Origin of the sequence: Xanthomonas bromi, from assembly GCF_900092025.1 — a bacterium.
GTDB classification, from domain to species: domain Bacteria; phylum Pseudomonadota; class Gammaproteobacteria; order Xanthomonadales; family Xanthomonadaceae; genus Xanthomonas; species Xanthomonas bromi.
In genome coordinates this window covers 1-57,038 of the sequence record NZ_FLTX01000054.1, presented here as the reverse complement: position 1 = coordinate 57,038, position 57,038 = coordinate 1, and the positions used below count along the sequence as shown (strand labels likewise).

Genomic DNA, 57,038 nt, shown 5'->3' with positions numbered 1-57,038 from the left:
AGGGCGCGTGGCCCGTTGCGTTCGCTTGGTGGACGCGTCGGCAGTTGCGGTTCGCATGGCCCAGAACCATCTTCACTGTCGCCGGGTTAGGGTGACGACCGTTCGCACTGCCCATGGCAGCGCGGGCGCAGGCGTACGTACTGTCCCGCACTGTCTGTAAGACATGCCGGAATCGGAGGGGGGCTATGCCGCAATGCCATCCTTGGTGCGTGACGTGTGTGTTAAGTTTCGCGACTTTTACAGGGAGGCCATCATGAAAGAACGTCAACGCCGCACCAAGATCCTCGCCACCCTCGGACCGGCAACGGATGCGCCCGGTGTGCTGGATACGCTGTTCAAGGCGGGCGTCAACGTGGTGCGCCTCAACTTCAGCCATGGCGATCCGTCCGGTCAGGCCAAGCGTGCCGCGGAAGTGCGCGCCGCCGCCGCCCGCGTTGGCGCCGAGGTCGGCATCCTGGCCGACCTGCCGGGCCCGAAGATCCGCATCGAACGTTTTGCCGAAGGCAAGATCAAGCTGACCATGGGCGAGCGCTTCGACCTGGTGGCCGACGCCAATGCGCCGGCCGGCGATCAGCATCAGGTCGGCGTCAGCTATCTCGGCTTGCCGCAGGACGTGACCGCTGGCGACGTGCTGCTGCTCGACGATGGCCTGGTGCAGTTGCAGGTCACCGAGGTGCAGGGCGCGCGCATCGTCACCACCGTGCTCAACGATGGCGTGTTGTCCGACCGCAAGGGCCTCAACAAGCAGGGCGGTGGGTTGTCGCTGGGCGCGTTGACCGAGCGCGACAAAGAGCTGATCGGCATCGTTGCCAAGATCGGCGTGGACTTCATCGCGGTGTCGTTCTGCCGCAATGCGCAGGACATGCATGACGCGCGTCAGATCGCCCAGCAGCACGGCTGCGATGCGCAACTGGTGTCCAAGATCGAGCGCACCGAAGCGATCGAGAACCTGGTCGAGATCGTCGAAGCCTCCGATGTGGTGATGGTGGCGCGTGGCGACCTGGGCGTGGAAATCGGCGATGCCGAATTGCCGGGCCTGCAGAAGAAGATCATTCGCGAATCGCTGGCGCAGAACAAGGTGGTGATCACCGCCACGCAGATGCTGCAGTCGATGGTCGAAAGCCCGATCCCGACCCGCGCCGAAGTGCTGGACGTGGCCAATGCGGTCATCGACGGCACCGATGCGGTGATGCTGTCGGCCGAAACCGCCGCCGGCGCCTATCCGGTGCGTGCGGTGGAAGCGATGGCACGCATCTGCCTGGGTGCCGAGCACCAGTTCGAATTCGATACCGACTTCGAATCCGCGCAACGCAACCTGCAGCGCGCCGACCAGGCCATTGCGATGGCGACCATGTTCCTGTCCGAGCACATCGGTCTTGGCGGCGTGGTGGCGTTGACCGAATCCGGCGGCACGCCGCGCTTTTTGTCGCGCTTCCGCTCCAACATGCCGATCTACGCGTTCACCCGCCATGACGGCGCGCGTCGCCAGATGGCGATGATGCGTGGCGTGTTCCCGATCAATTTCGACAGCCGCGGCCTGACCCCGCGCGAAGCTGCACGTGCGGCGATCCGTCTGCTGGTGGAGAACGAGCGCATGGGCCCGGGCGACCGCGTGGTGTTCACCAGTGGCGAGCACATGGAAACCCACGGCGCCACCAATACGCTGCGTCTGCTGGAAGTGGGCGAAGACGGCCGCGCCACCGGTCTGGGCGAGCTGTAACGCCCTTCGACGGCCCCGGCGCATGACCTGGCCGCGTACTGGACGCGACACGCAGCGGCGGCCCCAGGGCTGCCGTTGTGCTGTGTGGCGATCCCAGCCGCGGCAAACGCTCGGCCTTGGCCTGATAGTGAGTCAATGCCCGGATCCGGCGAATGCCCAACCCGCGCAACATCGCCGCCACGCTGCCGTAACGGCGCTGCCAGGGCGGACTCTGTGTGCCTCAAGGTAACGCCCGTTCACGATGTAGCGCGCCACAGGCGCGCAGCGCTATACACCCAGGCGAAGCGGCAACGCGACCAACACTACAAACGCCAACCAACTCACGCACGGCTCAGTGTCAACAGCGCCGCCGCACGTCATTGCAGCCATGCATCACAGCACCGCACGCAACAGCCGCACGCCATGCTCAGCTTTGACGATTCCCGATTCCCGATTCCCGATTCCCGATTCCCGCGATGCGAGCAGCCCCACACATTCTGTCACTTGCTTCACGTGTAATCGGTTGCAGGCATTCCATGAAGGAATGTGTACGACTTTCGTCGCTATACTTTCGCTCTCCCCCGCAGCTGCCACAGGAACTACATGAGCATCGAACAGCTTGCCGAAACCGCCCAGGCAATGGTCGCCCCGGGCAAGGGCATCATCGCCATCGACGAATCGACCAGCACGATCGCCAAGCGTTTTGCCAGCGTTGGCATCGAGAACATCGAAGAAAATCGTCGCGCGTACCGCGAACTGCTGCTGACCACCCCCAAGCTGAGCGACTACATCTCCGGCGCCATCCTGTTTGATGAAACCATCCGTCAGAAAACCAAGGATGGCGTGCCGTTCGCCGAGTACATGACTGCCCACGGCATCATTCCGGGCATCAAGGTCGACAAGGGCGCGCAGCCGCTGGCCGGCATGCCGGGCGAACTGGTCACCGAAGGCCTGGACGGCCTGCGTGCGCGTCTCGAGGAGTACTACACACTCGGCGCGCGCTTCGCCAAGTGGCGTGCAGTCATCAACATCGGCGAAGACATCCCGTCGGGCACCTGCATCGAGGCCAACTCGCACGCGCTGGCGCGTTACGCCGCGCTGTGCCAGGAGCAGGGCCTGGTGCCGATGGTCGAGCCGGAAGTCATCATGGACGGCAGCCACGACATCGAGACCTGCTACGAAGTGACCGAAGCCACGCTGCGCTCGCTGTTCGGTGCGCTGTATGAGCAGAACGTCGTGCTCGAAGGCACCATCCTGAAGGCATCGATGGTCATCTCCGGCAAGAGCTGCGAAGAGCAGGCCAGCATCGAGGAGGTGGCCGAGTCCACCGTGATGTGCCTGAAGTCCACCGTGCCGGCGATCCTGCCGGGCATCGTGTTCCTGTCAGGCGGCCAGACCGACGAGCAGTCCACCGCCCACCTCAACGAAATGCACCAGCTCGGCAACCTGCCGTGGCCACTGAGCTTCTCCTACGGCCGCGCCATGCAGCAGGCCGCTCTGAAGCTTTGGGCCAAGGACATGACCGGCAACTTCGCCAAGGCGCAGCAGGTGATTTATGAGCGCGCCAAGGAAAACGGCCTGGCCGCGCTGGGTAAGTGGAAGGGTTGATCGATTGATGACGGCTGCAAGGCAGCCGCATCGAGAAAACGAAAACGCCGGCATCGCTGCCGGCGTTTTCGTTTGTTGCATCCATGCGTTCGGCAGGATGCTCATGCAAAGCGAAGGGCGCCTTGCGGCGCCCTTCGCTTCAACCACATGTGCTTCACTTCAATCGGTCGATGCGACCTCTCATCGGCGTCAGGCCAACGTCACGCCGTTGCAGTTTCTTGCGTCGCCAACGCCTGCTGATACGCCTTGTAGGTCGCCTCGTTGTAGGCCACCAGCACGATATGCTTGGGCACCTTGTGCGAGCGCTGCCAATCGCGCGTTTCGGTCACGGCGATGCGGGCTGCCTGATATAGCGGGTAGCCGTAGATGCCGCAACTGATTGCCGGAAATGCAATCGAATGCAGCATCATCTGCTCGGCCAGTTTCAACGATTGCCAATAGCAATTGGCCAGCTGTTCCGGCTCGTTGTGCTTGCCATCGCGCCAGACCGGGCCAACGGTATGAAACACATGCCGTGCCTTCAGGTTGAAACCATCGGTGATGCGGATTTCGCCGGTGGGGCAGCGCACGCCCGCACGCACTTGCGGCAAGGCTTCGCAGGCTTGCAGCAGCCGCGGCCCGGCGGCACGATGGATGGCGCCATCGACGCCACCACCGCCCAGCAATGATTCGTTCGCGGCGTTGACGATGACGTCAACGTCAAGTTCGGTGATGTCGCCTTGCCAGACTTCGATTCTCATGGCGCGATAATTATGCGAATTGCATGATGGGCGCGTGATGGGGAGCACGCTGCGGAGACCGCACGCTATCGGCCATTCATCTCATCTGCTGCGACTGTCTGGCGGGTTGGCATATGCGCTGCCCACCTGTGTTTCTGAAACCGCTTTGGAGCGATCGGCTGCTTCAATTGCCGCGCACGACAGTGTGTGTGTGTCGCGCGTTACAACCAGCGGCGGACGCGCGCGCAATAGTCGCTGTAGTGGCGGCCGAATTCGGTGCGCAGGCGCGCTTCTTCGAACGGTATGACATAGCGCTGCAGGGCAAACCATGGCAGCGGCACCAGCGCAACCGCCCACAGCAGCCCAAGTTGCAGGCATAGGCCCACGTAGCTCAGCACCAACGCCAGATACATCAGGTTGCGGGTGAAGCGATACGGGCCGTCCGACACCAGACGCGAGGGATGGCCACTCGGCATGATGGTGGTGCGCTGGCGCGCAAACAGGATGAAGCAGCTCACCGCCAGCGCCAGGCCCAGACCGGCGATGCCGCCACCAGCTAGCTCGATCCAGGCAAGCGGCACCGGAGCGGGCAGGGGCAGTTCCAGCGCCTCTTGCAACCACGCGCCAACCCCCAGAGCGACTGCGAAATGGACCGGGGAGGTCATCTTCACCAGCCATGGCGCCCGCGTGGCAAGGGTATCGCTGTGTCCATACGGCCGGTTGCTCACACCTGTCTCCCTACATGGCGGCGGTTATCCTAACGTTTCCTTGACATCGGCGGGAGTGCGGGCGTTCTGGAAGTGGGAAATCGTGGCCGAGAATTGCACGCGACGTAGGTCCCGATAGGCAAGCTGTAGCGTTATGCGCCCCTGTAACGCTGCGCGCTTTCCGCCGGAGCGGCCGTAGATCGAAGGACGCGCATGTTCCGCCGTGTGCGTTGCTCTTCGGCGCGCGATCGGTCTATTCGGGCTGTAAAAAAGCCGCGCATCGCGCGGCTTCGTATCGCCTCGTCCACAGCGTTGGATCAGGGCAGCCCGGCCAGCCAGTCGTCGTCGGAGCCTTCGTTGACGTCGGCGAATAGCGGCGTAGAAAAGTAGCGTTCGCCAGTGTCGGGCAGCATTGCCAGGATCACCGCGCCGGGCGCTGCGGATTCTGCCACGCGCAGCGCGGTGGCGACGGTGGCGCCGCCGGAGATGCCGGTGAAGATGCCTTCTTCGGCGGCCAGGCGGCGGGCGACGGTGATGGCATCGGTGTCTTCCACACTCAGGACCTCATGGGCGACATCGCGGTTGAGCACCTCGGGCACGAAGTCCGGCGTCCAGCCCTGGATCTTGTGCGGCTTCCAGTCCTGACCCTGCAGCAGCGCCGCACCGGCCGGTTCGCTGGCGGTGATGCGCACCTCCGGGCGGGCAACGCGCAGTACCTCACCCACGCCGGTGAGCGTGCCACCGGTGCCCCAGCCGGTGACGAAATGGTCCAGCCGGTGGCCGGCGAAGTCGCACAGGATCTCTGCGGCGGTGGTGTTGCGGTGATACGCCGGGTTGGCCGGATTGGCGAACTGGCTGGCCAGGAACCAGCCGTGCTGCTCGGCCAGCTCCTTGGCCTTACGCACCATGCCGCTGCCGCGCTCGGCGGCCGGGGTCAGGATGACCTTGGCGCCGTAGGCGCGCATCAGCTTGCGGCGTTCGATCGAGAAGGTTTCCACCATGGTGGCGACGAACTTGTAGCCGCGCGCGGCGGCGACCATCGCCAGTGCCACGCCTGTGTTGCCGGAGGTGGCTTCGACAATGGTGTCGCCGGGCTTGAGCAGGCCGCGCTGTTCGGCGTCCAGGATGATCGCCAGCGCCAGCCGGTCCTTGACCGAGCCGCCGGGATTGAACGATTCCACCTTGACGTACAAGGTCACGTTGTCCGGGGCCAGGCGATGGAGTTTGACCACCGGGGTACGGCCGATGGTGTCGAGGATGTTGTCGTACAGGGCCATGGGGTCTCCGTCGGAATCAGGCTGCGTGGGCAAGTGTGGGCGCGTGCGGCGTTGCAATGGGTGAGTGCGGGAGCAGCAGGGGGCCGGTCAACGGCGGCGCGCCGTACCAGTGCAAGCTGGCGGCCAGCCCGGCGACCTCGCCCAGGATCAGCAAGGCTGGAGCGCGCACGGCGTGCTGCTGCGCGGTAGCAGCCAGGCTGGCGAGCGTGCCGGTGATCACGCGTTGCTGCGGGCGCGAGCCGTTTTCGACCAGCGCAAACGGGGTGGAGGCGGCGCGCCCAGCCTGCAGCAGCCGCTGCTGGATGGCATCCAGGCCTGCCACGCCCATGTAGAAGGCCAGCGTCTGGCGCTCCTGGCCGAGCGCGTGCCAGTCCAGTGTGTCCAACGAATCCTTGCAGTGCGCGGTGATCAGGCGTAACGATTGCGCGTGGTCGCGGTGAGTGAGCGGGATGCCGGCGTAGGCGGCGCAGGCGATGGCAGCGGTGATGCCGGGAATCACCTGGAAGCCGATGCCGTGCGCGTGCAGGAACTCCAGCTCTTCGCCGCCGCGGCCGAACACGAACGCATCGCCACCCTTCAGCCGCACCACGCGTCGACCGGCGCGCGCGTGCTCTAGCATCAGTGCGTGGATGCGTTCCTGACGCGTGCTATGGCCTTGCGCTGACTTGCCCACTTCGATGAGACGCGCGCCGTGCCTTGCCAGACGCAGGATCTGCGGGCTGACCAGACGGTCGTACAGCACCACCTCGGCCTGACGCAGTGCGCGCACTGCATGCCGGGTGAGCAGGCCAGGATCGCCGGGGCCTGCGCCGACCAGGGTCACGCTGCCGGGGGACAGCGGGCCGATGCCGCTGCGCGGCGCGGGGGAGGGCGCAGAAGCCGCTGTAGGAGCGGCAGGCACCGCATCGTGGGTCATCAACCGGTGGGCGCGCGCTGCATGGCGCAGGGCGTCGTTGAGCGGTGCTGATTCGCTGGCAGCGATGGTGAGCCACACCGGTTGACCCGGCAGCGCCAGCCATGCCGAGTCGAACTGCCCTGCCAGCCAGCGCAGTTGCCCGGCGTGCGCCCAGCGGCGCAATTGCACAGTGAGCTCGGGTGCGCCCACCAGCGGCAGCGCGCCGGCCTGTAGAAGCTGGGCGGTGGCGCGTTCGGCGTCGGCACCGCCACCGACTACCAGGACGGCACGGCCACGCAGGTCGACAAGGAGCGGGAACGCAGAAGACACGGATCGGCAGCATCGATGAGGGAGCGCCAGACCGTAACGCCGGCTTATAGCGGTCGGAAATGACTTCATCCATCCTGAAAATAGCGTTCGGTTATAAGCTGGTCCGCAGAACTCCTCTACAGTCGAAGCCCTTGTAGCGCCTCGCGCTTTTTTGGATATAAGCCATGACGCTGACCCAACTTCGCTATCTGTTGGCCATTGCCGATGCCGAGCTGAACATCACGCTGGCCGCCGCGCGCGTGCACGCAACCCAGCCCGGCCTGTCCAAGCAGCTCAAGCAGTTGGAGGACGAGCTGGGCTTTCTGCTGTTCGTGCGCAAGGGGCGCAGCCTGGATGCGGTGACGCCTGCCGGTGTGGAAGTGATCGAACGCGCGCGCGCGGTGCTGTCGGAGGCCAACAACATCCGCACCTATGCAGCCAACCAGCGCCGCGAAAGCCAGGGCCAGCTGACCCTGACCACCACCCACACCCAGGCACGCTTCGTGCTGCCGCCGGCGGTGGCGCAGATCAAGAACGCCTACCCGCAGGTCAGCGTGCATTTGCAGCAGGCGGCCGAAAGCGCGGCGTTGGATCTGCTCAGCCAGGGCGATGCGGATATCGCGGTGGTCAGCACGGCGGGCGGCGAGCCCAGCGCCGGCATCGCCGTGCCGCTCTATCGCTGGCGGCGGCTGGTGGTGGTGCCGCGTGGGCATGCGCTGGATAACCCGCGCACGGCGCCGGACATGCAGGCGCTGTCCGAGCATCCGCTGATCAGTTACGAATCGTCCACCCGGCCGGGCTCGTCGCTGCAGCGCGCGTTTGCGCAGGTGGGGCTGGAGCCGAGCATCGCGTTGACCGCGCTGGACGCGGACCTGATCAAGACCTACGTGCGCGCCGGGCTTGGCGTGGGTTTGGTCGCGGAGATGGCGGTCAACGCCTTCGACGAGGATCTACGCGCCTGGCCGGCGCCTGCGCCGATCGCCGAGTGCATCGCCTGGGCGGTACTGCCACGCGACCGCGTGCTGCGCGACTACGCGCTGGATCTGGTGCATGTGCTTGCCCCGCAGATTGACAAGCGCGACCTGCGCCGGGTGCTGGACGGCAATCAGGCGCCGGACTGGCCGCTGCCGCCGACCTGGGAATCGCTGACCCAGACCATCACCAGTTGAGCGCCACGCGATGACCGATCCGTTGCGTCCCGCACTGAGCAGGCTGTGGTCGTCCGAGCCAGACGGCGGCATGTCGCTGCAACTCTCGGCCACGATCGAGGGCCGCGAACACGCGTTACTGACGGTGCTGGCCGACCCGCGCGATGAAGCGTTGTGGGTGGCGCTGCAAGTGGACGACGCATGCGTGCAGATTCCATTGGAGGCACTGCGCAAGGCGCTGGAAGTTGCCGCCGAGGATGTGCATTCGGCGGAGTGGTTCGCACGCCAGGATGCAGATGGGTCCGATGTCTGAAGTCGCAATTTAGAGCGGCTGACAAAATGTCGCGAGCGGTCGGCGGGTGGGTGCGGGCAACGCGGAGGAGCGGAGCGTACACGTGGTCCATGCCGATCCCGAGCACCGGCCGCGCCTGCCTGCGCGCCGTGGTTTTGTTAGATGCTCTTAAAGCGACCAACACCGCGCGCAGTGGTCAGGCGGTGTGGGCAGCGCACAGGCCGCCGGAGCGGACGCGTGACATACGCCGATTCCGAGCAGCGGCGCCCTGCGTCTGGGCAGTTGCAGTGTTCGCTGCTGTTAAGCGGTTGGGACCGATTGCGTGCTGGTGCTGATGATGGTGATGCGGCGAGACGCGGCTTGTCCGAAAACCAGTGCATGGGCAGTTGCAGGAAACCATGACGTTGAAATTTGCCGCCTGCATGTCACGGCTGCATTGGGCTATCCAGGCGCTTACGCTTGTGTTCGCTCTTCATGCTTGCTGCGTTGCAGCGCAGTGGCCTCGAAAAAATTCCAGCACCATCAATGCGATACGGTTGTGCTCCGTAGCGCGTCAGCGCGTGCTGTCGGTGATTTCCCCTACCCGTGTCAGGGCGACGCAGTCGGCGTTGGCCGGGCGCATCAAGTTGCGCGCTGCGCTGTCGAAAACCCTTATAGCAGCCATGACGCGACACTCTCGAACGTCTAGGGGTGGACGGCGCAGAGCTGGCGATGCAGCTGATCGCATTGCCGGTATGTTTCGCGGTGTCGTCGAAGGGTTGCCAGCGCTGCCGCACCACTGTTGCACGAGGCTGCGCACAGAGCGGCTGGCGCACCCGGGTCCCTGGGGAGAGGCCTGGCGTGCTTGGTGGCGGATCCGGGTCGGGAGCCCGGATCCGCTTTTTTTTTGAGCATCTGACAAACCTGGTGCGCGGCCGCCAGGCAGGCGCGGTCGGTGCTCGGCATCGGCATGAGCACGTGTACACGCCGGTTTCCGCGCACCCACCTGACGAGCGCTCGCGACGTTTTGTTGGCCGTTCTTATATTCTGCTGCGCGCGGCGACACGACATGTTGGATGGAAACCGCCAAGACGTGCCGTGTGCGATGCAGGCGATGCGCGATCAGGGCTGGCGCTGGATGCGGCTACAGCTGCGGTGAGTTTGCCGGGTCTCAGCAGTCGCCGCTGACGCGTAACTTCGCTTCGCACATGCTGCGCACTGCTACAACGTCGGCTCTGCGGGTTGTCGTTGGCGGCCTCGTCTTGGTCCGGATACCGACCAACGCTTCACGCATGGCGAGCCCAGGCGTTCGCCGCAGATTGGCGAACAATCTGCGCGCCACAGACCCTCAAGCCAGCGGAATCCGCACCGAAAAACAGGTGCCGCCTTGCGCGCGCGCACGCACGTCCACCTCGCATCCCAACGTCTCGGCAGTGCGATGCACGATCCACAGACCGATGCCCAAACCGTCGCTGCGCGGGTCGGCCTGACGGAACGCCTGGAACACTTGTTCGGGATGTTCCAGGTTCAAGCCAATGCCACTGTCGATGATCTCCACCACCGCAAAACCGGGACGGCGGCGGGTGCCGACCAGCACGCGGCCGCGTTCGGTGTACTTGATGGCGTTGCCGACCAGGTTGCCGATCAAGGTGGTCAGCAAGGTCGCATGGCTGCGCACGCGTACCGAGGTGGGTACATGGCGCAGCGCCAGGCACTTGTCGATGGCGGGTTGACGCCACACGCCGAGTACCGCATGCAGCACGTCTTCCAGCTGCAGGGATTGCAGGTCCGGCATGGCGGCTTCGCTCGCGGCAGCCAGCGTGGCCAATTCGTCCAGGCTACGGCCGACCAGGCTGATCGCATCGCGCGCGGTCACCAGGGGCGGAATGGAATCGACGTTGGCATGCCGGCGCATCTTGTCGATGGCGTAGGCGGCAGTGCGCAGCGGAGTCTTCAGATCGTGCCCGGCGATCGCCATCAGGCGGCTGCGGTAACGATCCGATTCCTGCGCGATCGCCAATGCCCGGCGCAATTCCAGTTGCGCCATGGTCTGGCGTGCCAGTGCGCGCAGGGCTTCCACCTGCTCATCGGTGAGATGACGCGGTTCCCGGTCCAGGACGCAGACCGTACCCAGCGGCAGGCCATCGGGCGTCTTCAACAAGGCACCCGCATAGAAGTACAGCGGCGCTTCGCCGGTGACCAAGGGGTTGCGCGCAAAGCGGATGTCTTCGCGGGTGTCGGGCACCACCAGGACATCGTTGTCGAGCAGGGCGTGCGCGCACATCGACTTGAATAAAGGAGTCTCACGCTCGCCCATGCCGAGCTCGCTCTTGAACCACTGGCGATCCGCGTCCACCAGGCTGATCAGCGCGATCGGCGTCTGGCAGATGATCGAGGCGAGCCGTGTAATGTCGTCGAACGCCGCTTCACGCGGCGTGTCGAGAATGCCGTAGTTGCGCAGCGCCTGGAGACGCAGCGCTTCGCTCGGTGGCTTGGGTGCGCAGGGAAGCGGTTCGGCCGCGGGATCGGACAGGACGGTACTCATGCGCGCAGGTGAGAGTGGTGATCCGCAAGCATAGGGCATGCCAAGGCCCGGCATGTGTCTGCGGTCACGGACGCGGTGAAAATGTGACTACCGACCTGGACCACGGCGTGCAGGTGAGGTCGGAGCGACCGGACGGGCTGGCTGTGGCGAAAAGGCACAGCCGATGACGGGGCGCAGGCTGACCGCACATGCCCAGGCACGGGTCGTCGGGTACAGCGGGTCAGTCGGGTGCGACATCCGGTCGCGCGTCGGCCGTCCCCATCGCTCCGGGTGGCGTGGCGGCTTACACTTGAGCGCATGCTGCATTCGTTCTGTCGCCACCGGCTGTTGCCCCTGCTTGCCTGCCTGGCGGTGGTGCTGATGCTGGTGGCTCCGCTGATCAGCCGCTGGAGCCAGGCGCAGCCGACCGAGCCGATGTGCATGAGCGCCCCGGCACTGTCGGCAGAGAGTTCGCTCCATGCTGGGCATCGAACCCCGTCGCCAGCCGCTGCGGCGCATCCGCATCACAGCGCCCTCGCCCTGTCGGGCTCTCGGCACACAGGCACCCACGATGCAGCGATGCATGGCGAAGCCTGCGACTACTGCGTCTTGGCCGCACGCTTGTTGCCATTGCTCATCGTGGCGGTGTTGTGCCTGCTGCAGCTGCGGCCAACGCTGGCGCGGGCGCGCACGCAGGCCGGGGCACGTTCGGTCTTGCGGTGGTCCGCGCTCGGTGCACGTGGGCCGCCGCTGCACGCGTGAGCTTGCCCCCGCGCGGGCGTCCACGCAGTCAGCCCAACGCGCGCCCGAGTTATCGGCGTAGCAGCCGGACACCGCGGACGACGCGCTTCTTGATCGAATGATGCCGATGCGCGCCACGCTGGTGGCAGCGCACGGCTGTGCGGCCGTGCTGCCACGGCGAAGGGTTGGTCATGCGTCTACGGTTGTTGAAAACGATGTGGTATGCGCCGTCGTTGGCGCTGGTGTGTGGGCCTGCGTGCGAGGTGCAGGCGCAGGACGCGTCACTGACGCTGGGCAAGGTGCAGGTGAGCGAACACGCGCAGCGCAGCCCGAGCACTGCGCGCGTGCTGAGCTCGGTGGATGTGATCGGCGGCGAGCTGCTGCACGATCAACATGTGGACTACAGCTGGGAACTGCTGATGCGCGCGCCAGGGGTGCAGATCACCCAGTTCCGCATGGGCACGGATGCGGGGCGTTTTTCGTTCCGGGGCTTCAATGGCGAGGGGCGCATCAATGCGGTGAAACTGCTGATCGACGGTATCCCCAGCAACGACAATGCTGGCGCCATGCCGTATCTGGACGCCGTGTTTCCGCAGGACATCAGCGCCATCGAGATCGTGCGTGGCACCAACGATGCGCGCTATGGCTTGAACGCCATTGCCGGCAGCGTGGACGTACTGACCCGTACCGGCGGCAACGATGGCCGCTTGAGCGTGACGGCCGGCAGCTTCGGTGCGCGCGAGGTGCAACTGGGCAAAGGTTTCGAACAGGGCGCGTGGAGCCAGAACTACGTGCTGGCCTGGCGCGACTCGGACGGCTATCGCGATCATGCCGATGCGCGCAAACGCAGCGTGGCGGGCAAGTGGTTTTACACCGACCCGGACGGTGCATTCCGCGCCGGGCTCACCACGCGGTATTACGACAACCATGCATTGGAGGCCGGCTATCTGGACGCAGCCACCGCGCGTGCGGCGCCGCGTAGCTCGCCGGACTATGCACAGAACGATCGCGGCGAGCGTCGTCTGCGTCAGACCGCGTTGCATGCGGACGGTGAGTTAGGTGAGCAGGCGCAATGGAGTGCAAAGGCCTACCAGAACGACTACCGTAATCAGCGCTGGGTGCGGTTTTCCGCGGCCGGCCTGCAGCAGGAACGCGATACCGATGAAACCCACCGTGGGCTGCTGCTGCGTAGCAACTGGCAGCCGGACTGGGGAACGCTGCATGCCAATCTGGAAGCCGGGGTGGATGCACAGTGGCAGGACAACCAATCGCAGCGGTATCGCACCGTGGCCCGCGTACGCGGTGCGCAGCTGCGCGATTGGGAGTACGACCTGCGCACACGTGGTGCGTATGTGCAGGCGGTGCTCACGCCGGTTGCGCGCTTGCAGCTGGTGCCGGGGTATCGCATCGATCGCGTCGATGGGCAACTGCACGACGTGCTTGCAGGCATCGTTGCGCCAACCTACGACTACGGCACCATCAAGCAACCCAAGTTCAGTGCGAGCTACCGGGTGGGCGAGCAGAGCAGCGTGTATGCGAACTGGGGACGCACCTTCCAGATCGGCAGCGGCGATGGCGCTTACCGCCGCCAACCCGGCAATCTGGGGCCGTCGATCAACGACGGCTGGGAGACCGGCTTCAAGTTCGCCCCGGCGTCCCTGGTCGACGGGCGCCTGGCATATTGGGAGCAACGCGCATCCGGTGAGGTTGCGACCGTTTTTGGCGTGAATGGCGTGGTGGGCGTTGGCGATGTGACCAATGTCGGCCGCACGCTGCGGCGTGGTTGGGATGCGCAGCTCAACTTGCAGCCGGCCGAACACTGGCGCGCATGGGTCTCGTATTCGCGCCAGAAGGCCACGATCGCCACGCCCGATCCGAGCGCCCCGGCCACGCGTGGCAAGGAAATCGAAAACGTGCCGCATTGGCTGGCGACTGCCGGGCTGGAGTGGCAGGTCGGTGCGGCTGTGCAGTTGAGCGCCTGGGGCGATGCGCAAGGCGACTACTACCTGGATCGCACCAACACCCGGGGCCGCACCGGTGGCTACGCATTGCTCAATCTGGGCGCGCGTTGGACTGTGGATGCGCGCAACGCGCTCAGTCTGCAGCTGCGCAACGCCACTGATCGTGCGTATGTGTATGCCTGGTACGACAGCGGCAGTTCCGGCTATTCGCCCGGCGATGGGCGGGCGTTGTCGTTGTCGTGGGATTGGAGTTTTTGATGCCTGCAACCACTGACCCGGGCAGCGTAGCCGAGGTACGCCAGGACGGGCGCTGGCGTTTTTATCGCGTGGTGTGGCGCTGGCATTTCTATGCCGGGTTGCTGGTGCTGCCTTTCATTATCTGGCTGGCGGTGACCGGGGCTGCGTTTTTGTATCAGGACGCGATCGATCGCGGCGTGCACCATGCGTTGAAGGTGGTGCCGGTAGGCGAAGCGCGCCTGCCCGCACAGCAGTTGGTTGCCGCTGCACAAGAGCGTTACGGCGGCAGGTTGTTTGTCTACACCACGCCCAAACGCGCCGATGCCAGTGCCGAGGTCGGGCTGGTGGATGCAGACGGCGTGCGGCAGGTGGTCTATGTCGATCCCTATCGTGCGCGGATGTTGGGCGCATTGCCGGAGCACGGGACGCTGAGCTGGACGATCCGCCGGCTGCATAGCCTTGCGTTGATCGGGCCATATGCGCGTGGCCTGATCGAAATGGCCGGCGGATGGGCCATCGTGCTGGTGCTCACCGGTGTCTATCTATGGTGGCCGCGCGGACGACGCGGCGGCGTGATCAGTGTGCGTGGCAAGCCGACGCAGCGATTGTTCTGGCGTGACCTGCATGCGGTGACCGGTGCCGGGGTTGGCGCGATCCTGCTATTGCTGGCGCTGACCGGCATGCCGTGGTCATGGCTCTGGGGTGCGCAGATCAATCGTTGGGCCAATGGGCATGATTTCGGCTATCCCGCCGGGCTGCGCGTGCAACAGCCGATGTCTGAGCAGCGCTTGACAGACAGTGGTGAGCCGGCGTGGTCGTTGCGGCAGGCGCGCTTGCCGCAGTCCGTGGTGCCGGCACAAAGGGCTGTCGGGTCGGATGAGCGGTTGCATGACGCGCAAGCGGGTGGGCTGCAGGTAGGCAACGAGCACGCCGAGCACATCGCAGGCTCGGTACATGCAGGGCATGCAGACCACGAAGAACAGGCAAAGAGCGCAGGTGAGTCAGAAGACTCGGAGGAAGTTGCTCAGTCAGCGCACGCAGAGCAACACACGCACTCGGCAGAGCGCGCGCATGTTGCCCATGGCGGCGCAGGCGGCGTTGCTGCGCCGGGACGCGGCGCGATCGGTCTGGATGCGGCGATTGCGCGCTTCGACGCACGCGGCATCCTGCCGGGATATAGCGTGGCACCGCCGCGCGGTGCGACCGGGGTGTATACCGCGTCGGTCTATCCGGCCGATCTGCAGCGGCAGCGGGTGATCCATTTGGATCAGTACAGCGGTGCGGTGCTGCTGGACATGCGCTACCGCGACTACGGGCCGCTGGCCAAGCTGCTGGAATGGGGCATCAACGTGCATCTGGGGCAACAGTACGGCACTGCCAACCAGGTGATCCTGTTGCTGGCCTGCATCGCGATTGTGCTGTTGTGCGTCAGCGCGGCAGTGATGTGGTGGAAGCGCCGCCCCAGCGGTGGACTGGGCGTGCCCCCGTTGCCGACCGATCCACGCACGCTGCGTGGCCTGATGGCGCTGCTGGTGCTGTGCGGGCTGATTTTCCCGTTGGTCGGCCTGTCGTTGTTGTTGATGTGGATAGTCGATCGTTACTGGATGCAGCGTGCGCAGGCGGAGGCCACAGCAGGGCGATGAGCGCGTGCCGGAGCTCAACGCGCAGCGCGTTGCCGTCGTTGTTGCACAGCGTGCTCAAACACAGGCCGCACCTGCTGGCGAGTGAGCCGCGCATACACGCGCACGTCGCAGTGGGCTGCTGCAGCTAGATATCCTCGTGGATGCCGCACTCGCGCTTCAGGCCGAAGAAGCGCGTGTCTTCTTCGCGCATGCCCGGCTCCCAGCGACGCGTGGTGTGGAAATCGCCGATGGACACGTAGCCTTGTTCCCATAGCGGGTGATACGGCAGATCGTGCGCCTGCAGGTATTGCCACACGTCGCGATCGGTCCAGTCGGCGATGGGACTGATCTTGTAGCGCCCACCGCGCTTTTGCACGATCGGCGTCTGCGCGCGGCTGCTGGATTGGTTGCGGCGCAGGCCGGTAAACCAGGTGCCCACGTTGAGCTCGTCCAGTGCGCGCCGCATCGGCTCGACCTTACGCAGGTTGTTGTACTGATCGATGCCCACCATGCCTTGCTCCCACAGGCGGCCGTGGCGCGCTTCCATCCAGGCACGGCTGACCAGCGGGCGATACACCTTGAGATTGAGCTCGAGCCGCTCGGCCAAGGCATCGGCAAAGCGATAGGTTTCCGGGAACAGGTAGCCGGTGTCGATCAGGATCACCGGAATGTCCGGGCGTTGCTGACTGAGCAGATGCAGCGTGACGGCCGACTGCGCGCCGAAGCTGGACGACAGTGCCGCGTTCTGCGGACAGTGCTGCAACGCCCACGCCACGCGTTGATCGGCGCGCAGGTCTTCCAGTTGTGCATTGAGTGCGTCCAGATCGTCCAACACAGAAGAGGTGATCGATACGGCAGGTAGCGCGGTCATGCGAGCAATTCCAGGTCGAGGCGACGGTGCGTGGGGTAGGGCGGCAATGCGATCAGGCCGGCGCGGTGCAGGAAATCGCCGAAGCCTTCGTCGTTGGTGTGGTCGCGTTCGGCGGCGTAGCGGGCCAGTAGCGGCTCCAGTGCGGCCAGGATCTCTGCTTCCGTGATATTTTCGCGGTACAGGGTGTTCAGCCGCTGACCGCGGCGGTCGCCACCCAGCATCAGGTTGTAGCGCCCAGGCGCCTTGCCCACTAGCGCGATCTCTGCCAGATACGGGCGTGAGCAGCCATTGGGGCAGCCGGACAGGCGCAGCACGATGGGCGTGTCGGCCAACCCATGTTGCTGCAGTAGCGGCTGCAGTGCGGCGCTGAAGTCGGGCAGATAGCGCTCTGCCTCGGCCATCGCCAGGCCGCACGTCGGCAGCGCCACGCAGGCCATCGCGCCTCGTGCCAGGGCGGTGGCGGCCTGGTTGCCGGCATCCAGCGCATAGTGCGCGACCAGCGCATCGATCTGCGCACGCTGTTGCGCAGGGACGCCGGCGATTACCAGGTTCTGGTTGGGCGTCATGCGGAATTGACCGGCGTTCAACTGCGCAATCGCACGCAGCCCGCTCAGATGCGCTGCCGTGTCGGTATCGGCAATGCGACCGGCCGGCAGCGATAGCGTCAGATGCCACTGCCCGTCTTCGCCTTCCACCCAGCCATAGCGGTCGCCGTTGTGGTCGAACGCGAACGGCTGTGCCGGTTGCAGCGCGAAGCCGGCACGACGTGCGATCTCGGCCACGATGGTGTCCAGGCCGTGGTCGTCGATGGTGTATTTGAAGCGAGCACGCTTGCGCACGGCCCGGTTGCCGAAGTCGCGCTGGGTGGTGACCACTGCGGTGGCGATCTCGAGCAGCTGATCGCGGGTGACAAAGCCAATGACGTTGGCCACGCGCGGCCAGGTGTCGGTATCGCCGTGCGAGGCGCCCATGCCACCGCCGATGCTGACGTTGTAGCCCAGCAACTGCCCATCGCGCAGGATCGCGATAAAGCCAAGATCGTTGGCGAACACATCCACATCGTTGAGTGGCGGTGCGGCAAAACCGATCTTGAATTTGCGCGGCAGATAGCGGTCGCCATAGATCGGCTCGTCCTCGCTGCCGGAGCCGGACACGCGCTCTTCGTCCAGCCAGATTTCGTAGTACGCCCGCGTGTTGGGCAACAGATGTTCGGACACGCGCGCAGCATCGGCGTGCAGCGTGGCATGTGCCTGCGACAGCAGCGGATTGGCTGCCACCTGCACATTGCGATTGACATCGCCGCAGGCCGCCAGCGTGTCGATCAAGGTGGCATTGATGGCCTGCATGGTGGCCTTCAATTCGCGCTTGATCACGCCATGGAACTGGAACGCCTGGCGTGTGGTGATACGCAGCGAATGATTGGCGTAGCGCGTGGCGATGCCATCCAGCGCCAGCCACTGCGTAGGCGTGATCACCCCGCCCGGCGTGCGCGTGCGGATCATGAACTGGTACGCCGGTTCGAGCTTCTGCCGGCGCCGCTCATCGCGGATATCGCGATCGTCCTGCTGGTAGCTGCCGTGGTACTTGATCAGCGTCTGATCGTCCTCGCGCACCGCGCCGGTCACCGGATCGACCAGGCTCTGCTCCAGCGACCCGCGCAGGCGGTGGCTTTGGGATTTGATGTCTTCGACGGAGTGAGTCATGGGAATCGGGAGTCGGGAATGGGGAATCGTGAGGAGCGGCGTGCGTGGTCGGAAGAATTCGGGCATGGGCAGTCCCCATTCCCGATTCCCCACTCCCGATTCCCGGCACTAATAAACATCGCGCGCATACCGCCCCTCCACCTGCAGCTGAGTGAGATACGCAGCGGCGTCTTCGGCGCTGCGGGCGCCGTGGGTGGTCACGATGTCCAGCAGGGCGGCATGCACGTCCTTGCCCATGCCGATGGCGCCGCAGACATAGACATGCGCGCCGCCCTGCAGCCAGGCGTAGACCTCGGCGCCGCGTTCGCGCAGGCGGTGTTGCACGTAGAGCTTTGCGGCCTGGTCGCGCGAGAACGCCACGTCCAGCGCGTCCAACTCGCCGCGTTGCAGGGCCAGCTGCCATTCGGCCTGATACAGGAAGTCGGTATTGAAATGCTGGGCGCCGAAGAACAGCCAGTTGCGGCCCTTGGCGCCGAGTTCCGCGCGCTCCTGCACGAAGCCGCGGAACGGCGCCACGCCGGTGCCCGGGCCAATCATCAGGATGTCGCGATCGGCATCGGCCGGCACGCGGAAGCGCTCGTTCGGTTCGATGTAGACCGGAGCGGTGTCGCCTTCGGCAAGCGCAGCCAGAAAACCGCTGGCCGAACCCAGATGCGCGTGTCCGTGGGCCTGGTAGTTGAGCTCGTCCACGGCCAGATGCACTTCATCGCCCACACGCTTGCGGCTGGAAGCGATGGAATACAGCCGCGGCGTGAGCGGGCGCAGCGCGGCCAGCAGGCTGGCGTGGTCCCAAGCCGCCGGCCAGCGGCGCAGCACATCGATCACTTGATGATCGGCGAGCAGCGACGCCAGGCCGGCAGTCTGGGTGGGGGCGAGCAGCGCTTGCAGTTCCTGGGCGCCAGCGCGCTCGGCGTGTGCGGTGAGAAATGGCCGCGAGAGCTTGGTCAACTCGCGCTGGGTGGCGAGCCAGGTGTTCAATGGCAGCGTCTTCTCGCCAACGACGACTGCGGCATCGCCGTCCAACTGCAATGTCTGCAGCACGGCATCCACCAATGCGGGTGGATTGCGATGGACGATGCCCAGCGCGTCGCCCGGCTCGTAGCCCAGGCCGCTGCCTTCCAGCGAAAATTCCAGATGCCGCACGCGCTTGCCGGGCGTGGCATAAACCCGAAAGCCAGGCCCCTTGAAGTCGCGGCCACTGATGATCTGATTGGCCAGCAACTCGGCGGCGAACGGCTGCTGATGGGACCATACCGGCGTGGCCGGGCTGCTGCGCAGTTGCGTGACCGTGGCCGAGGGCGCGCCGCTCTTGAGCTGTTCGCGGGCATGCGTGAGCGCCTGCGTGCGCCACGGCACGGCAATGCTGTCGATGTCCAGATCGGCTTCGCCGCGCGGCTGCACGCGGCTGCCGCCGAGTTCGGCCAGGCGCTCGTCGATGCGCCGCGCGATGCCGCAGAAATCGGCGTAACTGGAATCGCCCAGGCCCAGCACAGCGTACTTGAGCTCGGGTAGCTTGGGCGCGCGACGGCCGGTGAGGAATTCCACCAGGCCGATCGCATCGTCCGGCGGGTCGCCTTCGCCCTGGGTGCTGATCACCACGTACAACAGCCGCTCGTTGGCCAGCTCACGGGTGGGGTAGGCATCGGCGCGCAGCAGCCGCACGTGCAGCCCTGCCGCCTCGGCATCGGCGGCCAGCTGTTCGGCCTGCCGGCGGGCGTTGCCGGTCTGGCTGCCGTACAGCACGGTCAGGCGCTGGCTGTCCTGCGCCACTGCCTGTGGCTGCCCGCCAGGCAACACGGCCAGCGCGCGCGGCGGATGACCCTGCGCCAGCCCGGCGGTGTAGCCGGACAGCCACCACAGCGATGCGGCATCCAGGCCGCCGACCAACCGCTCCAGCAGCGCCTTGCACTCGTCGGGCAAGGGGCTGGGCGGTAGCGCGGAACTGGCGGAGTTCATTCGGGTCCAGGGGCTTTGATTAGACAGACGATGTTAGGGACGCGTTGTAGCCACCAGAAAGGAGCAGCCGTTATCGCGTTATGCCGGCCGCTTATTTCGTGGCGTCATCACGGCGGCACACACTGCAGCGCCTTGCCCTACCATCGGCTGGTCTGCCCGCCGTTGCACCCGACATCCCGATGACCCTGCCGCCGCTGTCCCATCTCGACCGGCTCGAAGCCGAAAGCATCCACATCCTGCGCGAAGTCGCCGCCGAATTCCTGGCCCCGGTGATGCTGTATTCGGTGGGCAAGGACAGCTCGGTGCTGCTGCACCTGCTGCTCAAGGCATTCGCGCCGTCGCGGCCGCCGATTCCGCTGCTGCACGTGGATACGCGCTGGAAGTTCCGCGAGATGATCGCCTTCCGCGACCGCCGCGCGGCAGAGACCGGCGTAGACCTGCGCGTGCACATCAACCCGGACGGCATCGCCCAGGACGTCGGCCCGATCAGCCACGGTGCAGCGGTACATACCGACATCATGAAGACCCAGAGCCTGAAACAGGCGCTGGAGCAGGGCGGCTTCGATGCGGCGATCGGCGGGGCGCGCCGCGACGAAGAAAAATCGCGCGCCAAGGAGCGGGTGTTCTCGTTCCGCAATGCACGCCATCGCTGGGACCCGAAGAACCAGCGTCCGGAGCTTTGGAATCTGTACAACGCGCGCACCCGGCCCGGCGAAAGCGTGCGCGTGTTTCCGCTCTCCAACTGGACCGAACTGGATATCTGGCTATACATCTACCGCGAAAAGATTCCGGTGGTGCCGCTGTACTTCGCCGCCCCGCGCCCGGTGGTGGAGCGCGACGGCGCCTGGATCATGGTCGACGACGCGCGCCTGCCGCTGCATCCGGGCGAAACCCCACAGCTGCGCTCGGTGCGCTTCCGCACGCTGGGCTGCTACCCGCTCACCGGCGCGATCGATTCCACCGCCGACACGCTGGAAGCGGTGATCGCCGAAATGCTGGTCAGCACCAGCTCCGAGCGCCAGGGCCGCATGATCGATCATGCGCCGGGCGCTTCGATGGAACAGAAAAAGCTTGAGGGGTATTTCTGATGGGCAGTGAATGGGGAATGGGGAATGGGGAATCGCCACAGCGGCTGGCAGTGAACGTCACGGTGGAGGGGAACGCCTTTGCGATTCCCGATTCCCGACTCCCGATTCCCGGCAGCATCGGTGCCTATCTCCACCAGCACGAATCCAAACCGCTGCTGCGCTTCATCACCTGCGGCAGCGTGGACGATGGCAAGAGCACGTTGATCGGGCGGTTGCTATACGACAGCAAGCGCTTGTTCGACGATCAGCTGGCCGCGCTGGAAAGCGATAGCCGGCGGCATGGCACGCAGGGCGAGGGCATCGATTACGCCTTGCTGATGGACGGGCTGGCGGCCGAGCGCGAGCAGGGCATCACCATCGATGTGGCCTACCGCTATTTCGATACCGACCGGCGCAAATTCATCGTGGCCGATTGCCCCGGGCACGAGCAGTACACGCGCAACATGGCCACCGGCGCATCCACCGCCGATGTGGCGGTGGTGCTGGTGGACGCGCGCAAGGGCTTGCTGGCGCAGACGCGCCGGCACAGCTACATCGTGTCGTTGCTGGGCATCCGTCACGTGGTGCTGGCCGTCAACAAGATGGATCTGGTGGACTACGACGCCGACGTCTTCACCGCCATCGCCGAGGGCTATCGCACGCTGGCGGCGCAGTTGGGCATTGCCGATGTGCAATGCATTCCGCTATCGGCATTGGATGGCGAAAATTTGTCCAGTCCATCGGCGCGGATGCGTTGGTACAGCGGCCCGCATCTGTTACAGCATCTTGAAACCGTGCAAGTGGACGCGCCGGAAGCGGGCAGCGGATTCCGCTTGCCGGTGCAATGGGTCAACCGCCCCAATGCGCAGTTTCGTGGCTATGCGGGCACGATTGCCGCCGGCCAGGTACGTGTGGGCGATGCGGTATTGGTGGTGCCGTCCGGGCGCCGCACGCAGGTGGCCAGCGTGCGTGATGCCAATGGCGCAGTGGACAGCGCGCGCGCCGGGCAGGCAGTGACGCTGACCTTGCACGACGAGATCGACATCAGCCGTGGCGACATCGTCGCTGCCATCGACGACCCGCCGGAAGTGGCCGACCAGTTCGCGGCGCATCTGCTGTGGATGGACGATGCCGCCCTACTGCCCGGGCGCCCGTACTGGCTCAAGATCGGCACCCGCACGGTCACCGCGAGCATCAGCGAGATCAAGCACAAGGTCGATGTGAACACGCAGGAGCGGCTGGCCGCCAAACGGCTGGAGCTCAACGAGGTGGGCTACTGCAATCTGGCGCTGGACGAGCCCATTGCGTTCTCGTCCTACGCGCGCAACCGCGTGCTCGGCGGCTTCATCCTGATCGACCGCCAAAGCAATGCCACGGTGGCCGCGGGCACGCTGGAATTCGCCTTGCGCCGCGCCGGCAACGTGCATTGGCAGCATCTGGAGGTGGATCGCAGTGCGCGTGCGCGCATCAAGGGCCAGACGCCGCGCGTGCTGTGGTTCACCGGCCTGTCGGGCGCGGGCAAATCCACCGTCGCCAACCTGGTCGACAAGCGTCTGCACGCGTTGGGGTATCACACCTTCATCCTGGACGGCGACAACGTGCGCCACGGGCTCAATCGCGATCTGGGCTTCACCGACGAAGATCGTGTGGAAAACATCCGCCGCGTGGCCGAAGTGGCGCGCTTGATGGCCGATGCCGGCCTGATCGTGCTGGTGAGTTTCATCTCGCCGTTCGGTGCCGAGCGGCAACTGGCGCGCGAGCGTTTCGATCAGGGCGAGTTCGTCGAGGTGTTTGTGGACGTGCCGCTGGCGGTTGCAGAGGCTCGTGACGTGAAAGGGCTATATCGCAAGGCGCGTGCCGGCCAGATTCCCAATTTCACCGGGATCGACTCGCCGTATGAGGCACCGGAGACGCCGGAGATCCATCTTCACGCCGATGGTGAGAATGTAGAGGCGCTGGCGCGTCAGGTGCTAGCGTATCTGGGGCTGGAACGCTAAGAACGACTAACAAAACTACTACGCAGCCGCCAAGCGGGCGCGGCCGGTGCTCGGAATCCTCATGTACCACTTGTACACTGCGGGTCTTGCGCGCCGTCCACACCCGCCTGACGACTGCTCGCTACGTTTTGTTAGCCGCTCTAAGAGCGTCGAATACGACAGGGCAGGCGGTCGTCAGGCGACCATGGTCGGTGTGCAGGATGGCAGTGTATGAACGCATACATGCAGCCCTGCGCATCGGCTCTGCCGCCTCTGGCGCAGGCGCCGCAGGGTCGTGGTCGTGCTGACCAGCGCAACGTGCCAGGGACAGCAAGGGTCTTTGGTCATGGTGCAAAGCGCGCCCTTTCTGTCAATTCATGGCGGCTAGGTCGGTAAACTTTCGACGTACCCCGCCAGGATGTTCTGATGCTTGTTCTGCCCAGCGCGCGCGTCTGCGCCGCGCTCCTGTTGGCCGCTGTCCTGGCCGGTTGTAGTCGTCAGGCCAGCGCGCCAGCCACTGCCAAACCCATTCCGGTCTCTGTGCAGTCGGTGGCCACCCAGCCCTGGAATTCGACCGTGCAGTCGATTGCGACCGCGCGCGCGCGCGAATCGGTGGCGCTGACCGCCGCGGTGAGCGATGTGGTGGAACGGGTGTATTTCGACAGCGGCGACGAGGTCAAGGCCGGGCAATTGCTGCTGCGTCTGCGCGGCAATTCGCAGCAGGCGGCACTGACCGCCGCACAGGCCACCTTCGAAGAAACCGATCAGTTGTACCGGCGCCAGTTGAGCCTGGTGGGCCAGCAGCTGGTGGCCAAGTCCACGGTCGATACGCAGCGCGCGTTACGCGATGCCGCGCAGGCGCGCGTGCAGCAGATGCGCGCGGAAATCACCGACCGCGAGGTGCGCGCGCCGTTTTCCGGTGTGCTCGGCATCCGCCAGATCAGCCCGGGCTCGTTGATCACCGCCAGCACGGTGATCGCCACGCTCGACGATGTGGCGCGCATGTATGTGGATTTCCAGGTGCCGGAATCGCAGTTCGGTCTGGTGCAACTGGGGAATGCGGTGAGCGGCCGCGCGGCGGCGTATCCGGGTGCGCAGTTCGAGGGCGAAGTGGCGACCATCGATTCGCGGATCGATGAGACCACGCGCTCGGTGACGGTGCGCGCGGATTTCCCCAACGACGATCGCCGGCTACGCCCGGGGATGCTGCTGGATGTGCGGCTGTTCCAGCCGGCGCGGCAGGCGGTGGTGATTCCGGAAATTGCGGTGGTGCAGGTGGGGCGCGAGTCCTATGTGTTCCGGGTCAAGCCCGACAGCAGCGTGGAGCGCGCCGACGTGCGCCTGGGCGAGCGCCGCGATGGCAAGGTGGAAATTCTCGAAGGCCTCAAAGCCGGTGAGCGCATCGTGGTGGATGGCACCGGCAAGCTGCGTCCGGGGTTGAAGGTGGTGAATCAGGCCCCGCCCGCGGCGACCCGCCCGCAGGCGGCAACACAATGAAACTCTCCGACCTGTCGATCACCCGCCCGGTGATGGCGGTGGTGATGAGTTTGTTGCTGATCGTGCTGGGGGTGATGTCGTTCACCCGCCTCACCCTGCGCGAATTGCCAGCGATCGACCCGCCCATCGTGTCGGTGGATGTGGAATACACCGGTGCCTCCGCAGCAGTGGTGGAAAGCCGCATCACCCAGGTGCTGGAAGACGCGCTGGCCGGCATCGAGGGCATCGCCACCATCGAGGCACGCAGCCGCAATGGTTCCTCCGACATCAGTATCGAGTTCGTGCAATCGCGCGATATGGAAGCGGCCGCGAACGACGTGCGCGATGCGGTCAGCCGTGTCTCCGACCGCATGCCCGACCAGGCGCGCCCGCCGGAGATTTCCAAAGTCGAGGCCGACGCCGACCCCATCCTGTGGCTGAACATGAGCTCCAGCACGATGGACACGCTGCAGCTGTCCGACTACGCCGAGCGCTACGTGGTGGATCGCTTCTCCAGCCTGGATGGCGTGGCGCAGGTGCGCATCGGCGGACGCCAACGCTATGCGATGCGTATCTGGCTGGACCGCGACCAACTGGCTGCACGCGCACTCACCGTCGCCGATGTGGAAGCGGCGCTGCAGAACGAAAACGTGGAGTTGCCCGCCGGCAGCATCGAATCGGCGCAGCGTGATTTCACCTTGCGCGTGGAGCGCAGTTATCTCAAGCCCGAAGACTTCGCCAAGCTGCCGTTGAACAAGGGCGAGGGCGGTTACGTGGTGCGGCTGGGCGATGTGGCCAGGGTCGAGCTGTCCTCGGCCGAGCGCCGCGCGTATTTCCAGAGTAACGGCGTGCCCAACGTGGGCCTGGGCATCGTGCGCAATTCCACCGCCAACGCGCTGGACGTGGCACGCGAAGCGCGCGCGCAGGCCGCAGAAGTGCAGAAGTCGCTGCCGAAGGGCACCAACATCTTCGTCGCCTTCGACACCACCACCTTCATCGATGCGGCGGTAGAACGCGTGTATCACACGCTGGTGGAAGCGGTGGTGCTGGTGCTGGTGGTGATCTGGGTGTTTTTGGGCAGCGCGCGCGCCGCCCTGATTCCTGCGGTGACGGTGCCGGTGTGCCTGATCGCCGCCTTCATCGCGCTGTACGCGTTCGATTTCTCGATCAACCTGCTCACCTTGCTGGCGCTGGTGCTGTGTATCGGCCTGGTGGTGGACGACGCCATCGTGGTGGTGGAAAACATCCAGCGCCGCATCGACCTGGGCGAGCCGCCGTTGGTGGCCGCCAAACGCGGCACCGGACAGGTGGCGTTTGCGGTGATTGCGACCACAGCGGTGCTGGTGGCGGTGTTTCTGCCGGTCGGTTTTCTGGAAGGCAGTACCGGACGGCTGTTCCGCGAGCTGGCGGTGGCGCTGGCGGCGGCGGTGGCGATTTCGGCCTTCGTGGCGCTGACGCTGACGCCGATGATGTCGTCCAAGTTGTTGCGCTCGCACCGCCAGGCCAAGCCCAACCGCTTCCATCGATGGTTCGATGGGCGCATGCAGGCGGTGTCCGGTGCGTACGGGCGTTCGCTGGAGCGACATGTGCACCGTACCTGGATCTTTGCGCTGCTGATGCTGTTGGCGCTGGGCGCCAGCGCCTGGCTGGTGGGCCGCATTCCGTCCGAACTGGCGCCGGCCGAAGACCGCGGCAATTTCCAGATCATGATCGACGGGCCCGAAGGTGCCGGCTTCGATTACACCGTGGGGCAGATGCATCAGGTGGAAGACATCCTGCGCCCCTACGTGGGCCCGGACAAACCCATCGTACGTGCCAACCCGCGCGTGCCCGGCGGCTTTGGCAGCAGCGAGGAAATGCATACCGGCCGCGTGAGCGTGTTTCTGCAGGACTGGCAAAAACGCTCCCGCCCCACCACCGAAGTGGCCGATGAGGTGCAGCAGAAACTCAATGTGCTCAGCGGCGTGCGTGCACGCACGCAGGTCAGTGGCGGGCTGGTGCGTAGCCGCGGCCAGCCGTTCCAGTTGGTGTTGGGCGGGCCGGATTATGCCGAGATCGCGCAATGGCGCGATCGCATCCTGCAGCGCATGGAATCCAATCCCGGTCTGGTCGGCCCGGACTCGGATTACAAGGAAACCCGTCCGCAGATGCGCGTCAATATCGATCGCCTGCGCGCGGCCGATCTGGGCGTTCCGGTGACCGCCATCGGTGGTGCGCTGGAAGCATTGATGGGCTCGCGCCGCGTGACCACCTTCGTCGACAACGGCGAGGAGTACGACGTGATGCTGCAGGCCGGGCGCGAAGGCCGCATGGCGCCGGAAGACCTCACCGCGATCCGCGTGCGCTCCAACCGTGGCGAGCTGATTCCGCTTTCGAATCTGGTGACGTTGAGCGAAGTGGCCGAGGCCGGCACCTTGAACCGCTTCAATCGCCTGCGTGCGATCACCATTACGGCTGGCCTGGCACCGGGCTACCCGCTGGGCGAAGCCATCGCCTGGGCACAGCAGGCCGCGCGCGAGGAACTGCCCGAATACGCCCAGGTGGACTGGAAGGGCGAATCGCGCGAATACCAGCAATCCGGCAGCGCGGTCTTGCTGACCTTCGGCATGGCGCTGCTGGTGGTGTATCTGGTGCTGGCGGCGCAGTTCGAAAGCTTTGCCCACCCGCTGGTGATCATGCTCACCGTGCCGTTGGCGGTGCTGGGCGCACTGGTCGGCCTGTGGCTCACCGGCGGTACGCTCAATCTCTTCAGCCAGATCGGCATCGTGATGCTGGTGGGTCTGGCGGCCAAGAACGGCATCCTGATCGTGGAATTCGCCAATCAGTTGCGCGACGAAGGCCGCAGCGTGCACGCGGCCATCGTGGAATCGGCATCGGTGCGCTTGCGCCCGATCCTGATGACCTCGATTGCGACGGTGGTCGGCGCGATTCCGCTGGTGGTGGCCGGCGGGCCCGGCTCGGCCAGCCGCGCCACCATCGGCGTGGTGGTGATCTTCGGCGTCTCGCTGTCCACGCTACTGTCGCTGTATGTGGTGCCGGCGTTCTACAGCCTGATCGCCCCGTTCACCAAGTCGCCCGAAGCGGTGGCACGCCAGCTGGAAACGCTGGAAGCGCAGACGCCTTCGGTGGGTGGGCATGCGTAGACGATGCCGGCGGCACAGCTGCTGCCGGCATTCGCCGATGCGGGGACGGCGTAAGGCGGTCGACACCCATGGCCAGCATGCAAATGCGTACATCTGAGTATCCGGCAGCGCTGCGTTGCGCACTACCATCCATGCGCGGTGTCTGCCGAGCGGTGCGATACGTTGCATAAGGCGATGCACGGTAGGTTGTTGCGACGAACGTGGTCACGGCGCCGAACCAATACGGGCGTGCGGTGTGGCCGGTATTGCATGGGCAGCGCAGCGATGGTCCGACCCGTTCGCCAATCGATGACGCATGACAGGCATGGATGAATATGGTGCACTTCGACGATTGCCATCACCGGAGTTGTCGATGCGTCGTTTCGCCTGCCTGCTTGCTCCTTCCCTTCTTGCGTTGTGCTGCGGCAACGCGCTGGCGCAATCGTCCGGCGAGCCGATTCCCAATGGGCGCCTGCCGACCTGGGCGGTACCGGAGCGCTACAGCCTCTCGCTCAAGATCGACCCGGAGCAAACCCAATTCAGCGGCCGCACCACCATCCGGGTGCAGCTCAAGCAGGCGTCCGACCATCTCTGGCTGCATGGCAAGGAACTGAAGGTCAGCAAGGTCACGATCAAGCCCGGCAAGGGCAAGGCGCTGACCGCACGCTATGTGGAAGCCGATTCCCAAACCGGCGTGGCGCGGCTGGATTTCGGCCGCACGCTCACGCCGCAGACGCTCACCGTGGAGATCGCCTACAGCGCGCCGCTCAACCAGCAGCTGCAGGGCCTGTACCAGGTGAAATACCAGGGCAAGGCGTATGCGATGACCCAGATGGAGCCGATCAGTGCGCGTTACGCGTTCCCGGGCTTCGACGAGCCGGCGTTCAAGACGCCGTTCGACCTCAGCCTGACCGTGCCCAGCGGCGACCAGGCGCTGGCCAATACGATCGCGACCTCGACCAAACCGGCCGGCAAGGGCTGGAAGACGGTGACCTTCGCCCCGACCGTGCCGCTGCCGACCTATCTGGTCGCCTACGCCGCCGGCCCGTGGGACGTGGTGGATGTGGCGCCCATGCCGGCCACCCCGCAGCGCCCCACCGCCACGCCGTTGCGCGGCATTGCCGCCAAGGGCCAGGGCCCGCGCATCACACCTGCACTGGACCAGACCCCGGCCATCATCGCTGCGCTGGAGGACTATTACGCCTTTGGCTATCCGTTCGACAAACTCGATCTGGTCGCCGCGCCGGACTTCAGCGCCGGCGCGATGGAAAACCCGGGGTTCGTCACCTTCCGCGATTGGCTGCTGTTGCTGGACAAGGATTCGCCGGCCGAGAACGTGCAGCGCTCCTTCAACGTCAATGCGCACGAACTGGCGCATCAGTGGACCGGCGACACCGTGACCATGGCGTGGTGGGACGACCTGTGGCTCAACGAAGCCTTCGCTACCTGGATGCAGCAGAAGATCACCATGCAGCTGCATCCGGAATACCACGCCAACCTGGACCGCATCGGCGGCGCGCAGCATGCGATGGAGAACGACAGCCTGGTGAGTGCGCGCAAGATTCGCCAGCCGATCACCGGCAATGGCGATATCGAAACCGCCTTCGACGGCATTACCTACCAGAAGGGCGCGGCAGTGCTGGCGATGTTCGAGGCCTTCGTTGGCGAAGACGTGTTCCGCGAGGGCATGCGCGCGTATATCGCCAAGCATAAGTTCGGTAACGCGACTGCCGACGACCTGGTCGATGCGATCGCCGACGCCGCAGGCAAGGGCGACGATTTCAAGGCTGCATTCCGCAGTTTCCTCAATCAGCCGGGCGTGCCGTATCTGCAGACCCAGGTTGCCCAGGAAGGCGGCAAGACCGTGGTCAAACTGCAGCAGCAGCGCTACCTGCCACTGGGCTCCACCGGCTCCACCGCACAGCAATGGGGCGTGCCCGTGTGCGTGAAGTACGGCAAGGGCAAGAACCAGGTCGGCACCGCCTGCCAGATGCTCGAAGACGGCAGCGGCAGCCTGGTGCTGGACGGCGCCGGCAAGAACACCTGGGTGTTCCCGAACGCGCGCGGCGCCGGCTATTACCGTTTCGGCCTGCCCAAGAAACAGCTGGCCGCACTGGGCAAGCAGGTCGGCCAGCTGGACGAAAACGAGCGGCTGGCCTATGCCGATGCGATCGATGCGGCCTACCGCCACGGCGACGCCGACAGCGACGCCGTGCTGGCCGCGCTCAAACAGTTGGCGCCGTCCGAGTCGGCCGATGTCGCCACGGCGCTGCTGAACCGCTTGGTGTGGATCTGGCGCTACCAGGCCACCACCGAGGCCCAGCGCGGCGCACTGCGCAAGGCGGCCGAACAGGCCTATCTGCCGCGCCTGCGTCAGCTGGGTTATGTGCGGCGTCGCGGCGAGTCGATCGACGACACCACGCTGCGTTCGTCGCTGGCCGGCCTGTTCGCGCTGCGCCTGCAGAACGCGGACGTACGCAAGGCACTGCTCGCGCAGGGCGATGCGGTGCTGGCCGGCGGCAACGGCGCGCTGGACTTCTCCAAAGCCAATCCAGATCTGCTCGGCACCGCCTTGGCAGTGACCGCGCAGGAGCGCGGCGCACCGGCGGTGCAGAGCTTGATCGCGGCACTGCGCACGCATGCCGACCCGGCCCAGCGCAACGCCATGATCGCCGCATTGGGCGCGGTGCAGGACCCGGCGCTGCTCAAACAGGTGCGTGATTTCGCGCTGACCGGTGCGATCAAGGTGGGCGAGATGAAGAGCCTGCTGACGCGCGGTCACAGTTACGAGACCTCGCACGATTCGATGTGGCCGTGGTTCACCGCCAACTTCGACCGCATCGTGCAACGCAGCGGCTCGTTCGATGGCGGCGGGTTGCCGGCGCTGGGGGCGTCCGGCGGCTGCAGCGTGGAAGAAGCCGACCGCCTGGATGCGTTCTTCAAACCGCGCCTGGCCAAGCTCAGTGGCGCCGACCGTGGCCTGGCCCAGACCGGCGAGAGCATCCGCCTGTGCGCGGCGCTGCAGCAGGCGCAGGCGCGTAAGCGCTGAGGGTGGCCGCTCCGGCGGTGCCGCATGGCACCATCGCAGGTGGCGTGAGCCCTGAGGATGGTCACCCGCGCAGTGAGGTACGTTCCCGGTTCCCGTGTATCGCTCGCCGGCGAAAGCGCTATAGGCAGTGCGTTCGCAACCAGATGCCACACCAGCGCTCTAGGTTGGAGTGAGTGTTTACGCATGCCGAGACGATGCTACACAAGGTTGATATTTGTAATGCAGCAAGCAGCTCAGGTAGAGGGCCGCACGACCTGCGGCGTTCGCCGGCCCTCGTGTTTTTTCTGCGGGCGTGGAGCACCGCCGGTCTCGCGTGGCGGCGCGAGAGTACGCCTTAGTAGTAGATGGTCGCCGTGGTGGAGGTCGTGTCCAGCTGGTAGTTGCATTGCACGTCGAGGCCGGAGCTATCGATGATTTCCTGCCACGGCGGCGACCTGACCTGATGCATCCGGTAGTCGTATACGGCCACTCCGGTGAACGTGATATTGCCGCTCGCGGGATACTGGTCACAACTGTCCACCGAGTACACCTCCAGCGCGCCCGCCATGATCTGGGTCAGGTCGCCATAGGAGGTGGTGCTGAGCCTTGTGCTGCGTCCGCTGGTGAGATTGTGGACATCGATGTTCCAGCTTGAGCAGACGCTGCCGGCCGCACATGTCGCATAGACGTCTCCATTGATCTGGTCGCCGCTCTTGGCCGGAATGAAATCGCCATACCAGACGACGCCCTGCTGACAGCAGTTCCAACTGCTCAGGTCCCAACTGTTGCTTTCGCCGCGGTAACCCAGCACCGGTTGCAGAATGACAGGCGTATCGCTCTGCAATGACGGAAAGAAGTAGATCGTCTGGCTCGCTACGTTCGCGGGGTTTGGCGGCACTTTCCAGTTCGCCACGATGCGTCCGGGCGACACTCCGCTGTACTACGCGGAGGCGCTGATGTAGGCGTGGTCGACGGCTGCCGGGACGGGGCGAGGCTGTTTGAAGGCAGCGCTAGACGCGCCGCGGCGCACCTGCTTGCCGTCCAGGCCAAGACCATTGGGCCGTACCCGAATGCCGTTGGCGGTGAAATTATCCTGGCTGCAGCTTGCGGTTTGTTCCCGGACACCATCGGCGTGTTGTAGCGCGCCGTCGGCAAGAATGCGTTGGCCAGCGCCAACATGACGAACACAGGCTGGTGCGAAATATCCGAACGGCGTTTGCACATAGTCCTGTGGGACACCAGCAGGCTTGTGCTGGCTGGCAAGATTGGCCACGCGCGTGAGTCGTGCGTCGGGCGCCTGGGTCTGCGCAAACGCGGTGCTGATGGCACCCAGGCCAACCACGGTGGAAAACAGCCATAGTGCAGCGCCGGCATAACGGCGCGACGCGAAGCGTTGGGTCGGTGATTCGGAAGGCACGAGTCTCTCCAAAGCAGGTTAAAAAGGTTCAGGAGTCGAGCTGTGCTGCCAGGTTGATGCAAACAAATGCACGCAGGGGTTTGCACAGTCGCGATGTCTAGACGCGATGGGTGATTGGTCGTCGAGAGGTCCCTGCTGGGCGGCTCAAAGGGACGGCAAAGATGAACGGCTTATAACGGTTCGGCTTGTAGATTTTCGTCGCATTGATTGCCGAAAAAACGCATGTTTTCCATAAGCATGAGCTGCATCGCATTCGAATATTTACCCCGGTTTCGTTCTCGCAACGAGACGAACGAGCGCTTGCAGGGGCGTCTCGGGAGGCTGTGCGCAATAGTTTGCATGGCGTCTGATCGACACAGGTGGTTGGAGCCTGCGCGTGCGTTGGGCCACTGCAAGACGGCTGACGCGTCCAGCGAAGCAGTCCCCGCTGATGCCCAACGCGGCATCAGGCAATGAATTGCGCGCTCGCTGTGGTGGGAGCGGCATGACCTTTCCACCATCGTGGTTGCCGATATGGATCTGGTAATACACCTGCAAGGCGAGTGGTGCGTGTTGCGCCGCTGGTGTGCGGACGATCTGGAAGCGTTGCTGCACCACGCCGATGATCCAGCGGTACCGCGCAGGCTCAGCGACCGCTTTCCGCAGCCGTAGACGCGTGCCGACTGCGAGGCCTTTCTCGCCGGTCGGGTGATCGACCCGGGCGATCCGGTGCTGGCCATCGTCGTCGATGGGCAGGCCTGCGGCGGCATCGGCGCCCGTCTTGGTAAGGGCGAACGCTGCCATAGCGCCGAGCTAGGCGACCGGCTGGGGCGTGCGTCGTGGAATCTGGGTTGTATGACCCGCATCGTCGGTCTGTAGGTGGCCTGGGAATTGAGCGCTGCGCGCTGTCGCGCGTGCAGGCCAACGTGCTGGATTACAACCCGGCCTCGGCCACGGTGCTGTTGCACAGTGGCTTCGTCGAAGAGGGCCGGCGGCGTGGGCGATCCGCAAGCCCGATGGGCTGCACGACCTGCATGTGTTCGCACGTCTGGCGACTGACTGAGAACGGCAATGGTGGGCCGGTGATGACGGCTGCCTGTCTGCGGGTGGGCCGGTGGCTTACCATCGTCGCTCCTGTGGTCCCGCGGCGCCTGCGATGGCGCTGCCGGATCCTCCCTCGGTCCGGCGCGCCGTGCTTGTCGCAGCGCCTGCGTCGCATCGCAGCACAACTTGGACAACGTGATGAAGCAGCACGATGGGCGCGGCGCGCGCCCCCCTCGCGAGAGCGCCCCGCGATCCGTCGCCGCCGGCAATCCCTGGAACCGGGCGACGCCGCGCAATCCACCGTCATCGGCAGGTCCAGCCCCGTCCACCGCGGCCCCTACCGCGGGCAGGGCTGCCGGCAACCCGCGCGACGAAATGCGCTTGTACGGCATCAACGCCGTGCAGGCCGTCTTCAAGGCGCGCCCTGAAGCGCTGCGCAAGCTCTATTTGAGCGAAGCGCGCATTCCGCAGTTCAAGGCGCTGCTGGCCTGGTGCGTGACCCAGCGCATCGGCTATCGCGTGGTGGAAGAGGCCGATCTGAGCAAGCTCGCGGCCAGTGCGCACCATGAAGGCGTGGTGGCAGAGGTGCTGCGCGTCACCCCGCAACCCTTGCAGGAGTGGCTGGCCGCATTGCCGCAGGGCCCGTTGCTGGCGCTATGGCTGGATGGGGTGGGCAACCCGCATAACTTCGGCGCGATGCTGCGCTCGTCGGCGCACTTCGGTGTTGCCGGACTGTTGCTGCCGGCCGGCTCCACGCTGGGCCTGTCCGGCGCGGCGGCACGCGTGGCCGAAGGTGGCGCCGAAGCGGTGCCCTTGGTGCAACTGCCCGACACTGCAACCGCCATGGCGCACTTGCGTCAGGCCGGTTTCGCCATTGCGGCCACGCTGGTCGATGGCGGCCAGGATGTCTTCGCCGCCGCGTTGCCGCAGCGCCTGGTGTACGTCATGGGCGCAGAGAGCGAAGGGATGGACCGCGACTTTGCGCGCGACTGCGATCTGCAGTTGTCGATCCGTGGCAGCGGCAAGGTGGAAAGTCTCAACGTTGCCTCGGCCACTGCCGTCTTCCAGGCCGCCTGGCACGCGCGCGTCCTCACTGGAGCACACTGATGCCGTGTCTTTCTGCGTTGCTGCTTGCGAGCAGTTGTGTGTTCAGCGCCAGCGCGTCCGCTGCCACGCCTGCTGCACCTCCCGAGGTGCGGACCGATCATGGCGCGGTGCGCGGCCAATGGCAGAACGACGGTAGCGCGGTGTTCCGGGCAATTCCCTTTGCCGCGCCGCCGTTGGGCGCGCTGCGCTGGCGCCCGCCGCAGCCGATTGCGGCATGGACGCAGGTGCGCGATGCCACTCAGGCCGCCACACCGTGCGCGCAGCCGGCGCTGGGCTGGAACAACGCCATGGCCAAGCGCGGCACCGAAGATTGCCTCTATGTCGAAGTGCAGACACCGCAGCTGCATCCGGCCAAGCCGCTGCCGGTCTTCGTGTGGATCCACGGTGGTGCGAATGTGGCTGGCGGCGCCGATGGGCATCTTCCCACCACTCTGGTGGCGCAGGACATGCTGGTGGTGACGCTGCAATACCGGCTGGGCGCGTTGGGATTCCTGTCGTTGCCGGAGCTGGCTGATGGCGACAACGCGGCCGCCGGCAATTACGCCTTGCTCGACCAGATCGCTGCGTTGCAGTGGGTGCGCGACAACATCGCGCAGTTCGGTGGCGACCCCGCGCGGGTGACCATCGCCGGGCAATCGGCTGGCGGCCAGGATGTGGGTCTGCTGATGCTCAGCCCGCTCGCACGCGGCCTGTTTTCGGCAGCGATCGAACAGAGCGGCACTGCCGGGTTCGGGTTGCCGGCGCGCAGTCTGGAGGACAACCGCGCACTGGGCGTCAGCATCGCCAAGCGCGCAGGCATCGACGATCCCGCCACGCGCCTGGCGCAATTGCGTGCGTTGCCGGTCGAGCAGTTGCTCAAGGCCGGGCAGGGCGTGGATGTGCCGGCGCTGGATGACGACGGCTACGTCTGGCTGCAGGCGGTGGTCGATGGACGCGTACTGCCGCGCGCGCCGGCGCAGATGCTGGCTGCCGGCGCGCAGGCCAAGGTGCCGCTATTGATTGGTTATGTGGTGCAGGAACTGCGCTATGGCGGCGAGGAAGGAGCCGAGAAGCGGGCGCGCCGCGACTATCCCGAACACGCCGACGCCATCCTGCAAACGCAGCGCGCCGGCATCGCGCAGCGCGCCGCACGACAAGGCAATGCATCCATGCAGTTGTCTACCGATCTCACCTTCCGCTGCCCGGCGGTGACGGTGGCGCAACGCCAGGCTGCGCTAGGTGTGCCGGTGTGGCATTACGTGTTCGATACCGCCGTGCCCGGCGGGCAGGTGACGCATAGCGCCGAGCTGCCGTTCCTGTTCAAGAACCTACCGATCGGCCAGCCACCGGTGTCTCTGCAGCGCTATTGGGCCACGTTCGTGAAGCATGGCAATCCGAATGCCAAGGGCCTGCCGTCCTGGCCGGCGTTTGCGCCGACGCATGCAGGACTGCAGTTCGATGCACGTGGCGTGCAACCCATCAAGGACGCGCGTCCGGCGGTCTGCGCAGGAGTGGATTTGCCGTAACACCATGCTGTTGCAGAACCTGCGCTGCTGCGGTGCGCACGTTTGATGCCATCTCCAGGCGCATGCACTCCGCGCGTAAGGGGAAAGCGGTTGCGCAAACGGGCAGAAGGCCACGTCACGCTGGCGTGCGTCGTTCACCAGGCCAGGGAGATCGAGTCGCTCGACAGATCGGCGAATATCTGCGTCGAGGTTGTCCTGAGCATCGCCGGTGCTGCCGTAATCCCCGCCGTCGTCGATCAGCAGGTAGTGCAGTTTCAACTGCTGCACATGGTCGATATAGCGCTGGATGGTGGCGGTACTCATGCCCGGGTTCGCTATACCGCTGGCCAGACCGCCCGACCACCACTCCCCTGCCGGTTTTCCCGAACCGACCCAACTGGCATCGAAGGCGGGTGGCGGATTGAGTGCGCACATCAGCGTGGATTCGATCAGGCTCGCCGGGTTATCGCTGAGCATGATCGCCCGCTATGGCGTCGCAAAATCGCGGCCCTTGGCGTCGATGTTGACCGCCCGTGTGGGTCGTCCAGACGCGGCGACAGTTTGCGACACAGCACGCGATCGCTGTGTGCACCCTTGGCTGCATCCAACAACGTCGCCGCAGTGTTCGCATTGCGTTGCCGCTTTGTGCCCATCCTGGGGTAGAAGCGGAGTAGGCGCGCTACGGGTCCGACGTTTAAGGCCACGACCAAAAGCAACCGATCGATGACGTCATGCAGCGCCAGCGCGGTCGTGCGTCATCGGCGCGTACAACGCGTAAGCGCCGTTGCCGAGCAAGTGATGCGCCCCCTGGCATGACGCGTGGCCAATGGCAGCCGCTTCAAAGCAACGGCGCGTTCCCCAGACGAACGCGCCGATCTAGGCAATCAGCAGCGCCAGGACTGCTGGGATGCCTGCGCTCGGCGCTTGAAGATCAGCAAGTCGCTGTCTCCGCCTAGCGCCCCAAGCACGCGCCAGCGCGTCACTGCCGCTCATTCGTTCGGCGGTTGCACGCTCTTCGCGCGGCTGCCGAAATCGCCATCGGCTTCGGCTGCGAGATACGCGAACACGGTGTAGGCGGCCACGTTCTGCGCGAGCGCCTTCGGGTCGATCTTGTCCAGCGTGTCGTCGGCGGTGTGGTGCAGGTCGAAGTAGTCGGTGCCATCCTGCGCCAGCCATCCCCAGGCGCCACCCTTGGCGGAAATCGGCCCGACATCCGGGCCGGGGCCGCCCTTGCTCGGCTCATACGCGATGCCCAGTGGCGCAAGCACGTCGGCGATCTGCTTGGTTGCTGCCCGCGAGTCCTCCGGCGCAGCCGCGCCGGTGTTGAACGCGTAGATGCGCCCGGCGCCGAAATCGCTCTCCGCGCCGATCTGATGCAGCGCCATGTCTTTGGCATCGGTGCCGTGCGCGGCGGCATACGCCTTGCCGCCGTACAGACCTTGCTCCTCGTTGGCAAACGCCACCACACGGATGGTGCGCTTGGGTGCCTGCTTGAGTTGGCCGATCAGGTGGCCGGCGGCCATGGTGATCGCCACGCCGGCACCATCGTCGATCGCACCGGTGCCCAGATCCCACGAATCCAGATGCCCGCCGATGACCACCACTTCCTTGGGCTTGCTGCGCCCGGTGATTTCGCCGATGACGTTGTACGAAGTGGACGTGCCATCCCATCCGCAATCCAGCGCCAGCCGGATACGCGTGGTGCCCAACGCGGCAAGACGTGCCAGCTGATTGGCATCGGGTACCGACAATGCGGCGGCGGGCACCGGCGTCAGGCCTTCATCGAACCGGGTGATACCGGTATGCGGGACGCGATGCGAATCGGTGCCGGCCGAGCGCATCACAAAGCCGATCGCACCCTTGCGAATCGCTTCCGACGGCCCCTTGCTGCGCACCGCGCCACCATTGCCGTAGTCCTTGCCGTCGCGCGCCTTGACCATCTGGTAATCGACGAATGCGATCTTGCCGGCCAGCGAGCCAGCCGGCGCGGCCTGCAACGCGGCCAGCGTCTCGAAGCGCACCACTTCGCCTTCGACGGTACCGCCCGGACTGCCGCCCAGTGCGGTGATGGTCAGCGGCTGCGCATGCGCCCCGAGCACGGCAGCACGTTCGCTGCGACGTTCCCATTTCGGAAACGTCACCGGCTCGGTCCACACCTTGTCGAAGCCCAGCGCAGCGAATTTCGCCTTGGCCCAGGCCACCGCACGCGGGTCCGCGTCGCCACCGGCAATGCGCGGCCCTACTTCGGTGGTCAACGATTGGACCACCGCAAAGCCGGTGTTATCGGCCAGCGCTTACTCGCGTAATTGCGCCGCGGTGTGCAGTGCGCTGTCGGAGATGCTGGTCTGTGCGGCGAGTGCGGAAGAGCAGGCGAGTAGGGCCGAGATGGCAACAGCAAGGCGACGCATGCAGGGCGGCTCCAACGACAAGGGGGGACCACGAGCTTATCAGCGCGAAGCCGCCCGTCTGCATGCGAAATGTCATCCTTCTGCGCGAAGTTTCGCCACAAGATGCGCCAGTGGGTTGTGTTCGCTTACAGCGCGCCCGGCGGCTTGAGCGAGTCGTTCTTGAGCGAGTCGCGGATCTCGCGCAGCAGCAGCACTTCTTCGCTTGGGCCTTTCGGCGCATCCGGTTTGCGCTGGGTGAGGCGGTTGATCAGCTTGACCACCAGAAAGATCGCGAAGGCGATGATCACGAACTGCACGACGGTGTTGATGAAATCGCCGTAGCCAATGGCAACTGCCGGAATGTCCTTGCCGGTGGCATCGACGCCGGCCGGCTTGAGCACCCACGCCAGGCGCGAAAAATCCACGTTGCCGATGGCCCAGCCGATCGGCGGCATGATGATCTTTTCGACCAAAGCGGTGACGATCTTGCCGAACGCCGCGCCGATGACCACGCCGACCGCCAGGTCGATGACATTGCCGCGCATCGCGAATTGTTTGAACTCGCTGACCATTCCCATAGTGCACTCCAACTGGTCGCGGACCAACTGCCGCGGCCCGATCGTAGCCGGCCCGATGTCAGCCGGCGATGATGCCGTGGCGCTCGGCGACGTTTTCCAGGCGCGCACTGAACTGGTCGCCCGGCAGCAGCGGGCCCACGCCGGCCGGCGTGCCCATGAAAATCAGATCGCCTGCGCGTAGCGCATAGAGTTTGGACAACTCGTGCAGGATCTCCGGCACGTTCCAGATCATCTGATCCAGCAACGACTGCTGACGCACCTGCCCATTGACCTCCAGCGACAGATTCAAGGCCTCCAGCGCGCCGACTTCGCCGGCATGCACCAGCTCGCTGATCGGTGCGGAGTGATCGAAGCCCTTTGCGATATCCCACGGCAGGCCCTTGGCCTTGGCGGCGGCCTGCAGGTCGCGACGGGTCAGGTCCAGGCCGACGCCGTAGCCGTAGATCAGGCGCTCGGCCTGTTCTACCGGCATCTCGCCGGCCGGCGCATCGCTCCCCAACGCCACCACCAGCTCCACTTCGTGGTGCAGTTCCTTGGTGCCGGGCGGGTAGGGGATATGGTCGCCGTGGCCGACCACGATGGCATCGGCCGGCTTCATGAAGAAGGTCGGCTGGCCACGCTCGGCCTTGGAGGTCGGCGCGGAGGCGCCCATCTCGCGTGCATGGTCGGCAAAGTTGCGTCCCACGCAGTAGATGCGGTGCACCGGAAACGTACCGCCGCCAACCACCGGAATGCGCGGAACATCGGCGGCGGGAATCACATCGTGGGTCATGCGCGCATCCTCAAGAACACAGGCGCGTGAGTCTAGCGGGTTGCCTGTGTAGGACGGAACCGCTGCACTTGCCCCCAGACCATGACACGCAATGGCAGAGCTTGCGAAGCGTCAGGGAGCAACGTCGGCGCTCAGTGGTGGCGCGTGCACCTGGACGAAGTGGCGAGCCGCGCACCGAACGAGCCGCACCGAGCGACTGATCAATGCAACAACGCTTGGTGCCCGACTATCAGCGCACCACATCGCTCCGCGCATGAGAGTGATGAAAGCGCGCTAGCCGATTGCAGGCCAGGTGCGGCTTGCCGAAAAGAATCGTTATCGGTACGGATAGATGCCTACCCGGAGACTGCGCAGCCCGGACGGCGGCGCAGCGCTGCAATCACCCAGCTGTCAGTGCGACAACGGCAGCGCGCGCTTGCGCACCACGTGATACTCGGCGTCGACGACGCGCGTGTGCTGTGGCGTGCGGCGGTTGGACTTGCTCAACAACTTCCAGGCAATGCCGCCCAGGATCATTGCCGCGCCAACGAACACGCTGAAGAAGATCAGCACCGCAAGGATCACCAGACCAGCCAGGCCGGCGGCAACGCGCACCAACGGGTGACGCGGTTTGCGCGGCGCAAGCAAGTGGTGGATGTTGCCGGATTGAAAGATGCGTGCAGGCATGGCGGTGGGCTGCCGGGCAGGAAACGAACGCGCAGTATCGTTGCGGTTTCATGTCATTGAGTGAAAAGTTCGTTAAGTGGCGCTGCGTTTTGCGGATCTGATCACGCTCGATGCGCGTCAAGAGGCGTTGGCACAGCCGTTGTGCCCGGTTGGTTTGAGATGCCGCAGCCGCGCGCATCCGTGTGCCGTTGCCGCGCAGGCGCGCGGTGCTGCCCAGGCTCGCATGCCACAATCCAGGCTCATCGTTTCCGGTCGCCTGCATGTCTTCGCCATCGCCCACCTCGCTTGCCGCGCTGACGCAGATTCCCGATGCCGGGTTTTTGGAAGTGGAAGCATTATTGGATGGTGGCGCCGAGTCGGTGGTGCTGTATCGCGAGGGCGCGCAGGTCCGTGCCTGGTTGAATATCTGCCCGCATGCCGGTCGCCGGCTGGACTGGGCGCCGGGGCAGTTCCTGAAGACCAAGGAAGGGCAGTTGGTCTGCGCTGCGCACGGTGCCGCGTTCGAACTGATCGGCGGCGAATGCGTCAGCGGCCCGTGCCGCGGTCAATCGCTGTTTGCGGTGCCGGTACGGGTCGAGGACGGGCAGGTCCTGCTTGCGTGAGTGCCAACCCGCAACGATCCACTTCGAGCGGCTAGAAACCTGGCGCGCCGTCGTCAGGGGGAACGTAGCGCGAGTGAGCGGGCCGACGTGTAGGCGTGGTCCATGCCGCACCGTGCGCCGGTGAGCGCGGTCGTTCGGGAGTCGCCTAGCGCGCCGCCCACCAGAACATCAGGTTGATCATCGACACCATCACCACGATGTAGATCAGCGACAGCGGTGCGCCCACGCGCCACAGTTCGCGCGGTTGATAGTTGGCTGGGCCGGCCACCATCGAGATCACCGGGTTGGACGCGGTCATCAGGTTGTTGGAGGCCGACAACGCCACGATCAGCGCAAATGCGGTCGGGTTGCCGTTGGCGGCCAGCGCCAGGTTGACCGCGATCGGCACCATCACGATGGTCGCGCCGACATGGCTGATCACCAGCGAGAATGCAGTGGTCAACAACGCCAGGCTGATTTCCAGCGCCCACACCGGGACGCCTTCGGGCAGGCGGTCGATGGTATGGCCGGCGACCCAGGCCGCGGTGCCGCTGCTGTCCATCGCCCAGCCCAGCGGGATCAGCCCGGCCATCATGAAGATGGTCTTCCAATTGATCGAGGCGTAGGCCTCGTCCATGCGCAGCACGCCGCTGACCAGCATGCAGGCCACGCCGGTCATCAGTGTCAGCGCCACCGGCAGGCGCGAGGTCAATGCGATCAGGATGGTGAAGGCGAAGATCGCCATCGCGATCTTGAACTTGTGCGGACGCTGCTCGCCTTTCGGAAAGTCGGTGACCGGCACGAAGTCGCGGCTTTCCGCCGCCTGCGCCAGATCCTGCCAGATGCTGTGGAACACCAGCATGTCGCCGGCACGCAACGGCACGCTGCGCACGTCTTCGCGGATGACCTGCTTGTCGCGGTTGATCGCCAGCAGGCTGATGCCGGCCTGCTTGCGCAGCCGCAGTTCGCCGGCGCTCTTGCCGATCAACCGCGAGTTGGGCGGGACCACCGCTTCGGAAATACCGGCAAGGCTGGGGTTGAACAGGTCGCCCAGGTTGCGTAGCCGCGAGGACATGCGCAGGAAGTGGTTCTGCGCAAAGTCTGTCACGTCCTGGCGCTTGCCCATCGCCCCCAGCACGCTGCCGACCCAGATGCGCATGTCCGCTGGCGGGGCAAGGCGGGTGTCGTTGCCGGTCTTCAGGGCCAGCAGCAGCGGCGCGTCGTGAATGGCTTCGGCTTCGCCCAGGGTCATGCCGACCAGCGGGCTTTCGGCGCTGACGATGAGCTCGAACACATCGCCGTCGATGCCGTAGGTCTTGGCGAAATAGCTTTCGGTGCGCGAGGGCGTGACGCCTTCGTTGATCAGGTTTTCTTCTTCGATCAGCTTGCGGTCGCCGTAGAAGCGGAAATACAGCAATGCGGCGATCAGCAAGGCCACGCCGATCGGCAGCGGCGCGAACATCGTCAACGGCTCGATGCTGGCCATGCCCGAGGGCAGGTTGTTGTTGGCCGACACCAGCAAGTCGTTAAGCAGGATCAGCGGCGAGTTGCCCACCATGGTGAGCGCACCACCCATCACGATGGCGGCGGCGATCGGCAACAACATGCGCTGCAAGGTAAGCCCGGTACGTGCAGCCAGGCGCGAGGCGACCGGCAGGTACAGCGCCATCACCGATGGGTTCTGCATGAACGACGAATTCAAGCCCGAGATGGCCAGCGTCATCATCATCAGGCGCTGCTCGCTGCCATGCGAACGCCGCAACAGCCAACTGGCCAACCGGTTCAACGCACCGGTGCGCTCCAACCCCGCGCCAAGAATGGTGGTGGCGATGATGCTCATCACCGCATTACCGGAAAAACCGCCGAACAGTTCTTCCGGCGCCACCAGCCCGGTGACGCCCAGCACCACCAGCACGATCAACGCCACCACGTCGGCGCGAATGCGCTCGAACAGAAACATCGCCATCGTGAAACCGACCAGCCCGAGGACGAGCTTCATGTCGGTGGTCAGCGTCAGCGCGGTATCCATTGGGGGCTGGGATTCGTGATTCGGGAGTGGGGTTTGGTTGAGCTGCTGCGGCGTCGAGTGTGCGGGAAAGCGCTGTTACGAATCCCCAATCCCGATTCCCGAATCCCGGTCATAAACCAGATCCCATACGCCGTGCCCGAGCTTCTGGCCGCGGGTTTCGAAATGGGTCTGCGGGCGCCAGGCGGGGCGTTCGACGTGGCCGCGCGGGCCGGCGCGGTTGACCAGACCCGGTGCGGCGTCGAGCACGTCCCACATCTGTTCGGCGTAGTCGGCCCAGTCGGTCGCGGCATGCAGGCGGCCGCCATCGCGCAGCTTGCGCACCAGCAACTGCGCAAACGCTGGTTGGATCAGGCGACGCTTGTTATGTCGCTTCTTGTGCCACGGATCGGGGAAGTAGATGCGCACTTCATCCAGCGCGCCGTCGGCGATCTCGTGTTCCAGCACTTCCACCGCGTCATGGTGGTACAGGCGCACATGCGTGCTGCCGTCTTCGTCCAGCGCATTGAGCAAGCGGCCCACACCCGGCGCATGCACCTCGATGCCGATGTAATCGCGGCTGGGGTCCTGCTGCGCGGCAAAGCGCAACGCTGCACCATTGCCGAAGCCGATCTCCAGCACCTTGTGCGCATCGCGTCCGAAGGTGGCAGCCAGATCGCGCGGCGTACCGACGTAATCCAGCCCGAAACGCGGCCACAACTCATCGAACGCACGCTGCTGCGCCGGCGTGAAGCGGCCCTGGCGCAGCACAAAGCTGCGCACCTGCCGCCGGCCCTCTTCGATGGTGAAGGGCTTGGGCGGCATCTTGGCGCCGTCGCTGGTGAACGGGTCGGTCATGGAAGGTCGGTCACGTCAGCAAACACACGCTCCGCGCGTGTGCGACAACCACATCGCGCCCCACATAGGAGCTGAAAGTAGCCCCTCTCCCATCGGGGCGAGGGGGCAGAGCTTGCGCGCCTTGGGCGCGCGTGCCGAGGAGCGCCCGCGACGCAGGCGCGGGCCGGGGCGCAGAGCGGGGGTTGGGGTGAGGGTACGGGCGAAGCGACGCCGGATCCGATCACGCCCATCGTCGAGCGGCCACTGCCTGACGGTTGCGTAATGCAGCCGGTCGAACGCACGGCGACAGCAGACCACCTACTCATCCAATCACACCATCCACCGGGCTCGATGCCGAGGCATAGCGCTTGCGTGGAATCCGCCCGGCCAGAAACGCCTCGCGCCCGGCTTCGATCGCCTTGCGCATCGCACTGGCCATCAGGATCGGATCGCGCGCGCCGGCAATTGCGGTGTTCATCAGCACGCCATCGCAGCCCAGCTCCATCGCAATCGCCGCATCCGAGGCGGTGCCCACGCCGGCATCGACAATGATCGGCACCTTGGCGTTCTCGATGATTTCCAGCAGGTTGTACTTGTTCTGGATGCCCAGCCCCGAGCCGATCGGTGCGGCCAGCGGCATCACCGCCACGCAGCCGATCTCTTCGAGCCGCTTGGCCAGGATCGGATCGTCGGAGGTATAGACCATCACCTCGAAACCATCGGCCACCAGCTGCTCGGCAGCCTTGAGGGTCTGCACCACGTCCGGGTACAGCGTCTTCTCGTCGCCCAACACTTCCAGCTTGGTGAGGTTGTGGCCATCCAGCAGTTCGCGCGCCAGCCGGCAGGTGCGCACTGCGTCTTCGGCGGTGTAGCAGCCGGCGGTGTTGGGCAGCAGGGTGTAGCGATCCTGCGGCAGCACATCGAGCAAGCTGGGGGCGTTAGGATCCTGGCCGATGTTCACCCGGCGAATGGCGACAGTCACGATTTCGGCCGCGGCGGCTTCGGTGGCCAGGCGGGTTTCGTCCAGATCCTTGAACTTGCCGGTGCCCGTGAGCAGGCGCGAACGGTAACGTTTGCCGGCGATGACCAGCGCATCAGAGTGGGGGGGATTCGTCATGTGGCAATTATCACCGATCGGGCGCGGATGCGCCTGCCTGCGCGCTGCATCAACCGCCGCCCAGCGCATGCACGATCTCCACGACATCGCCCTCGTGCAGTACGTGCTCGGCATGCCGTCCGCGCGACACGATTTCGCCGTTGACCTCCACTGCCACACGTCGCTGCGCCAGCCCTTCCTGCTCGAGGAGGGCCGCCAGCGGCAGGTGGTCAGGAAGCGTGCGCGGGCTGCCGTTGAGTTGGATGTCCATGGCATCATTGTTACATCGCGTGCCGCTCCGGCGCGCGTTTTTGCGTTATGCGGCACTGCAGCGTGAGCACGGACGGCGGGGATGAAACCATTGCCATTCGTCGGCGTACGTATGCAGGCCGGTCCGGTCCCACTCACTTCAGACAGGCACACCCATGGCTTCAACATTTCGCCCGATCCGCTCCCTGATGGCCGTGGCCATCGCTATCGCGGCCACCCCGGCCATGGCTGAGGCGGCCTTCGACCAGACCGTATTCTTCGGCGACAGCCTCACCGATAGCGGTTATTACAACCCGCTGCTGCCGGCCGCCTCGCGCGCAGTCACCGGCAAGTTCACCACCAACCCGGGTTGGGTGTGGGCCGAATATGTCGGCGACCATTTCGGCACCAATGCCGCGCCCAACGGCAATGGTCAGACCGGCGACAACTACGCGGCTGGCGGCGCACGCATCCAGGCCAGTTCGGTCAGCGTACTCGGCGCTGCGCCGTCGGTGACCAGCCAGATCAACACCTACCTCACCGCCAACGGCGGCCGCGCCAACCCCAATGCGCTGTACACCGTGTGGGGTGGCGCCAACGACCTGCTCGCCGCGTCCCTCGCGCAGGCGCAGGCGCAGGCGCAGGCCGTCATCGGCAGCGCGGTCACTGCGCAGGTCGGCGCCGTGGCCAGCTTGCAAAACGCCGGCGCGCGTTACGTGATGGTGCCGACCATTCCGGATGTGGGCCTCACCCCGCGCTTCCGCGCTGGCGGCGCTGTGGGAATGGCGCAGGGCACCGGCGCGGCCACCGCGTACAACACCGCCTTGTTCAACGGCCTGCAGTCGGCCGGCCTGCGGGTGATCCCGGTCGACACCTTCCATATGCTGCAGGAAATCGTCGCCAACCCGGGCACCTACGGTTTCAGCAATGTCACCAGCACCGCCTGCAACCCGGCCGTGCCGCTGCCGGCCTGTAACCCGACCAGCCTGGTCGCCGCCAATGCGCAGAACACCTATGTGTTCGCCGACGGCATCCACCCGACCACGGCGGTGCACCAGATCCTGGGCGAATACGCCATCTCGCTGCTGGAAGCGCCGCGTCTGCAGCAGGTGCTGACGCATTCCGCACAGGCCGTCGGCCGCGCGCGCGCCGATCAGGTGGCCTGGCATCTGGACGGCAAGCCGGACGCAGATGGCCTGCGCTGGTGGGGGAGCGTGCGCGGCGACATGCAGCGCTACGGCCACGCCGACCTCTACGACGGCATGGCCCCGGCCGGCCTGTTCGGCGTGGATTGGACTGCGGGCGACCTGGTGTTCGGTGGCTTTGCCGGTTTCGGCCGCATGGACGCCGATTTCGGCAACCGCAACGGCAGCTTCAAGCAGGACGACACCACCCTGGGCGGTTTCTTCGGCTGGTACACCGGCCCGGTGTGGGTCAACGCCCAGGTCAGCTACAGCTGGCTGAGCTACGACGTGGACCGCGAAGTGCAGCTTGGGCCAGCCACGCGCGTCCATAGCGGCTCGCCGGACGGCAGCAACCTCACCGCCGCGGTCAACGCCGGCTATTCGCTGGGCGAGGGCAACGTCAAGTACGGCCCGGTGGCCGGCCTGACCTGGCAGAAGATCAAGCTCGACGGCTACACCGAAAGCAACGACAGCTCCACCGCGCTGGGTTACGCGAACCAGGACGTCGACTCGCTGGTCGGCCGCGTCGGCTTCCAGGTGCGTCTGGACGGTGCCATGGTCAAGCCGTACCTGCAGGCGACCTACGACCACGAGTTCAAGGACGGCGGCGAAGCCAGCGCCTGGCTACAGTCGATGCCGGAAGTGGGCATGTACACCGTTCCGGGCCAGAATTTCGACCGCAACTACGCCACCGTGGTGTTGGGTGCGCGGACCGGCCTGTGGGGCCTGCAGAGCAATGTCGGCCTGAGCACCACCACGGCCCAGCGCAGCGCCCGCGACGCGACCTTGTTCGTGAATTTCAGCGGCAGCTTCTGAGGCGCGCGGTCAGCCACAGGTAGCCAGCAAGACACGAGGGCCGGGTAACCGGCCCTCGTTCTGTCAGCGCACATTGCGCCAGACACCTGCACCCGCATAAACTCTGCCAGCGCCATGCGGGCGTAGCTCAATGGTAGAGCTGTAGCTTCCCAAGCTACTGACGTGGGTTCGATTCCCATCGCCCGCTCCAGTCTTGCGAAGTTCAGCGCTAAGCTCTTGATTGTGCTGGTTATTTTGCTTGGTTGAAGACCGCCTCGAACGACCTTCCAAGGTATCGTTTGAGGTATCGTTTTGCCAAAGCCCCTCTTGCTGCATCGGCCGTCAGGCCTCTACGTGCGCTTCTTGGTTCCTGTTGATTTGCGGGGGCAGGTCGGCTCGCGTTTTCTGGTTCGTCCTCTCCATCTTCGCCCCGGCGATACTGCGCGTCTGGTGTCTGCCTGCATGGGGATGGCACTATCGAACGCGTTCCAAGCATTGAGGCAGGGGAAGCCGGTGGATCTGGACGAAGTGCTGCGGCGCATCCGAGAGCAAGGACTGCGCGAACTCACATTGACCGATGTGACGCTGCCTAATGGCACGCGTCTGGGCAAGGCTCAGATCGACACGCCCGAGGACGCAGCGCTGTTTGCTGAGTTGCTGCGTGAGCCTGCCACCGAGCTTGCCGCACCTGCCAAGCCAAGCGGTTGGCGCACCGGGAAGGCCAAGGCGTCTGGCCCGCTGCTGTCCAAAGCGATTGCTGATCACTTGGGGGACTTGGATCGCGCGAAGCTCCACAGCAAGACAGTGCTTGAAAGCCGCCACTCATTGCGTTTGTTTGCCGGTGCGGTTGGGGCAAGACCTGGCAGTGTCCGCGTTGACGGCAGACCATGTGCGGGCATTTTTCGATGTCGTGCGGTGGTGGCCGTCGAATGCGACCAAGCGCGAGCCATATAAGGGCCTCGCAGTCATGGATGTTGTGGCGCTTGCCCAAGCCCATCAAGTTCCCGAGCCTGCCGCTTGGACGGTTGCCAAGCATCGGCAGCGCTTGTCGGTGTTTTTGGTGTCGCTCGTGTCGGCGGGGCTTTTGGCGAGCAATCCGTTGGCCGGTATCCGTGCGATTTCGACGCCTGACGCAGACGACACGGGCGAGCCCTTCACCGACGACCAGTTGAAGGCCATCTTCGATCCGGTGGCTTTTCCTGCATGGGCCAAGAAGTATCCGCACAGATGGTTCGGTCCGATGCTTGGGCTTTACTCAGGGGCGCGCGTGAACGAGATCGCGCAGCTTCGGGTGGAGGACATCGACACGATCGATGGTGTGCCGGGCTTCTTCGTGCGACAGGGTGGGAAGGGACAGAGCGTCAAGAACAAAAACAGCCGCCGTTTTGTGCCGTTGGCCAAGCCGGTGATCGATGCCGGTTTTCTGGTCTACATCGATGAAGTGCGCCAAACGGGGCACACGCAAATCTTCCCGCATCTACCCAATAGCACCGGACTGGGCTTTGGTCGACAGTTGAGCCGACAGTTTTCAGTCTACATTAAACGCCAAGGGATCACGGCGAAGGGGCAAGGCTTTCATGGCTTTCGCCATACGATCGCTTCGCGTCTGGATGAGGCGGGTGTATCGGCCTCAGCCATTGCTGCAATCACAGGTCACGCGCGAGGGCAGGGGGTGTTTGAAAAGTTCTACATTGATCGACGAACGCTTCCGGATCGTGTGGCGACCTTGGCGCGATTTAGGCCGCCGGTCATTATTCCTGAATACGAAGAAGCTCTTTATGTATGGCTCGAATAGTTGCGTAAACGAATTTATGGAGTGGCAGATATGGTCGAAGTGGTAATTTGCGAAATCGTCGTTCCATATGTGGCTGGGGAAAAGATAAAAGAGAATATCCAGTTCATCGTATCAACTGGCGGAGTCTCTCCGAAACAGGTTGGTGATTATTTCGAAAGCTACGAAGAGGCTTTGGAGAGCTTGGATAAAAATTATTTTTTGGTTTCATCATCTGGGAATCAAGGATTTTTTGGAATAAAAGCAAGTGCTCATCAAGACTCAATCGTCAACGTCGGCGTAACGTACGAATCAAATTCTGTAATCGCTTTTGAGCCAGATATTGGTGTGGCGGTGATGGAGCTAATAATTTGGGAGGGCGGGGTCGGGCACGCGAAGAGATCAGAAAGTCAGCCCGCGTCGCGCTACATGTTAGCCCAACTCGGCATGGGAAGATTGAGTATTATGGAAATTTTCTCCCAGCCTGATCAAGCTAGGTCATCGCTTCTAGTCCTGAAGGCTCAAAGGGAAGCAGGCGCTAGCTATCGAGCTAATTTAGGATCGGATCATTCGATTTGATATTTTTGGTGCGTCGTGATCATTTCAAATAATTTTGTTTATTTCCTGATCTTTCCAGGCTACTAAGTATTTCGGTTCCCAGTGCGTGGCGTGAGAGCGCCAGTGGTTGATGCAAAGTTCAGTCGCTTTGTCGGCTTTTGCCTTCGCTTCGTCGGCAGGTAGGCGGGTGAGTGCTGCGAGGAAGGCTTTATTCCAAAATTGTTCAACTTTCATGTGGGTTTTATCGATTGGGGTGGCTTGCTTTTTGTAATCGAATAATGGGGCATGTCAAGTCGGCAGTTCTGTTGATAAACTAATTTGATAATCTGAATGAAAATTGCGTCTTTGAGTGCTCTTGCCGCCGCCAAAGAAAAGTTGGTGGGGGAAATCCGTAAATTGGAAGAACAGGAAATTCAGCTGCGCCAGCAGCAGTCGTCCGAAGCCTGCTCGGAGGTCATTAGGCTGCTTGATCAATACACCGGTCATTTCACTGCAAAACAGAAGTCGGAGATTGCGGCTCTGATCGGTGCTGTTGTGGCCAAGCCGAGCAAGGCTCCCCCTGCAAAAGAGGTGGCGCCGAAGTATTGGTTGCCCCACAACCAGGAGACATGGTCAGGGCGTGGTCGTCCGCCCAAGGCCTTCACCATCTGGGAAGGTAGCGCCTCTTATAAGGAATGGAAGGCGAAGCACCCCAACGAAAAGTTCCCCAAGTATCCAGGGTGAACTTGAGAAGGTCCTATATGTCAGGGCCGTTGTCTGGTGAGGGTTTTCGAGCCTCCCTGAATTCCGTGGTGGTTCAATCTCAAGTTTTGAGACCTAATCGCTACAAGCTTGTCTCGTCGAACGACAATCGGAGAGATACCATGCGTGGAAGCTTCAATTCCGTTTTGAAGCCCGTGATCGAGGGGGCGAACCAGACTTGGATGGTGGAGGCCATTGAAAGCAAGTTGATCTGGTTGGACTGCCTAGATGAGGGTCCGGAGGGAATGAATGCACGCAAGCATGCGCAGAAGCAGCTTAAAGAATTGAAAGGCGTTGTTGCAGAGAATAATTCACTCAGATTCGTTTACTTTATCTGCTCTCGCGATCGCGTTCGTATCTCTACAGTTAAAAATTCAAGATATTCGAAATGGCGGGATAGGATGTATCTCTGGCTTGAGATTGGGGGCTCCAGAAAGCTTGAGCAGATCCACTTCCCTTGCCCTATAAGGGGGCTTGATGATGCTCCGTTGAAAGTTCCTTTCAGAGTTACCGACAAGTTTATAACTTTCGATGTTTATGATCTTGGCCTTGGCGGGAAAAAGAAAGTGAGTATGGATTTGCACTCTATTTTAGAAATGCAGGGTGTCGACCTGGGTCATGTGTCGCGAGTTGAATATGTCGGCACAACGTTTTACCCAGATTTGCGAGTCCTTCCCGCCACAAGTCCTAGCGCAAACGGCGGGCATGATGGTTACATTCGCAGTCGAGAAGCGCGCTCTTCGGATGGTAGTGATCTTTTTGTCTATTTCCATTCCTTGAAAGCTAATATCATATCTGCACCAAACAAGTATGGCCTACTGTTTGCTGGAACAAATTATGCTGCGGGAATATTGGGTGCTGCCGATGAAGGGATTCTCATGGAAAAGGCTCTCATTGCGTATTTTGAGCCTAAACAAGCCGGGAACCTTGAGGCGGAAAAGTCTCGCCTAGTCAACATGGCGAGAAAGAATAATGTTACCGAGATCAGGTTGGGCCTTGATTTTGTAGCGCCTGGAAGCTATTTCACTTACGGAAGTGAGGTTGCCCCTGCTAGTCCAAGTATTTTGGCGACAATAAATTTTACCGATCGAGGAGTTTTGATTGATCGCCATCTGGACTCGTCGCTTGAAGAGCTTATGTCTTCGAAGTGGTCTATTTATAACGACGCGACTCCGTAGAAATCCCCTCAGGGAAAACCAAGAAAGCGCATTTTGACCATGTGCGCGGTAATGGCAAAATCCATTGCTCTCCCATGCCTCAAAGGCATGGTGCAAATGCAGCCGAGTGATTGAAGCAAGCAGGGCCATCCGCGCCGTTGGTTGGGTAAACTGTATGCCGAAAAGGCATACGATATCCTGCGCAGCCTCGCTCGTCTCAAACGGCGACGGATCAAACCCAGCATCAAGCGCAAAGAAAACGATGCGCAATGACCGCTTTCGCCTCATTGATGCGCTCTGGTCACAGTAGACAGGGGCTGCTGAGGGGATGTGGTTCCAGTAAGGCGTCACACAATAACCGGCCGAAGCCTGGCATCCATTGTTCATCAGGAGGCCAATTGCGTAGTATCGGGCAGACGCTCCGGGAACTTGCCAAGCGACTGGCGCTCGCAGCGAGCAGGGAGCGCGTCGGCCAGGAGCATTGTTGGCATGCCAAGGAACTTCATTGTTGCAGGGGATCCGACCAGCGGTGGCGGGCATGTGATTTCCGGATCTCCATTCACGGACATCGACGGAAAGCCGCTCGCACGTGTGGGCGACCGCGCCTTGTGCCGAAAGCACAATGGCAGCTTCGCCATTGTGGGCGGCAACCTAACGATCATGATGGACGGCCAAGCCGTCGCGCTTCACGGCGATTACTTGGCGTGCGGCTGCCAGGTGCTTTCCAGCAAGCAATCCCGCGTATTTCTCGATGAGGGCCCAGGGGCAGCTGCAGCCAGCGCCGCGGCCGAAACCCTTCCGGGGGCTGCGCTTCTTGAAGCGATCGCCCAGAAACCGCCCGTGTGTAAAGAGTGCTTGCTGGCCGGCAGCCAGTCGGGCGCTCCGGTCATGAGGCGCTGACATGGACTACGCGCTGATCGATGCCGCTGCGAGTCCCGATGCGGCCCCCGCTTTGCAGCCCTACATGGAGGCCGGCCTGGCTCGCTCCCTCTTCGAGCGCCAGCCCGAATCATCGTTGGCCGACGCTGGACCTTGGCTGGTTGTTTTGGACGGCCATGCCGGGCTTCGGCATCTGCTCCATGTCATGGACCGCCGTCCGGGCGCGGTGGCGAGGCTTGGAGCCGATGTGGGCTTCGAAGCTCTGTTTGATCATTTGGAAGGTTGTCTGGATCTGCGCTTGGCCGACGGAAGTCTGGCCATGTTTCGGTTTTGGGATGGCCGGGCGCTCTATCGGGTCTGGCAATTGCTGACCCCCGCCCAGCGCAAAGCGTTTTTCGGCCCAGTCACGCGCTGGTCTGTGCGATTGCAGGGCCAGATGTGGGAGCTGGATCGGTCGCAGTTGGAGACCTCGGATGCTTGAGCTGGATGCCCGACAGGAAGCGCTGCTGCGCTTGCCTGACCCGTTTGAGTTCTCACCCCGGCATCCGCCGCGACATGCCCCAGTTGGTGAGCCGTATGAGCGACCAGGAACTCTTGGCCGAGACCGATCGCTGCTACTTTTACGCTTCCCATGAGTTGGGGATCACCCGTTTGCCCATCTTGGTCCGATGGACAAAGGCCGATGTTGGGAGCGGGGGAGAACTCCACCGCAACCCCGACATTGATCTCGCCATGCGAAATGCGGCCGATCCCAATCTCAAAGCCGCAGACATTCTTGGGGCGCTGGGCTCCATGCATCGTTGGCCCAAGGAGACGCCCTGATGGTCGCCATTCCGATTCGATGGGGGCTCAAAGAGCTGGCCGAGCGGGCAGCAGCGGCAATGGCAGCCGCTGCGGCGGCGAACGCTGCCAAGGATGCGACCAAGCCTGATGTGAAGGCGCGAGAGGCCGATTGCTCGCAGACGCCCGACGCGACCCAATGCAATCAGTGCAAGCTGACCAATGGCCGTGTGGGGCAGCCACCCACGCCGCGCTATATCACCAAGGGCAACCGTATCAACTATGACTACCAGCTCCAAATTGCGAACATGTTTGCCGGACCTGAGCGGTTTGGCTATGTGGAGCGCGGCGACAACACCGACACGATCGTCAACATCGAGTTGAACGCCATCAAGGACTTCTTTGGGGGTGGCGGCAAGTATGTGACGTTGGAGTGGTTGTTTGGCGGTATTGCTTTCGATGGCTTCTGGCGCAGCCGCTGCACCGTGGTTGAGGCCAAAGGAAACTTTGGGCACTTCTTTGACGAAAACGGGGACTTTGGCAAGCCTTTCGCGCGCGGCGTTGTCGGTCAATGGCGATCGTCCTTCATGAAGCAGGCGGCGATCGTGGCTCCAACGAAGCCGCAAGGAAAGCTTGAGTGGCACTTCATGGACCAGTCTGCTTATCTGGCAGGACTTGAAGTTGGAATCCCTGCTGCGTCCGCAAGATTTACTCCTTATATCCTTGGTTCTTTCCCATGAATTTTACGATGGTCTGTCGTTTCCCTTCGCAAAGCCTGACCGCTGAGGAAACGTATGAAGAGGCGGCTCGTTGGGTCAAGCGGCTAACAGAAGTGGGCCCGGAGTTTCGTGACTGGTGGGCCAATCCATTGAGTCCGGAAGATCATTTTGTGGCGTTTTCTGACAGGCCTGCCATTGTCTCTCGCCTACGAGGCGAGAATGATGACATAGGCGAGGAGTCCTCCGATGCCTCCCCGGGCGCGGGCAACGGGATCTTGTTGACGAATGCTGGCAACGAAAAAGATTGGGCCAAGAAAGGGAAAGTTTCGCTGTCCATCGAACCAAGTGCGGGAGACCTCCGCTTCGGAATAAGCGGGGCGGAAAAGTTGTATGCGTCGCCTGTGGACATTGCTTGGCCATTGCTGAAAGCACTGGTTTCGGACTCTCGGGTGACGCTCGCTCAGACAAACGTGAAGCAGCGTGTCAACAATGAGTTGCTCCTTTACAGCGTCGATCGAGCGCCATTCCCTCACCGTGAGTTTCTTGGCTGGATGGGCTATCTGCCTCATGTTCTTAATTCCCAACAGGTCCCGGATGCGGCACGGCTTGAACGGCTGAGGAGCGGAACCCTGATCCTGTCGACGCCCCTGCTTGATTTATCTGACCCCCAAGCCATCAAACAGGCCAATCAAGTAGAGATGAGTCTGGTCGATCTGGACTTGCTTCCGGTCATTGATCCGGACTTGATGTAAAGCAGATCAAAAAATTCTCTTAAACGAGGCATGGCACGTCTGATCGTGCACGAGAGTCGGGCTGATGCTGCTCATCGAGCCGGTTTCGCCAAATTTGCTGTTACGGCAGGTCTGATCGCAGGGTAGTTACCCGAAACAATGCTTGGGGAAGCACGATGTCTGAGCAGGTTGAGAAGCTCTTTGATGGGTCCGACGCGCTGTTAGAGGCCTTGGGGCCGATCACAGCGGCTCCGCCGTTTGATCAAACGGCCAAGCTGCAAGTCTGTCGCGCACTTTGTTTGCTTTCGATTGAACATGCCGTTGCGATTCGCTGTCTTCTTGCAGTTGATGCGGGACCATCGACGGTTATCATCCACCGCGCGCAGTTCGAAGCGCTGGTGAGAGCCGTCTGGGTCTTTTACTGTGCAAGCGATGATGAGGTGGCCTGCTTGCAAGACGAATTGACGCCGACAAGTGAATCATTAGCTGCTCGCTTGCCCATGCTCTCCAAGATGCTCCAAGCTCCGGAAACAGTGAAGCAGGCAGCCGAGCCATTGCGGGCGTTTTTGGAGATCAAGAAATACTCTTGGGCGGCACTCAACTCGTTTGTCCACGCGGGTGCACATGCACTTCATCGGTTACGAACGGGCCTCCCGCTTGAGCTCGTGGAGCTGGTCGTCAAACAAAGCAACGCGTTGGTGGTGATGGCTCACATGCAACTCGCGATCACAACTGGTAGCCAAGACGCGGTGCGCTGGGTCGCCAAGACGGCGGATGGCTTTTCCGATGTGCTTTCTCCACGAATACGTTAGGATTTTCAGGCAAGCGCCATCGCCCACAGGCTGTCATGCTGATGAGTGGCAAGCTTGCGGTGTAAGGTTCTCGCATTAAGGCCTGAACAAGTGAGGGGGGCGGATGACGAACATCGGGAAGGCGGAAAGCTTCTACGACGGATTTCTTCGTGCAGCACTTGAAGTCATCACGAAGCGTGATGAGCGCGAGGCCATCATCGACAGCCAGGACTTCGATGGCCTAAAGCAGCGACTTGATCGCTCACCGAGCACGACGCGCTTCACGCAGCCGATGGCCGAGTTCTACCTCGGTATCCCGAGACGACAGTTCGACAAGCTCAAACGAGAGCACGGCAATCCCTTTGCAGGGAGCAAAAGCTCACCACGATCCATCACCAAAGCCGAGCTTTTGACGTGGTATGCCCAAGTCACCAAAGCACGCGAAAAGATCCAAGAGCCGATCTCGGGCAAGTTTGGCCGAACGCGGAAGGGCTTTCCCTTCATTGTGATTCGCGAGTCCTCAGAAAAAATCAAGAGCGTGGTCTCGCACGCGGGGATCACGGACCTCGACATGAGTGCGATTGAAGAAGCCTTCCGCGATGGGGCAACGGTGGTGGCTCTGACCATTGATCAAGCCTTAGCGCTACCTTGGCAGTCAAATGGCGAGAAGAGGCTTTGGCGAAATGCCTACCGGTCGCATCTGCTGACGGTCCATGCAGCCCAAATGGCCTTGCTGGATCGCCAGGAGCTGGAAGAGGACACAAAGCCCGTGTAGCGTGACCACCCACCCTACGTAACGGCTGCCTGGCGCATCTTATCGTCAGGATTGTAGGCAACGGATGAATGGTTGTTCAGCGACCCGGGACGACCTCGTCCTTTAGCTATCCGGGCCTGATGCATAGATTGCGTTCCGAAGCTTGGCAAGTCGCCAAGCACGGAGAGCAAGATGAAATACACTATCGAGATTAATGCGTATGCCCAAATCGTCCACTGGGCAACGATTGAGGCGAGCTCGCCAGAGGAAGCACTCTCCAAATGCGATATCAACGCGATTTCTTACAGCGACTTTGATTTCGACCAATGGCAGAGCGCACCTGAGATCCTTCGCATCGAAGATGAAACAGGAACGCTCATTGCGTGCGACTACGAGGATGATGTTCCTGACATCGATGATCTGTAAGTCCCATTTGGGCTTCTCTAATCGACTGACGCTGTCACGCTGCGATCTTGACGAAAGGCGTGATGGCGTTAAGTTGAAGGGGAAGAGAGAAAATGGACCAGACACTTAAAAGAAAGATTAGACAGGCAGTGAAGCAGGGAAGCGAGACGTATGTGACATCGCTCTGCCTGGATCAAGGTGACATCGATGCTGCTGCACGCTACGCCATTGATGTTGCAATCACGAGCGGCAAGGAGAGCTTGGTCGATCAGTTGGTTCCACTGCTGTCAAAGTCATTTGAGGTCTATCCGCTTGATGTGGCTGCTAAGGCGGGTTCCGTGCGAGCGGTCGAGCAGCTCATGGCATTTTGCGATGCAGAGGATGACGAGGCATTGGTGCTTGCTGCCAGGCACGGGCACACGCAGTGCGTCAAACGCCTGCTCAAAGGGGGCAATCCCCTCCAAGGCGATTCTCAGGCGCTGTATGACGCAGCGCGCCATGGCCACGCTGATGTCGTCTTTCAGTTGCTTCTATGCTCGGACGCCAAGGCGAGGGACAGTCGGGCGCTGATCGCCGCTTGTCGGGAAGGCCACTTGGAAGTGCGACGTCCCCCCGATTTTGAGTAACACGGCAGTTTGGAGTCCAATTCTTAGG

Annotated in this window: 47 protein-coding genes, 1 tRNA gene, 2 other RNA genes and 5 pseudogenes; 33 read left to right on the top strand and 22 right to left on the bottom strand. The window is 63.7% G+C overall.

Annotated elements, in window-relative coordinates; genetic code table 11:
- Window positions 1–253 precede the first annotated feature (253 nt).
- A complete protein-coding gene (pyk, locus tag XBLMG947_RS16685; RefSeq protein ID WP_065469737.1) occupies window positions 254–1,720 on the top strand; it encodes a pyruvate kinase in 1,467 nt (488 codons plus the stop codon).
- A 91-nt stretch (window positions 1,721–1,811) separates the two neighbouring features.
- Here pyk and XBLMG947_RS22805 read toward each other — a convergent pair.
- Window positions 1,812–1,925 (bottom strand): annotated as a pseudogene (locus XBLMG947_RS22805) (GTP cyclohydrolase II RibA); the annotation flags it as partial.
- A gap of 377 nt (window positions 1,926–2,302) precedes the next feature.
- Between XBLMG947_RS22805 and XBLMG947_RS16680 the strand changes: the two are divergent.
- On the top strand, window positions 2,303–3,307 hold the full coding sequence (locus XBLMG947_RS16680) for a class I fructose-bisphosphate aldolase (protein ID WP_003487259.1): 1,005 nt from the start codon (window positions 2,303–2,305) through the stop codon (window positions 3,305–3,307).
- 200 nt (window positions 3,308–3,507) lie between these two features.
- On the opposite strand, the gene XBLMG947_RS16675 is transcribed toward XBLMG947_RS16680, so the two are convergent.
- The 4 genes from XBLMG947_RS16675 to cobA all read right to left on the bottom strand — a co-directional run bounded on the left by XBLMG947_RS16675 (window position 3,508) and on the right by cobA (window position 7,235).
- The gene (locus XBLMG947_RS16675) at window positions 3,508–4,047 is read right to left on the bottom strand and encodes an O-acetyl-ADP-ribose deacetylase (protein ID WP_065469736.1); all 540 of its coding nucleotides are present in this window, start codon (window positions 4,045–4,047) and stop codon (window positions 3,508–3,510) included.
- Window positions 4,048–4,247: 200 nt separating this feature from the next.
- A complete protein-coding gene (locus tag XBLMG947_RS16670) occupies window positions 4,248–4,754 on the bottom strand; it encodes a methyltransferase family protein (RefSeq protein ID WP_065469735.1) in 507 nt (168 codons plus the stop codon).
- A gap of 296 nt (window positions 4,755–5,050) precedes the next feature.
- Entirely contained in the window at window positions 5,051–6,010 is a 960-nt protein-coding gene (gene cysK, locus XBLMG947_RS16665) for a cysteine synthase A (RefSeq protein WP_065469734.1), read from the bottom strand.
- Between the two features lie 16 nt (window positions 6,011–6,026).
- Entirely contained in the window at window positions 6,027–7,235 is a 1,209-nt protein-coding gene (cobA, locus tag XBLMG947_RS16660; RefSeq protein WP_083993187.1) for a uroporphyrinogen-III C-methyltransferase, read from the bottom strand.
- A gap of 164 nt (window positions 7,236–7,399) precedes the next feature.
- Here cobA and XBLMG947_RS16655 point away from each other — a divergent pair, with 164 nt between their 5' ends.
- Both XBLMG947_RS16655 and XBLMG947_RS16650 read left to right on the top strand, forming a co-directional pair.
- Complete coding sequence (locus XBLMG947_RS16655; protein WP_065469733.1) at window positions 7,400–8,383, top strand: LysR family transcriptional regulator; 984 nt, start codon at window positions 7,400–7,402, stop codon at window positions 8,381–8,383.
- A 10-nt stretch (window positions 8,384–8,393) separates the two neighbouring features.
- Window positions 8,394–8,675, top strand: coding sequence for a hypothetical protein (locus XBLMG947_RS16650; protein WP_065469732.1), 282 nt, complete (start codon window positions 8,394–8,396; stop codon window positions 8,673–8,675).
- A 16-nt stretch (window positions 8,676–8,691) separates the two neighbouring features.
- Here the strand turns inward: XBLMG947_RS16650 and XBLMG947_RS16645 are convergent.
- Window positions 8,692–8,766, bottom strand: a non-coding RNA gene (locus XBLMG947_RS16645) — sX9 sRNA.
- 1,215 nt (window positions 8,767–9,981) lie between these two features.
- The gene (locus tag XBLMG947_RS16640) at window positions 9,982–11,178 is read right to left on the bottom strand and encodes a sensor histidine kinase (RefSeq protein WP_065469731.1); all 1,197 of its coding nucleotides are present in this window, start codon (window positions 11,176–11,178) and stop codon (window positions 9,982–9,984) included.
- A gap of 297 nt (window positions 11,179–11,475) precedes the next feature.
- Between XBLMG947_RS16640 and XBLMG947_RS16635 the strand changes: the two genes are divergently transcribed.
- The 3 genes from XBLMG947_RS16635 (at window position 11,476) to XBLMG947_RS16625 (ending at window position 15,739) form a co-directional block, all read left to right on the top strand.
- Entirely contained in the window at window positions 11,476–11,919 is a 444-nt protein-coding gene (locus tag XBLMG947_RS16635) for a DUF2946 family protein (protein WP_065469730.1), read from the top strand.
- A 194-nt stretch (window positions 11,920–12,113) separates the two neighbouring features.
- Window positions 12,114–14,117 carry a TonB-dependent receptor gene (locus tag XBLMG947_RS16630; protein WP_065469729.1) on the top strand — a complete coding sequence of 668 codons (2,004 nt, stop codon included), beginning with the start codon at window positions 12,114–12,116 and terminating at the stop codon, window positions 14,115–14,117.
- Window positions 14,117–15,739: a PepSY-associated TM helix domain-containing protein gene (locus tag XBLMG947_RS16625; protein WP_065469728.1), complete on the top strand. Its 1,623-nt coding sequence runs from the start codon at window positions 14,117–14,119 to the stop codon at window positions 15,737–15,739. The genes XBLMG947_RS16630 and XBLMG947_RS16625 overlap by 1 nt, the downstream gene beginning before the upstream one ends.
- Before the next feature lie 124 nt (window positions 15,740–15,863).
- Here XBLMG947_RS16625 and XBLMG947_RS16620 read toward each other — a convergent pair whose 3' ends face one another.
- From XBLMG947_RS16620 to XBLMG947_RS16610, 3 genes are all read right to left on the bottom strand, one after another.
- Complete coding sequence (locus tag XBLMG947_RS16620) at window positions 15,864–16,589, bottom strand: phosphoadenylyl-sulfate reductase (protein ID WP_065469727.1); 726 nt, start codon at window positions 16,587–16,589, stop codon at window positions 15,864–15,866.
- Entirely contained in the window at window positions 16,586–18,292 is a 1,707-nt protein-coding gene (gene cysI, locus XBLMG947_RS16615; RefSeq protein ID WP_065469726.1) for an assimilatory sulfite reductase (NADPH) hemoprotein subunit, read from the bottom strand. The genes XBLMG947_RS16620 and cysI overlap by 4 nt, the downstream gene beginning before the upstream one ends.
- A gap of 108 nt (window positions 18,293–18,400) precedes the next feature.
- Window positions 18,401–20,248 (bottom strand): assimilatory sulfite reductase (NADPH) flavoprotein subunit, encoded by a 1,848-nt coding sequence (locus XBLMG947_RS16610; RefSeq protein ID WP_065469725.1) that lies wholly within the window; start codon window positions 20,246–20,248, stop codon window positions 18,401–18,403.
- Window positions 20,249–20,427: 179 nt separating this feature from the next.
- Between XBLMG947_RS16610 and cysD the strand changes: the two genes are divergently transcribed.
- From cysD to XBLMG947_RS16580, 6 genes are all read left to right on the top strand, one after another.
- Window positions 20,428–21,336, top strand: a complete 909-nt coding sequence (gene cysD / locus XBLMG947_RS16605; protein ID WP_065469724.1) for a sulfate adenylyltransferase subunit CysD — start codon at window positions 20,428–20,430, stop codon at window positions 21,334–21,336.
- 62 nt (window positions 21,337–21,398) lie between these two features.
- Complete coding sequence (gene cysN / locus XBLMG947_RS16600; protein ID WP_181093294.1) at window positions 21,399–23,312, top strand: sulfate adenylyltransferase subunit CysN; 1,914 nt, start codon at window positions 21,399–21,401, stop codon at window positions 23,310–23,312.
- Between the two features lie 61 nt (window positions 23,313–23,373).
- Window positions 23,374–23,449, top strand: a non-coding RNA gene (locus XBLMG947_RS16595) — sX9 sRNA.
- A 268-nt stretch (window positions 23,450–23,717) separates the two neighbouring features.
- The gene (locus XBLMG947_RS16590; RefSeq protein WP_065469722.1) at window positions 23,718–24,788 is read left to right on the top strand and encodes an efflux RND transporter periplasmic adaptor subunit; all 1,071 of its coding nucleotides are present in this window, start codon (window positions 23,718–23,720) and stop codon (window positions 24,786–24,788) included.
- Window positions 24,785–27,910, top strand: a complete 3,126-nt coding sequence (locus XBLMG947_RS16585; protein WP_065469721.1) for an efflux RND transporter permease subunit — start codon at window positions 24,785–24,787, stop codon at window positions 27,908–27,910. The genes XBLMG947_RS16590 and XBLMG947_RS16585 overlap by 4 nt, the downstream gene beginning before the upstream one ends.
- Before the next feature lie 352 nt (window positions 27,911–28,262).
- Entirely contained in the window at window positions 28,263–30,938 is a 2,676-nt protein-coding gene (locus tag XBLMG947_RS16580; protein ID WP_065469720.1) for a M1 family metallopeptidase, read from the top strand.
- A 334-nt stretch (window positions 30,939–31,272) separates the two neighbouring features.
- Here the strand turns inward: XBLMG947_RS16580 and XBLMG947_RS23760 are convergent, their stop codons facing one another.
- A complete protein-coding gene (locus XBLMG947_RS23760; protein ID WP_245228221.1) occupies window positions 31,273–31,830 on the bottom strand; it encodes a hypothetical protein in 558 nt (185 codons plus the stop codon).
- A 27-nt stretch (window positions 31,831–31,857) separates the two neighbouring features.
- A complete protein-coding gene (locus XBLMG947_RS23755) occupies window positions 31,858–32,334 on the bottom strand; it encodes a hypothetical protein (protein ID WP_245228220.1) in 477 nt (158 codons plus the stop codon).
- A gap of 513 nt (window positions 32,335–32,847) precedes the next feature.
- On the opposite strand from XBLMG947_RS23755, the gene XBLMG947_RS24155 reads away from it, so the two are divergent.
- From XBLMG947_RS24155 to XBLMG947_RS16560, 4 genes and pseudogenes are all read left to right on the top strand, one after another.
- Window positions 32,848–32,985 carry an acetyltransferase gene (locus XBLMG947_RS24155; protein WP_104536944.1) on the top strand — a complete coding sequence of 46 codons (138 nt, stop codon included), beginning with the start codon at window positions 32,848–32,850 and terminating at the stop codon, window positions 32,983–32,985.
- A gap of 39 nt (window positions 32,986–33,024) precedes the next feature.
- Window positions 33,025–33,376 (top strand): annotated as a pseudogene (locus XBLMG947_RS16570) (GNAT family N-acetyltransferase).
- A gap of 179 nt (window positions 33,377–33,555) precedes the next feature.
- Complete coding sequence (locus XBLMG947_RS16565) at window positions 33,556–34,464, top strand: TrmH family RNA methyltransferase (protein WP_065469744.1); 909 nt, start codon at window positions 33,556–33,558, stop codon at window positions 34,462–34,464.
- Window positions 34,464–35,969: a carboxylesterase/lipase family protein gene (locus XBLMG947_RS16560; protein WP_065469719.1), complete on the top strand. Its 1,506-nt coding sequence runs from the start codon at window positions 34,464–34,466 to the stop codon at window positions 35,967–35,969. The genes XBLMG947_RS16565 and XBLMG947_RS16560 overlap by 1 nt, the downstream gene beginning before the upstream one ends.
- A 107-nt stretch (window positions 35,970–36,076) precedes the next feature.
- On the opposite strand, the pseudogene XBLMG947_RS21810 reads toward XBLMG947_RS16560, so the two are convergent.
- From XBLMG947_RS21810 to XBLMG947_RS16535, 5 genes and pseudogenes are all read right to left on the bottom strand, one after another.
- Window positions 36,077–36,511, bottom strand: a pseudogene (locus tag XBLMG947_RS21810) (glycoside hydrolase family 97 catalytic domain-containing protein); the annotation flags it as partial.
- A 426-nt stretch (window positions 36,512–36,937) separates the two neighbouring features.
- Window positions 36,938–38,239 (bottom strand): M20/M25/M40 family metallo-hydrolase, encoded by a 1,302-nt coding sequence (locus XBLMG947_RS16550; protein WP_245228223.1) that lies wholly within the window; start codon window positions 38,237–38,239, stop codon window positions 36,938–36,940.
- Between the two features lie 242 nt (window positions 38,240–38,481).
- Window positions 38,482–38,913, bottom strand: a complete 432-nt coding sequence (mscL, locus tag XBLMG947_RS16545; protein ID WP_065469718.1) for a large-conductance mechanosensitive channel protein MscL — start codon at window positions 38,911–38,913, stop codon at window positions 38,482–38,484.
- A gap of 58 nt (window positions 38,914–38,971) precedes the next feature.
- Window positions 38,972–39,685: a fumarylacetoacetate hydrolase family protein gene (locus tag XBLMG947_RS16540; RefSeq protein ID WP_065469717.1), complete on the bottom strand. Its 714-nt coding sequence runs from the start codon at window positions 39,683–39,685 to the stop codon at window positions 38,972–38,974.
- 390 nt (window positions 39,686–40,075) lie between these two features.
- Window positions 40,076–40,351, bottom strand: coding sequence for a hypothetical protein (locus XBLMG947_RS16535; RefSeq protein ID WP_065469716.1), 276 nt, complete (start codon window positions 40,349–40,351; stop codon window positions 40,076–40,078).
- 260 nt (window positions 40,352–40,611) lie between these two features.
- On the opposite strand from XBLMG947_RS16535, the gene XBLMG947_RS16530 reads away from it, so the two are divergent.
- Window positions 40,612–40,953 carry a Rieske (2Fe-2S) protein gene (locus tag XBLMG947_RS16530; RefSeq protein WP_065469715.1) on the top strand — a complete coding sequence of 114 codons (342 nt, stop codon included), beginning with the start codon at window positions 40,612–40,614 and terminating at the stop codon, window positions 40,951–40,953.
- 145 nt (window positions 40,954–41,098) lie between these two features.
- On the opposite strand, the gene XBLMG947_RS16525 is transcribed toward XBLMG947_RS16530, so the two are convergent.
- From XBLMG947_RS16525 to thiS, 4 genes are all read right to left on the bottom strand, one after another.
- Window positions 41,099–42,961, bottom strand: a complete 1,863-nt coding sequence (locus tag XBLMG947_RS16525; protein ID WP_065469714.1) for an SLC13 family permease — start codon at window positions 42,959–42,961, stop codon at window positions 41,099–41,101.
- Window positions 42,962–43,036: 75 nt separating this feature from the next.
- Window positions 43,037–43,795: a tRNA (guanosine(46)-N7)-methyltransferase TrmB gene (gene trmB / locus XBLMG947_RS16520; RefSeq protein WP_065469713.1), complete on the bottom strand. Its 759-nt coding sequence runs from the start codon at window positions 43,793–43,795 to the stop codon at window positions 43,037–43,039.
- A 301-nt stretch (window positions 43,796–44,096) separates the two neighbouring features.
- Complete coding sequence (locus XBLMG947_RS16515) at window positions 44,097–44,891, bottom strand: thiazole synthase (protein ID WP_065469712.1); 795 nt, start codon at window positions 44,889–44,891, stop codon at window positions 44,097–44,099.
- Window positions 44,892–44,940: 49 nt separating this feature from the next.
- A complete protein-coding gene (gene thiS, locus XBLMG947_RS16510) occupies window positions 44,941–45,141 on the bottom strand; it encodes a sulfur carrier protein ThiS (protein WP_065469711.1) in 201 nt (66 codons plus the stop codon).
- Between the two features lie 187 nt (window positions 45,142–45,328).
- On the opposite strand from thiS, the gene XBLMG947_RS16505 reads away from it, so the two are divergent.
- The 4 genes and pseudogenes from XBLMG947_RS16505 (at window position 45,329) to XBLMG947_RS22790 (ending at window position 49,448) form a co-directional block, all read left to right on the top strand.
- A complete protein-coding gene (locus tag XBLMG947_RS16505) occupies window positions 45,329–47,119 on the top strand; it encodes an autotransporter domain-containing esterase (RefSeq protein ID WP_065469710.1) in 1,791 nt (596 codons plus the stop codon).
- 116 nt (window positions 47,120–47,235) lie between these two features.
- A tRNA-Gly gene (locus tag XBLMG947_RS16500) sits at window positions 47,236–47,309 on the top strand.
- 48 nt (window positions 47,310–47,357) lie between these two features.
- A pseudogene (locus XBLMG947_RS16495) lies at window positions 47,358–48,893 on the top strand (site-specific integrase).
- A 30-nt stretch (window positions 48,894–48,923) separates the two neighbouring features.
- The gene (locus XBLMG947_RS22790) at window positions 48,924–49,448 is read left to right on the top strand and encodes a hypothetical protein (protein WP_139074418.1); all 525 of its coding nucleotides are present in this window, start codon (window positions 48,924–48,926) and stop codon (window positions 49,446–49,448) included.
- A gap of 24 nt (window positions 49,449–49,472) precedes the next feature.
- On the opposite strand, the gene XBLMG947_RS22785 is transcribed toward XBLMG947_RS22790, so the two are convergent.
- Window positions 49,473–49,661, bottom strand: a complete 189-nt coding sequence (locus XBLMG947_RS22785) for a hypothetical protein (protein ID WP_139074417.1) — start codon at window positions 49,659–49,661, stop codon at window positions 49,473–49,475.
- A 96-nt stretch (window positions 49,662–49,757) separates the two neighbouring features.
- Between XBLMG947_RS22785 and XBLMG947_RS16490 the strand changes: the two genes are divergently transcribed.
- The 11 genes and pseudogenes from XBLMG947_RS16490 to XBLMG947_RS16440 form a co-directional block, all read left to right on the top strand.
- Window positions 49,758–50,150 carry an H-NS histone family protein gene (locus tag XBLMG947_RS16490; protein WP_065469709.1) on the top strand — a complete coding sequence of 131 codons (393 nt, stop codon included), beginning with the start codon at window positions 49,758–49,760 and terminating at the stop codon, window positions 50,148–50,150.
- 140 nt (window positions 50,151–50,290) lie between these two features.
- Entirely contained in the window at window positions 50,291–51,346 is a 1,056-nt protein-coding gene (locus tag XBLMG947_RS22780) for a hypothetical protein (RefSeq protein ID WP_139074416.1), read from the top strand.
- A 468-nt stretch (window positions 51,347–51,814) separates the two neighbouring features.
- Window positions 51,815–52,225: a PAAR domain-containing protein gene (locus XBLMG947_RS16480; RefSeq protein ID WP_065469707.1), complete on the top strand. Its 411-nt coding sequence runs from the start codon at window positions 51,815–51,817 to the stop codon at window positions 52,223–52,225.
- Window position 52,226: 1 nt separating this feature from the next.
- Window positions 52,227–52,685, top strand: coding sequence for a DUF4123 domain-containing protein (locus tag XBLMG947_RS16475; RefSeq protein WP_065469706.1), 459 nt, complete (start codon window positions 52,227–52,229; stop codon window positions 52,683–52,685).
- A 95-nt stretch (window positions 52,686–52,780) separates the two neighbouring features.
- A complete protein-coding gene (locus XBLMG947_RS16470) occupies window positions 52,781–53,026 on the top strand; it encodes a hypothetical protein (RefSeq protein ID WP_245228219.1) in 246 nt (81 codons plus the stop codon).
- Entirely contained in the window at window positions 53,026–53,724 is a 699-nt protein-coding gene (locus XBLMG947_RS16465) for a Tox-REase-5 domain-containing protein (RefSeq protein WP_065469705.1), read from the top strand. The genes XBLMG947_RS16470 and XBLMG947_RS16465 overlap by 1 nt, the downstream gene beginning before the upstream one ends.
- Window positions 53,721–54,455, top strand: coding sequence for an Imm52 family immunity protein (locus XBLMG947_RS16460; protein WP_065469704.1), 735 nt, complete (start codon window positions 53,721–53,723; stop codon window positions 54,453–54,455). Before XBLMG947_RS16465 ends, XBLMG947_RS16460 begins: the two co-directional genes overlap by 4 nt.
- A gap of 155 nt (window positions 54,456–54,610) precedes the next feature.
- A complete protein-coding gene (locus XBLMG947_RS16455) occupies window positions 54,611–55,246 on the top strand; it encodes a DUF6988 family protein (protein WP_065469703.1) in 636 nt (211 codons plus the stop codon).
- 103 nt (window positions 55,247–55,349) lie between these two features.
- Complete coding sequence (locus XBLMG947_RS16450; protein WP_065469702.1) at window positions 55,350–56,000, top strand: hypothetical protein; 651 nt, start codon at window positions 55,350–55,352, stop codon at window positions 55,998–56,000.
- Between the two features lie 171 nt (window positions 56,001–56,171).
- Window positions 56,172–56,405 (top strand): hypothetical protein, encoded by a 234-nt coding sequence (locus XBLMG947_RS16445; RefSeq protein ID WP_065469701.1) that lies wholly within the window; start codon window positions 56,172–56,174, stop codon window positions 56,403–56,405.
- 92 nt (window positions 56,406–56,497) lie between these two features.
- Window positions 56,498–56,983 (top strand): annotated as a pseudogene (locus XBLMG947_RS16440) (ankyrin repeat domain-containing protein); the annotation flags it as partial.
- Between the last annotated feature and the right edge of the window lie 55 nt (window positions 56,984–57,038).

Coding starts and splice junctions, on each gene's coding strand:
- pyk (WP_065469737.1), top strand. CDS start 254: ATGAAAGAACGTCAACGCCGCACCAAGATCCTCGCCACCCTCGGACCG.
- XBLMG947_RS16680 (WP_003487259.1), top strand. CDS start 2,303: ATGAGCATCGAACAGCTTGCCGAAACCGCCCAGGCAATGGTCGCCCCG.
- XBLMG947_RS16675 (WP_065469736.1), bottom strand. CDS start 4,047: ATGAGAATCGAAGTCTGGCAAGGCGACATCACCGAACTTGACGTTGAC.
- cysK (WP_065469734.1), bottom strand. CDS start 6,010: ATGGCCCTGTACGACAACATCCTCGACACCATCGGCCGTACCCCGGTG.
- XBLMG947_RS16655 (WP_065469733.1), top strand. CDS start 7,400: ATGACGCTGACCCAACTTCGCTATCTGTTGGCCATTGCCGATGCCGAG.
- XBLMG947_RS16650 (WP_065469732.1), top strand. CDS start 8,394: ATGACCGATCCGTTGCGTCCCGCACTGAGCAGGCTGTGGTCGTCCGAG.
- XBLMG947_RS16640 (WP_065469731.1), bottom strand. CDS start 11,178: ATGAGTACCGTCCTGTCCGATCCCGCGGCCGAACCGCTTCCCTGCGCA.
- XBLMG947_RS16635 (WP_065469730.1), top strand. CDS start 11,476: ATGCTGCATTCGTTCTGTCGCCACCGGCTGTTGCCCCTGCTTGCCTGC.
- XBLMG947_RS16630 (WP_065469729.1), top strand. CDS start 12,114: ATGTGGTATGCGCCGTCGTTGGCGCTGGTGTGTGGGCCTGCGTGCGAG.
- XBLMG947_RS16625 (WP_065469728.1), top strand. CDS start 14,117: ATGCCTGCAACCACTGACCCGGGCAGCGTAGCCGAGGTACGCCAGGAC.
- XBLMG947_RS16620 (WP_065469727.1), bottom strand. CDS start 16,589: ATGACCGCGCTACCTGCCGTATCGATCACCTCTTCTGTGTTGGACGAT.
- cysI (WP_065469726.1), bottom strand. CDS start 18,292: ATGACTCACTCCGTCGAAGACATCAAATCCCAAAGCCACCGCCTGCGC.
- XBLMG947_RS16610 (WP_065469725.1), bottom strand. CDS start 20,248: ATGAACTCCGCCAGTTCCGCGCTACCGCCCAGCCCCTTGCCCGACGAG.
- cysD (WP_065469724.1), top strand. CDS start 20,428: ATGACCCTGCCGCCGCTGTCCCATCTCGACCGGCTCGAAGCCGAAAGC.
- XBLMG947_RS16590 (WP_065469722.1), top strand. CDS start 23,718: ATGCTTGTTCTGCCCAGCGCGCGCGTCTGCGCCGCGCTCCTGTTGGCC.
- XBLMG947_RS16585 (WP_065469721.1), top strand. CDS start 24,785: ATGAAACTCTCCGACCTGTCGATCACCCGCCCGGTGATGGCGGTGGTG.
- XBLMG947_RS16580 (WP_065469720.1), top strand. CDS start 28,263: ATGCGTCGTTTCGCCTGCCTGCTTGCTCCTTCCCTTCTTGCGTTGTGC.
- XBLMG947_RS24155 (WP_104536944.1), top strand. CDS start 32,848: ATGGATCTGGTAATACACCTGCAAGGCGAGTGGTGCGTGTTGCGCCGC.
- XBLMG947_RS16565 (WP_065469744.1), top strand. CDS start 33,556: ATGAAGCAGCACGATGGGCGCGGCGCGCGCCCCCCTCGCGAGAGCGCC.
- XBLMG947_RS16560 (WP_065469719.1), top strand. CDS start 34,464: ATGCCGTGTCTTTCTGCGTTGCTGCTTGCGAGCAGTTGTGTGTTCAGC.
- mscL (WP_065469718.1), bottom strand. CDS start 38,913: ATGGGAATGGTCAGCGAGTTCAAACAATTCGCGATGCGCGGCAATGTC.
- XBLMG947_RS16540 (WP_065469717.1), bottom strand. CDS start 39,685: ATGACCCACGATGTGATTCCCGCCGCCGATGTTCCGCGCATTCCGGTG.
- XBLMG947_RS16535 (WP_065469716.1), bottom strand. CDS start 40,351: ATGCCTGCACGCATCTTTCAATCCGGCAACATCCACCACTTGCTTGCG.
- XBLMG947_RS16530 (WP_065469715.1), top strand. CDS start 40,612: ATGTCTTCGCCATCGCCCACCTCGCTTGCCGCGCTGACGCAGATTCCC.
- XBLMG947_RS16525 (WP_065469714.1), bottom strand. CDS start 42,961: ATGGATACCGCGCTGACGCTGACCACCGACATGAAGCTCGTCCTCGGG.
- trmB (WP_065469713.1), bottom strand. CDS start 43,795: ATGACCGACCCGTTCACCAGCGACGGCGCCAAGATGCCGCCCAAGCCC.
- XBLMG947_RS16515 (WP_065469712.1), bottom strand. CDS start 44,891: ATGACGAATCCCCCCCACTCTGATGCGCTGGTCATCGCCGGCAAACGT.
- thiS (WP_065469711.1), bottom strand. CDS start 45,141: ATGGACATCCAACTCAACGGCAGCCCGCGCACGCTTCCTGACCACCTG.
- XBLMG947_RS16505 (WP_065469710.1), top strand. CDS start 45,329: ATGGCCGTGGCCATCGCTATCGCGGCCACCCCGGCCATGGCTGAGGCG.
- XBLMG947_RS22790 (WP_139074418.1), top strand. CDS start 48,924: ATGGTCGAAGTGGTAATTTGCGAAATCGTCGTTCCATATGTGGCTGGG.
- XBLMG947_RS22785 (WP_139074417.1), bottom strand. CDS start 49,661: ATGAAAGTTGAACAATTTTGGAATAAAGCCTTCCTCGCAGCACTCACC.
- XBLMG947_RS16490 (WP_065469709.1), top strand. CDS start 49,758: ATGAAAATTGCGTCTTTGAGTGCTCTTGCCGCCGCCAAAGAAAAGTTG.
- XBLMG947_RS22780 (WP_139074416.1), top strand. CDS start 50,291: ATGCGTGGAAGCTTCAATTCCGTTTTGAAGCCCGTGATCGAGGGGGCG.
- XBLMG947_RS16480 (WP_065469707.1), top strand. CDS start 51,815: ATGCCAAGGAACTTCATTGTTGCAGGGGATCCGACCAGCGGTGGCGGG.
- XBLMG947_RS16475 (WP_065469706.1), top strand. CDS start 52,227: ATGGACTACGCGCTGATCGATGCCGCTGCGAGTCCCGATGCGGCCCCC.
- XBLMG947_RS16470 (WP_245228219.1), top strand. CDS start 52,781: ATGAGCGACCAGGAACTCTTGGCCGAGACCGATCGCTGCTACTTTTAC.
- XBLMG947_RS16465 (WP_065469705.1), top strand. CDS start 53,026: ATGGTCGCCATTCCGATTCGATGGGGGCTCAAAGAGCTGGCCGAGCGG.
- XBLMG947_RS16460 (WP_065469704.1), top strand. CDS start 53,721: ATGAATTTTACGATGGTCTGTCGTTTCCCTTCGCAAAGCCTGACCGCT.
- XBLMG947_RS16455 (WP_065469703.1), top strand. CDS start 54,611: ATGTCTGAGCAGGTTGAGAAGCTCTTTGATGGGTCCGACGCGCTGTTA.
- XBLMG947_RS16450 (WP_065469702.1), top strand. CDS start 55,350: ATGACGAACATCGGGAAGGCGGAAAGCTTCTACGACGGATTTCTTCGT.
- XBLMG947_RS16445 (WP_065469701.1), top strand. CDS start 56,172: ATGAAATACACTATCGAGATTAATGCGTATGCCCAAATCGTCCACTGG.